General features: G+C 35.2%; 58 protein-coding genes, 1 tRNA gene, 1 pseudogene and 1 riboswitch (2 of these 61 running past the window's edge). Of the genes and pseudogenes, 48 read left to right on the plus strand and 12 right to left on the minus strand.

What is annotated here, in order from left to right:
• Positions 1-470 carry the final stretch of an HsdM family class I SAM-dependent methyltransferase gene (locus tag FG382_RS15810; protein WP_142539856.1) on the plus strand. Its footprint begins 1,153 nt before the window's first position, so only the last 470 of its 1,623 coding nucleotides appear in the window; its start codon lies off the left edge, out of view; it ends in the stop codon at positions 468-470.
• On the plus strand, positions 463-1,578 hold the full coding sequence (locus tag FG382_RS15815; RefSeq protein ID WP_142539857.1) for a restriction endonuclease subunit S: 1,116 nt from the start codon (positions 463-465) through the stop codon (positions 1,576-1,578). Before FG382_RS15810 ends, FG382_RS15815 begins: the two co-directional genes overlap by 8 nt.
• Before the next feature lie 148 nt (positions 1,579-1,726).
• Here the strand turns inward: FG382_RS15815 and FG382_RS15820 are convergent, their stop codons facing one another.
• Complete coding sequence (locus FG382_RS15820) at positions 1,727-1,927, minus strand: hypothetical protein (protein ID WP_142539858.1); 201 nt, start codon at positions 1,925-1,927, stop codon at positions 1,727-1,729.
• Positions 1,928-1,942: 15 nt separating this feature from the next.
• Entirely contained in the window at positions 1,943-2,182 is a 240-nt protein-coding gene (locus FG382_RS23585; RefSeq protein ID WP_142539859.1) for a YolD-like family protein, read from the minus strand.
• A 207-nt stretch (positions 2,183-2,389) separates the two neighbouring features.
• On the opposite strand from FG382_RS23585, the gene FG382_RS15830 reads away from it, so the two are divergent.
• The 9 genes and pseudogenes from FG382_RS15830 to FG382_RS23445 form a co-directional block, all read left to right on the plus strand.
• Complete coding sequence (locus FG382_RS15830; RefSeq protein ID WP_211356410.1) at positions 2,390-2,740, plus strand: hypothetical protein; 351 nt, start codon at positions 2,390-2,392, stop codon at positions 2,738-2,740.
• Between the two features lie 365 nt (positions 2,741-3,105).
• Positions 3,106-3,432, plus strand: a complete 327-nt coding sequence (locus FG382_RS15835) for a hypothetical protein (protein ID WP_142539861.1) — start codon at positions 3,106-3,108, stop codon at positions 3,430-3,432.
• 167 nt (positions 3,433-3,599) lie between these two features.
• Positions 3,600-5,411: an AAA family ATPase gene (locus FG382_RS15840; RefSeq protein WP_142539862.1), complete on the plus strand. Its 1,812-nt coding sequence runs from the start codon at positions 3,600-3,602 to the stop codon at positions 5,409-5,411.
• The gene (locus FG382_RS15845; RefSeq protein ID WP_142539863.1) at positions 5,401-6,669 is read left to right on the plus strand and encodes a hypothetical protein; all 1,269 of its coding nucleotides are present in this window, start codon (positions 5,401-5,403) and stop codon (positions 6,667-6,669) included. The genes FG382_RS15840 and FG382_RS15845 overlap by 11 nt, the downstream gene beginning before the upstream one ends.
• A 36-nt stretch (positions 6,670-6,705) precedes the next feature.
• Entirely contained in the window at positions 6,706-7,788 is a 1,083-nt protein-coding gene (locus FG382_RS15850) for a hypothetical protein (RefSeq protein WP_142539864.1), read from the plus strand.
• Between the two features lie 2 nt (positions 7,789-7,790).
• Positions 7,791-9,053 carry a nitrilase-related carbon-nitrogen hydrolase gene (locus FG382_RS15855; protein WP_142539865.1) on the plus strand — a complete coding sequence of 421 codons (1,263 nt, stop codon included), beginning with the start codon at positions 7,791-7,793 and terminating at the stop codon, positions 9,051-9,053.
• A 227-nt stretch (positions 9,054-9,280) separates the two neighbouring features.
• The gene (locus FG382_RS15860) at positions 9,281-9,511 is read left to right on the plus strand and encodes a hypothetical protein (protein WP_142539866.1); all 231 of its coding nucleotides are present in this window, start codon (positions 9,281-9,283) and stop codon (positions 9,509-9,511) included.
• A 131-nt stretch (positions 9,512-9,642) separates the two neighbouring features.
• Positions 9,643-11,424 carry an ankyrin repeat domain-containing protein gene (locus FG382_RS15865; protein ID WP_170206550.1) on the plus strand — a complete coding sequence of 594 codons (1,782 nt, stop codon included), beginning with the start codon at positions 9,643-9,645 and terminating at the stop codon, positions 11,422-11,424.
• A gap of 755 nt (positions 11,425-12,179) precedes the next feature.
• Positions 12,180-12,260: pseudogene (locus FG382_RS23445) on the plus strand (RadC family protein); the annotation flags it as partial.
• A 35-nt stretch (positions 12,261-12,295) separates the two neighbouring features.
• Here the strand turns inward: FG382_RS23445 and FG382_RS22705 are convergent.
• Positions 12,296-12,940 carry an XRE family transcriptional regulator gene (locus FG382_RS22705; RefSeq protein ID WP_170206551.1) on the minus strand — a complete coding sequence of 215 codons (645 nt, stop codon included), beginning with the start codon at positions 12,938-12,940 and terminating at the stop codon, positions 12,296-12,298.
• A gap of 126 nt (positions 12,941-13,066) precedes the next feature.
• Between FG382_RS22705 and FG382_RS15875 the strand changes: the two genes are divergently transcribed.
• From FG382_RS15875 to FG382_RS15895, 6 genes are all read left to right on the plus strand, one after another.
• Positions 13,067-13,510 (plus strand): hypothetical protein, encoded by a 444-nt coding sequence (locus FG382_RS15875; RefSeq protein WP_142539868.1) that lies wholly within the window; start codon positions 13,067-13,069, stop codon positions 13,508-13,510.
• Positions 13,511-13,539: 29 nt separating this feature from the next.
• Positions 13,540-13,689, plus strand: coding sequence for a hypothetical protein (locus FG382_RS22710; RefSeq protein ID WP_170206552.1), 150 nt, complete (start codon positions 13,540-13,542; stop codon positions 13,687-13,689).
• A gap of 34 nt (positions 13,690-13,723) precedes the next feature.
• The gene (locus FG382_RS15880) at positions 13,724-13,957 is read left to right on the plus strand and encodes a hypothetical protein (protein WP_142539869.1); all 234 of its coding nucleotides are present in this window, start codon (positions 13,724-13,726) and stop codon (positions 13,955-13,957) included.
• A 152-nt stretch (positions 13,958-14,109) separates the two neighbouring features.
• Positions 14,110-14,262, plus strand: coding sequence for a hypothetical protein (locus FG382_RS15885; protein WP_244950541.1), 153 nt, complete (start codon positions 14,110-14,112; stop codon positions 14,260-14,262).
• 441 nt (positions 14,263-14,703) lie between these two features.
• The gene (locus FG382_RS15890) at positions 14,704-15,201 is read left to right on the plus strand and encodes a hypothetical protein (protein ID WP_211356411.1); all 498 of its coding nucleotides are present in this window, start codon (positions 14,704-14,706) and stop codon (positions 15,199-15,201) included.
• Positions 15,192-15,401 carry a hypothetical protein gene (locus tag FG382_RS15895; protein WP_142539871.1) on the plus strand — a complete coding sequence of 70 codons (210 nt, stop codon included), beginning with the start codon at positions 15,192-15,194 and terminating at the stop codon, positions 15,399-15,401. The genes FG382_RS15890 and FG382_RS15895 overlap by 10 nt, the downstream gene beginning before the upstream one ends.
• Positions 15,402-15,844: 443 nt before the next feature.
• On the opposite strand, the gene FG382_RS15900 is transcribed toward FG382_RS15895, so the two are convergent.
• The 5 genes from FG382_RS15900 to FG382_RS15920 all read right to left on the minus strand — a co-directional run bounded on the left by FG382_RS15900 (position 15,845) and on the right by FG382_RS15920 (position 20,364).
• The gene (locus FG382_RS15900; RefSeq protein ID WP_142539872.1) at positions 15,845-16,081 is read right to left on the minus strand and encodes a hypothetical protein; all 237 of its coding nucleotides are present in this window, start codon (positions 16,079-16,081) and stop codon (positions 15,845-15,847) included.
• 149 nt (positions 16,082-16,230) lie between these two features.
• Positions 16,231-16,392, minus strand: coding sequence for a hypothetical protein (locus tag FG382_RS15905; protein ID WP_244950539.1), 162 nt, complete (start codon positions 16,390-16,392; stop codon positions 16,231-16,233).
• 914 nt (positions 16,393-17,306) lie between these two features.
• Complete coding sequence (locus FG382_RS15910; protein ID WP_142539874.1) at positions 17,307-18,251, minus strand: tyrosine-type recombinase/integrase; 945 nt, start codon at positions 18,249-18,251, stop codon at positions 17,307-17,309.
• Positions 18,252-19,340 carry a tyrosine-type recombinase/integrase gene (locus tag FG382_RS15915; protein WP_142539875.1) on the minus strand — a complete coding sequence of 363 codons (1,089 nt, stop codon included), beginning with the start codon at positions 19,338-19,340 and terminating at the stop codon, positions 18,252-18,254.
• Positions 19,324-20,364 carry a tyrosine-type recombinase/integrase gene (locus FG382_RS15920; protein ID WP_142539876.1) on the minus strand — a complete coding sequence of 347 codons (1,041 nt, stop codon included), beginning with the start codon at positions 20,362-20,364 and terminating at the stop codon, positions 19,324-19,326. The genes FG382_RS15915 and FG382_RS15920 overlap by 17 nt, the downstream gene beginning before the upstream one ends.
• 470 nt (positions 20,365-20,834) lie before the next feature.
• On the opposite strand from FG382_RS15920, the gene FG382_RS15925 reads away from it, so the two are divergent.
• The 4 genes from FG382_RS15925 to FG382_RS15935 all read left to right on the plus strand — a co-directional run bounded on the left by FG382_RS15925 (position 20,835) and on the right by FG382_RS15935 (position 23,334).
• Positions 20,835-21,704, plus strand: a complete 870-nt coding sequence (locus tag FG382_RS15925) for a hypothetical protein (RefSeq protein WP_142539877.1) — start codon at positions 20,835-20,837, stop codon at positions 21,702-21,704.
• A gap of 62 nt (positions 21,705-21,766) precedes the next feature.
• Positions 21,767-21,898 carry a hypothetical protein gene (locus tag FG382_RS23380; RefSeq protein ID WP_268238276.1) on the plus strand — a complete coding sequence of 44 codons (132 nt, stop codon included), beginning with the start codon at positions 21,767-21,769 and terminating at the stop codon, positions 21,896-21,898.
• Positions 21,891-22,076: a helix-turn-helix domain-containing protein gene (locus FG382_RS15930; RefSeq protein ID WP_142539939.1), complete on the plus strand. Its 186-nt coding sequence runs from the start codon at positions 21,891-21,893 to the stop codon at positions 22,074-22,076. The genes FG382_RS23380 and FG382_RS15930 overlap by 8 nt, the downstream gene beginning before the upstream one ends.
• 103 nt (positions 22,077-22,179) lie before the next feature.
• Positions 22,180-23,334, plus strand: coding sequence for a site-specific integrase (locus FG382_RS15935; protein ID WP_142539878.1), 1,155 nt, complete (start codon positions 22,180-22,182; stop codon positions 23,332-23,334).
• A gap of 116 nt (positions 23,335-23,450) precedes the next feature.
• Here the strand turns inward: FG382_RS15935 and FG382_RS15940 are convergent.
• Positions 23,451-23,522 (minus strand) — tRNA-Val (locus FG382_RS15940).
• Between the two features lie 176 nt (positions 23,523-23,698).
• On the opposite strand from FG382_RS15940, the gene FG382_RS15945 reads away from it, so the two are divergent.
• The 3 genes from FG382_RS15945 to FG382_RS15960 all read left to right on the plus strand — a co-directional run bounded on the left by FG382_RS15945 (position 23,699) and on the right by FG382_RS15960 (position 27,425).
• Positions 23,699-24,418, plus strand: a complete 720-nt coding sequence (locus FG382_RS15945; RefSeq protein ID WP_142539879.1) for an EcsC family protein — start codon at positions 23,699-23,701, stop codon at positions 24,416-24,418.
• 703 nt (positions 24,419-25,121) lie between these two features.
• Positions 25,122-27,026 (plus strand): endonuclease MutS2, encoded by a 1,905-nt coding sequence (locus FG382_RS15955; protein ID WP_142539880.1) that lies wholly within the window; start codon positions 25,122-25,124, stop codon positions 27,024-27,026.
• 123 nt (positions 27,027-27,149) lie between these two features.
• A complete protein-coding gene (locus tag FG382_RS15960; RefSeq protein ID WP_142539941.1) occupies positions 27,150-27,425 on the plus strand; it encodes a DUF1292 domain-containing protein in 276 nt (91 codons plus the stop codon).
• Between the two features lie 39 nt (positions 27,426-27,464).
• Here FG382_RS15960 and FG382_RS15965 read toward each other — a convergent pair whose 3' ends face one another.
• On the minus strand, positions 27,465-27,752 hold the full coding sequence (locus FG382_RS15965) for a hypothetical protein (protein WP_142539881.1): 288 nt from the start codon (positions 27,750-27,752) through the stop codon (positions 27,465-27,467).
• A 246-nt stretch (positions 27,753-27,998) separates the two neighbouring features.
• Between FG382_RS15965 and FG382_RS15970 the strand changes: the two genes are divergently transcribed.
• The 17 genes from FG382_RS15970 to FG382_RS16045 all read left to right on the plus strand — a co-directional run bounded on the left by FG382_RS15970 (position 27,999) and on the right by FG382_RS16045 (position 45,768).
• Positions 27,999-28,280 (plus strand): DUF1292 domain-containing protein, encoded by a 282-nt coding sequence (locus FG382_RS15970; protein ID WP_142539882.1) that lies wholly within the window; start codon positions 27,999-28,001, stop codon positions 28,278-28,280.
• Between the two features lie 185 nt (positions 28,281-28,465).
• Positions 28,466-30,694, plus strand: coding sequence for a YcdB/YcdC domain-containing protein (locus FG382_RS15975; protein WP_142539883.1), 2,229 nt, complete (start codon positions 28,466-28,468; stop codon positions 30,692-30,694).
• Positions 30,695-31,077: 383 nt separating this feature from the next.
• The gene (locus tag FG382_RS15980; RefSeq protein WP_244950540.1) at positions 31,078-31,752 is read left to right on the plus strand and encodes a GGDEF domain-containing protein; all 675 of its coding nucleotides are present in this window, start codon (positions 31,078-31,080) and stop codon (positions 31,750-31,752) included.
• Positions 31,753-32,063: 311 nt separating this feature from the next.
• Positions 32,064-32,780, plus strand: coding sequence for a 3-ketoacyl-ACP reductase (locus FG382_RS15985; protein ID WP_142539884.1), 717 nt, complete (start codon positions 32,064-32,066; stop codon positions 32,778-32,780).
• A gap of 95 nt (positions 32,781-32,875) precedes the next feature.
• Positions 32,876-33,019, plus strand: coding sequence for a hypothetical protein (locus FG382_RS22715; RefSeq protein ID WP_170206553.1), 144 nt, complete (start codon positions 32,876-32,878; stop codon positions 33,017-33,019).
• A 385-nt stretch (positions 33,020-33,404) separates the two neighbouring features.
• A complete protein-coding gene (locus FG382_RS15990; protein ID WP_142539885.1) occupies positions 33,405-34,427 on the plus strand; it encodes a LacI family DNA-binding transcriptional regulator in 1,023 nt (340 codons plus the stop codon).
• 93 nt (positions 34,428-34,520) lie between these two features.
• Positions 34,521-35,672, plus strand: a complete 1,152-nt coding sequence (locus FG382_RS15995; RefSeq protein WP_142539886.1) for a Gfo/Idh/MocA family protein — start codon at positions 34,521-34,523, stop codon at positions 35,670-35,672.
• A 94-nt stretch (positions 35,673-35,766) separates the two neighbouring features.
• The gene (locus tag FG382_RS16000) at positions 35,767-36,702 is read left to right on the plus strand and encodes an ABC transporter permease (RefSeq protein ID WP_188713350.1); all 936 of its coding nucleotides are present in this window, start codon (positions 35,767-35,769) and stop codon (positions 36,700-36,702) included.
• Positions 36,703-36,714: 12 nt separating this feature from the next.
• Complete coding sequence (locus FG382_RS16005; protein ID WP_142539887.1) at positions 36,715-37,593, plus strand: carbohydrate ABC transporter permease; 879 nt, start codon at positions 36,715-36,717, stop codon at positions 37,591-37,593.
• Positions 37,594-37,627: 34 nt separating this feature from the next.
• The gene (locus FG382_RS16010) at positions 37,628-39,244 is read left to right on the plus strand and encodes an extracellular solute-binding protein (RefSeq protein ID WP_308421269.1); all 1,617 of its coding nucleotides are present in this window, start codon (positions 37,628-37,630) and stop codon (positions 39,242-39,244) included.
• A 65-nt stretch (positions 39,245-39,309) separates the two neighbouring features.
• Positions 39,310-39,990: a YesL family protein gene (locus FG382_RS16015; RefSeq protein ID WP_142539888.1), complete on the plus strand. Its 681-nt coding sequence runs from the start codon at positions 39,310-39,312 to the stop codon at positions 39,988-39,990.
• On the plus strand, positions 39,987-41,180 hold the full coding sequence (nagA, locus tag FG382_RS16020; RefSeq protein ID WP_142539889.1) for an N-acetylglucosamine-6-phosphate deacetylase: 1,194 nt from the start codon (positions 39,987-39,989) through the stop codon (positions 41,178-41,180). The genes FG382_RS16015 and nagA overlap by 4 nt, the downstream gene beginning before the upstream one ends.
• A gap of 66 nt (positions 41,181-41,246) precedes the next feature.
• Complete coding sequence (locus FG382_RS16025) at positions 41,247-41,978, plus strand: GntR family transcriptional regulator (RefSeq protein WP_142539890.1); 732 nt, start codon at positions 41,247-41,249, stop codon at positions 41,976-41,978.
• Positions 41,979-42,052: 74 nt separating this feature from the next.
• Positions 42,053-42,895: a class II fructose-bisphosphate aldolase gene (locus FG382_RS16030; RefSeq protein ID WP_142539891.1), complete on the plus strand. Its 843-nt coding sequence runs from the start codon at positions 42,053-42,055 to the stop codon at positions 42,893-42,895.
• A complete protein-coding gene (gene pfkB, locus FG382_RS16035) occupies positions 42,892-43,830 on the plus strand; it encodes a 1-phosphofructokinase (protein WP_142539892.1) in 939 nt (312 codons plus the stop codon). The genes FG382_RS16030 and pfkB overlap by 4 nt, the downstream gene beginning before the upstream one ends.
• 13 nt (positions 43,831-43,843) lie before the next feature.
• The gene (locus FG382_RS16040; RefSeq protein ID WP_142539893.1) at positions 43,844-44,860 is read left to right on the plus strand and encodes an SIS domain-containing protein; all 1,017 of its coding nucleotides are present in this window, start codon (positions 43,844-43,846) and stop codon (positions 44,858-44,860) included.
• Positions 44,861-44,877: 17 nt separating this feature from the next.
• A complete protein-coding gene (locus FG382_RS16045; protein ID WP_142539894.1) occupies positions 44,878-45,768 on the plus strand; it encodes an ROK family protein in 891 nt (296 codons plus the stop codon).
• A 77-nt stretch (positions 45,769-45,845) separates the two neighbouring features.
• On the opposite strand, the gene FG382_RS16050 is transcribed toward FG382_RS16045, so the two are convergent.
• Positions 45,846-46,943: an ABC transporter ATP-binding protein gene (locus FG382_RS16050; protein ID WP_142539895.1), complete on the minus strand. Its 1,098-nt coding sequence runs from the start codon at positions 46,941-46,943 to the stop codon at positions 45,846-45,848.
• 109 nt (positions 46,944-47,052) lie between these two features.
• On the minus strand, positions 47,053-47,949 hold the full coding sequence (locus FG382_RS16055) for a PucR family transcriptional regulator (RefSeq protein WP_142539896.1): 897 nt from the start codon (positions 47,947-47,949) through the stop codon (positions 47,053-47,055).
• Positions 47,950-48,303: 354 nt separating this feature from the next.
• Between FG382_RS16055 and kynU the strand changes: the two genes are divergently transcribed.
• The 7 genes from kynU to metH all read left to right on the plus strand — a co-directional run.
• A complete protein-coding gene (kynU, locus tag FG382_RS16060; protein ID WP_142539897.1) occupies positions 48,304-49,581 on the plus strand; it encodes a kynureninase in 1,278 nt (425 codons plus the stop codon).
• Between the two features lie 13 nt (positions 49,582-49,594).
• A complete protein-coding gene (gene kynA, locus FG382_RS16065) occupies positions 49,595-50,449 on the plus strand; it encodes a tryptophan 2,3-dioxygenase (RefSeq protein ID WP_142539898.1) in 855 nt (284 codons plus the stop codon).
• Between the two features lie 18 nt (positions 50,450-50,467).
• Positions 50,468-51,820, plus strand: a complete 1,353-nt coding sequence (locus FG382_RS16070) for a sodium-dependent transporter (RefSeq protein ID WP_142539899.1) — start codon at positions 50,468-50,470, stop codon at positions 51,818-51,820.
• Positions 51,821-51,822: 2 nt separating this feature from the next.
• Positions 51,823-52,449, plus strand: a complete 627-nt coding sequence (gene kynB, locus FG382_RS16075) for an arylformamidase (protein WP_142539900.1) — start codon at positions 51,823-51,825, stop codon at positions 52,447-52,449.
• A gap of 189 nt (positions 52,450-52,638) precedes the next feature.
• A complete protein-coding gene (locus tag FG382_RS16080) occupies positions 52,639-54,024 on the plus strand; it encodes a protoporphyrinogen oxidase (protein WP_142539901.1) in 1,386 nt (461 codons plus the stop codon).
• A gap of 176 nt (positions 54,025-54,200) precedes the next feature.
• Positions 54,201-54,306, plus strand: a riboswitch (SAM riboswitch).
• A gap of 78 nt (positions 54,307-54,384) precedes the next feature.
• Positions 54,385-56,244, plus strand: coding sequence for a bifunctional homocysteine S-methyltransferase/methylenetetrahydrofolate reductase (locus tag FG382_RS16085; RefSeq protein ID WP_142539902.1), 1,860 nt, complete (start codon positions 54,385-54,387; stop codon positions 56,242-56,244).
• Positions 56,225-57,671 carry the 5' end (the start) of a methionine synthase gene (gene metH / locus FG382_RS16090; protein ID WP_142539903.1) on the plus strand. Its footprint extends 1,991 nt past the window's final position, so only the first 1,447 of its 3,438 coding nucleotides appear in the window; the start codon lies at positions 56,225-56,227; its stop codon lies off the right edge, out of view. Before FG382_RS16085 ends, metH begins: the two co-directional genes overlap by 20 nt.

Genomic DNA, 57,671 nt, shown 5'->3' on the forward strand with positions numbered 1-57,671 from the left:
TAAAATACATCGTAGATGAAAAAATCGTTTATGGATGCATCAGTATGCCTTCAAATGTATTCGCAACAACTGGTACAAACGTCTCTGTACTATTCTTTGATAAATCAAAACAAAGCGAAAAAGTTATCCTAATTGATTCATCTAAAATGGGCGAAGAATATCAAGATGGTAACAACAAAAAACGTCGTTTGCGTCCGAATGAAATTGAGCAGATTGTATCAACTTTCAGAAACAAGGAAGCTATTGATAATTTCTCCGTTGCAGTTACTTATGATGAAATTATTGGAAAAAAATATTCCTTATCAGCTGGACAGTATTTCGATGTTAAGATTGAGTATATTGAACTAACTCAAGATGAATTTAATGCTCAAATGGAGGATTACTCAACAAAACTACAATCGCTTTTTGCAGAAGGAAACCGATTACAAAATGAAATTATGGAGCAGTCGAAAAAGGTGAAATATGAGTAATTGGACAGAAAAAAATCTAGGAGATATTTCAAAAATAATCACTGGACCCTTCGGAACTCAACTTCATAAATCTGACTATAAAAGTTCCGGAATCGCTGTTATTATGCCGCAAAATATTGGTGACAGAACAATTTCTTACGAAAAAATAGCTTTTATTTCTGAGGAAGATGCCAAAAGACTTAAAAGATATGTTGTTCATCAAAACGATATTGTCTACGCTCGAAGAGGAGACGTTGAGAAACATGCTTTTATATCGGAAAAAGAAGATGGTGAGCTTTGTGGAACTGGTTGTTTTCTAGTCCGCTTTGAAAGCGAGGAAGTTATTCCAGAGTTTATTTCCTATTACTTGAATACTCCTCAAATTAAAAAATGGATTTTAAAAAACGCTGTTGGTTCTAACATGCCTAATTTAAATACTGACATTCTAAAAAATGTACCTGTTAAATTTCCAGATATAAACATTCAAAAGCGTATAGTGAAAACAATGTCTCTAATTAGCAAAAAAATACTAACTAACAGAGAAATAAATAATAATTTAGATAAGATGGCATATAAAACATATATGCACCTATACTTTGGAAAGAAGCCAAATGGTAAAGTTAGCGATATTCTCGTTGAAAATAGTAAGTCCAAAATTCAAGTAGGCGATGCTAAAGGTATAAAAGGGAATTACCCATTTTTTACAAGTGGTGATACGATTCTTGAATGGGACGATTATTTAGTTAGCGGTAGAAACTGCTATTTAAACACTGGAGGTAATGCTGACGTTAAGTTTTACGTTGGGAAATCTGCCTATTCCACTGATACTTGGTGTATTACTGCGAAAAACGGGATGGAAGATTATCTTTTCCTCATGTTAAAATCTATTACCCCAGAACTTAATATAAAGTTCTTCCAGGGAACAGGACTAAAACATTTGCAAAAGCCCCTTCTTAAATATAGAGAGATTTATATCCCATCCGAACAGGAAATAAAATTCTTTAACAAAAAAATACAACCAATGTTCAACTTAATTGCCAGTAATACAAGAGAAAACCAAAATTTAATGAATCTCAGAGATTGGCTACTACCAATATTGATGAATGAGCAAGCTATAGTTGAAAACTAGGCTGTTAAATTATCGTTTAACCACTTAAATATATAAATATACTCCAATCGAGGACTTCATTTTAAGAAGTCCTTTTTGGAGTTGACTGCAAAAAAAGGAACAACCAAAAAGTAACGGATGTCCAAATTGAACACCCCAGAGCCCAAATTTAAAGGTTGGTGGTTTCTTCATATAAATTTATGTCGATGTCGTGTTTATTCATTAAATCCATTACAAAATGTAATCCTCGTAATTCCTCGTCATTCATACTTTTTATTTTTTCTATAGCTTTGACTAATACTTCACGTGGTACTTTGTGTTCTAATGCGTCTACTATAGTGTCTAATTTTTCCTTCTGTTCGTCAGTCATTAAGCTACACCTCATTTATTCTGTCGCGGTTACATCTATTATGTCGTCTAATTGAAATGTATGCAATCCGAATGGATCATCTAATTGTAATGTGCGCCGATATAAATCTACGTTTTCTATCATCCCACCTCTCACATTAGTTCTTCCGTCCTCCCAAATTTTTAATATCACTTCACACTTTCTTTTAATCCCAATGTTTATTGTTTCTTCAATTGCATGCCCTAACAGTGGGGGTGACTTAAGAAAAATTAACATATTTTTTTGTTAACAACTTGTGCAAAAGAAAAGGATTACTTGAAACTATGGCGAATATGTTAGTTTATAGGTATATTAAACTAAAGTATTAATAAATTGCGGAAAGAGGGAAATTGCATGTATTGTTCTAGTTGTGGAGAAAAACAACCTGAAAAATCTAACTTTTGTTCCAGATGTGGAAACGGATTAATAAATAAAAGTGATTCGATGGAAGATTTAAAACAAATACATATCAATCAATTACTTTCTATTAATAAAGCTAGGAAATCGCTCCTTATTTCTTTTATAGCTGTTTACTTTCTTCTCTTTTTAATTTTGGCTTTTAGAGAATATGAACCATATTATTATGTTAGTTTTTTTCCATATGGTCTATTTCAAGTTCTAATGATATTATCTGCAATTTTGTTTGCGTTTTTTTCTTATAAGCTATCAGGACTATTAAGGAAAAAAACTTCATTAATTATTATTTACACTCTTATTGCCCCATTTATGCTTATTAATTTTATTCCCTTAATAGGGCTTTTAGCAGACTCGAAAAAACTAATCAATACTATTTAAACTCCCTCGGTTCGTAAAATGTACTCTTACGAACTAGTACAAATAATTTATAGTGCGGTTTTTCAAATTGAGATAAAATGATTTTTAAAAGTTTAGATATCCAAGTATTCAACTAATACAGCAAGTAAAAGTCACCTCACTATTTTTTTTTTTAGAGGTGATTTTTTATTGGATAATTAAGTTTGAACGCCATAAAGATTGTGTGTAAAGTAAATTCAGAAGAGTGATAACCCACTATTAACTAGGTTTCCTTATGTGTTTTGCAATCGCACTTGATTATTGATGATTATAGACGGTTGTTAGTCAGAAAATTGCTAAATGAGATTACCAAATTTTATGATATACTCACTTTGAGGTGATTAATTATGGAAGATAAAACATTAAAGAGGGCTATTGAAACGGCAGGTTGTTGGTTTGTGGCACATTATATTACAGAGGTACTTGATAATTATCCTCGTCTAGAAATGGATCGTGCTTTTAAAAAAAAATTTACTCAAACTATTTTTGAAAAAGAACAAAGAGACCGAACCATTGGAGGTACACAGGCAAGAGTAAGTGCTTTAATGAAGGTTGTTCGTATGAATAAGGTTATTGAAGCAATGGAATACATTATTCAGTCAAAAAGATTGAATCAAGCAGACCCGAAGTCCGTAGAAATGGCGAAGGAAATACTTAAAAAGCTTTGTTCATAGTCTTTTGTACCTATTCTCGAACAATTCAGATATATTCGTAGAATAGGATGCGAGAAAGCCTTGTAGTAAGCACTAACAGTCTTATTTTATTCTTTTATTTGTGAAAGGACAGTATCTGCGACTTAGAAAAGAAGTGATGCTGTAAATTGAATGATGGGGGATGTATTATGGCAAAGGTGTTTTATGACGTTATCGGAGATCGCGATAATGTATATAATGCAGCAAATGAATGGAAAGAAAACTGCTTGTTGCAAGATCGTTCATTATTTAATGAAAATCATACACTATGGACATTGGAAAATTTGAAATTATTAAAAAATAGATTTAATGACAGTCCAATGTATTCTGGACAATTGACGTTTGATAAAAAATTTGAAATGCAATTACAAGGTGCACCTCAAGTGATTTATCAACTAGCCATGGAGATCATGTATGTTTATTATTTATTTCCATATTCAAAAACCGTGAGTTACCGTACTAAGCTGCTAAAACTTAAAGATATTGCAAGCTGGGGAGAAGTTCCTTACGATAACAAGCATCCATTATTAAAGGATTTAGAATTAGGGATTGGTGCAACAGGTACATATTATAATACAGCAAAATTTGAGGAGATTTCCTATATTATTCAGTTTGCAACCACGATTAAGCTCATGTCTGTTGAAGAGCGACATAACGTGCTAGACGATCCATGGGAGTTAAAGAAAGTTATTGCGGACACAAAAAACATAATTGGGAAAAATGTACAAGTACAACATATAATATCACATCTAATTGCTCCCGATTATTTTGAATGTATGGCAAGTGCAACTCATAAATCATTAATCGTGAAAAGTTTTTATGATAGTATTCGTAATGAAAATGAACCAGATATAGATAAGAAATTGTATGAAATTCGCGAAACCTTAGAAGCTGATGGACAGTATAATCCTGTGAACTTTTATCATAATAAAATGATTTATGATATGTGGAAACCTAATCCGAAAAAAAATCCCAAAATAATACCACAACCATTACCACAACCTGTAGATGATAATTTTGACTTAAATATTTCAACCTTGGGAAATCTCGTATTTGAAAATGAGGGAATATTGTTAAATCAAATTCAAACGGCATTAAAGAGTGGTAAACATATTATTTTAACTGGTCCCCCAGGTACAGGGAAATCAAAACTAGCGACTGAAATTTGTAATCAAATTGGAATATCAAACAAGCTTGTAACAGCGACATCTAATTGGACAACCTACGATACCATAGGTGGCTATAAACCAACTAAAAATGGAGAGCTATATTTTGATTCTGGTATATTTCTAGAATGCTTCAAAAACAAAGAATTTATCAATCTAAATGAGTGGTTAATTATTGATGAAATTAATCGAGCGGATATCGATAAAGCATTTGGACCTTTATTTTCAGTGCTATCAGGGGATGAGGTAACACTTTCCTACGAAATGAAAGACGGGACTCCAATTATATTAAAACCTGAAAGTAAAGTGAATGGTGACATTCAAAAGAATGAGTTCGTTGTTCCGAATGATTGGCGAATTATCGGTACAATGAACACCATTGATAAGTCGTCATTATTTGAAATGAGCTATGCATTTATGCGCCGTTTTGCCTTTATACCAGTAGGTGTACCGAAGTACATTTCACCACGTTTAGTAGATGAATATCTGGATGCTTGGTCTATTCAAAATTATATTCATACGGAAACGTTAACTACACTCTGGGAGCTTATCAATCAATACCGTAAGATTGGGCCAGCAATTGTCCGTGATATTGCAAATTATACTGCAGAAAGCGAAGATTTCACGTCAGCAATAATATTATATGTGCTGCCTCAATTCGAAGGGTTAAATGATTATAAGATTAAAGACTTTGTCGCTCAGTTAAGTGTCAAGTTAGGCGACTTGATAGCAGAGGACCTTTTAAAGGATTTTATCGAAGACTTTTTCCAAATTGGTGTTGTAGATGAAGTATGAGTGGATGATTGATGAAGTAAGTAGCTATCTCTATGGATACTTAAAAGATGGGGTCATTCAAATAGACTCTTTTATTCATAAAGCGCATTTTTCCATCGACCGACTCCAAGATTTGTTAAAACTGAGGTTCATTAAGAACAAGCGTACACTTATATTTATGAATTCATTAGAGGGTGCATTAGGTTCAATTAAATCATCAACAGATTCGAATACGCTGGAAAGTTATCATGAGGTACGTGGAGAAATATTATGGGAAGAAACGCTCCAAAGACGTTTGCAAACAAATCCGAAAGATAGTTTTCGATTTATTACTCGTGAAACGGAGCGTACGTTTAACACCGATGAAAACTTAGTATTAAAAGAGCTACTGGTTAAGTTGTATAATTATTGTTTCGATGATCAATTCCTAAACATTTTTGCATCCCGACCTTGGTATGAAGAAGTGCTGAATAATCGGGACTTTGTTGAGAAGGCGTTATACCAAAATGTGTATGTATCCAGAATTGTACGAAAAAACGTTTCAGATAGAACAATTAATAAAGTGAAATCTCATCGAAAGAAGATTTATAGAGAGGCAGCTCATCTCTTGTTTTTTATTCGGAAAATAGAACAGGAAGATTTTACTCCTGAACAATTAACTGAAGTACTGCATGAGTTTTTTATCATACCTACAAATGAAGATGTTTTGTTCGAGCTGTACTGGATTGTTCAAATTTTAAAACAGCAAAACAATGTAACTTATTATTTAATGGATGGAACAAACTCGAAGGTTGCAAGCTGGGCAGATGGTGAATTTGATGTTCATTTGTATCATAATTCTACAGGTTCCAAGTTTGTGAAATTTCAAATTCATATTGATGAATTAGCGGATAGTGCCAACCCATATTTGATCCATAAAATGCAATCGATTCATCAATATAGAGAATTAGCAAAAACATTTTTTAACGTAGATAAGTCTGCGATTTATTGGGGTGGTAGACCAGATATTTTGATTGAAAAAGTTGATCGCAAAATGAACCGGTTAGATAGCCTTGTGATTGGGGAGATAAAAAACACACAGAAAATGGACTATGTATCAAAAGGTTTAAGCGAGCTAATTGATTATATGTATCTGGTAAAAAATGATCGAGGTCAATACTTAGTTGATACGAATGTACAAATTAAGGGTTTACTTTGTGTTGGTGCAATAGAGTTAAAAGAAGTAGAAAAAGAGAAGATAAAAGTGGCAACCTTGTTTACAAAGGACTTACTAATTTAAAGTTTTTTTAAAATTAAAAGAAGTACTTTTAGTAAAATGAAAATAATATCATTGAAAAAAGGTTGTGCTCAACGAATGGTTAAATTAACGACCAGGACAATCCAAGAACAAATTGTTTTAATTGGTAGTCAACTTGGTTTTCAAGCTTTTCGAGAATATTCCTTTACAAATATACCAGGTATGTATGCACCAAGATATGATGTTGTTTGGTTATTAAATGTCTCAGAACTTAATGTGGAAAAGGTTGCAGATATCCCATTAATTAATGAAAAATATATTCCATTTGCAGCATTTGAGATTGAAGGCTCAACAACGTCTTCCAAAAATCAATTAGGTAATATTGGAAATTTAAAACTTTCTCCTTGCTATTTTAACTTTTTGGTTGTCAATAATGCTGCAGCTGCAAAAGAAAATGATACATATAGGCGTGCTATAAAAATCGTACGTACGATTCAAAAGGTAATGGGAGAGCGTCCCTTATTTCTATTTGATGCATGTATGTTGAAGGATTTACCAACATTCAGTAAAACTTTGATTATTGGAAAATCAGATGAAAAATTACGATTAAAGGGTTCTGGTGGAGAAAAAGACTCAATTATAGTAGCTAAAAGTTTATTCAATAAACTTCAACAGTCAAATTTACAAATTGAATATGATCGTACCCCTGACTATTTTAAATGGGCGTTTCATCTAGAGAAAGAATTTATGCCATCTAAATATTTTACTTTAGATCCCATTACATTTGAACAAAAACCTTTGAAACAAGATGGCCAGTATTTCTATAAACCTAAAATTGATATAGCGGTTGGCTTTCAAATAGGTGAAGGATTTATCGATTTCTTAAGGGAAATCGCCATACGATTAAAAAGTGATGCGATTCATTTTCCTCTTTTAAAGTATCTGCTAGATAAACAAATTAGGGAAATGTATTTCCCACTGCTTGGTATTGAAATTGAAATGAAAGAGTCTAAACATGCTTTAGGTGGTCTAATGAATCTAACAAACTTTCACCAATATGGTTGGTTGGTAGCTCCAGTATCGATGGGACCATATATTGAAACGTATAAGCATCATCTAGGCATGCAAAATATAGAGCATATTAAGCTGGAGGAATTATAATAATGCAAATTTTATTAGTACAACCCTATGAAGATTATCAATATAATTATCAAAATCTTTATGATGAAGTGTTGGATATCATTAAACATCAAAAAGTTGACTTAGTGGTTTTTCCAGAAGCTTTTATTCAGTTGGAAAATGAAGAAGATCCATGGTCATTCATAGAAAATATAGCAGATTTTTTGAACAAACCAGTCTTACTAGGATTCTCTATGCCTGATGGTTCAGAAAGAGCTTATTATTTGAATTGGGAACCAAAAGAAGGGGAAACGGAGGAGAAATTCTATATTAAACATTCAACGGCTAGAAAAACACTATTTGATTTTGAGCTAACAAATGAAGAACAGCAGATGATGTACACACCGGTAATCCTAAATGGTAAACGTATTCAACCATATATTTGTCATGATATGTTTTTTCCATTAGTAACGGAACGCTTAGAAAAACAAGGTGCAGACATATTGATAAATCTAACGGGTGGCAATGTAAAAATGTCCAAATGGTGTAACATCTTAAAAGGGCGCTCTATCGAACTTAATTCGTATGTTTTTTGTACAATGGGCAATCGGATAAACATGAATCAACCTTCTGATCGTATTGGTTATTACCAAGGACAGAAATTACGAGCATGCTACACAAAGGGTAACGGGGAAGAGGAACATGCTTATAGTATTTTTTCAATAGCAGATAAGCAAGTTTACTTAGATGAGATGTCCCCTTATTATAGCGATAAGATGTATGACCAATTTACAGTAGGTACTAATAGACTCTCCGATTGTATAATTGACATTACTTCTTGTACGATCAAATCTACTTTACAAAATAGATCAGATGATGAAGAGTACTCACTTATCCTTATAAAAGGGAAAGAAAATATACAAGTGCATATAGTTAACTATGAAGATTTATATGATAGAACATATTTGTATAAGGTGAAGCAAAGTAGAGATGCTCATCAAATTTTTGTGTACATCACTAGTGATAAAGTTGATTTAGCTACAACCATTGCTTTATTGAAGCTGAGAGTCATAGAGAACAGAATTGCGGCGGTAGTGGCTACCCCTGACCTGTTAATAGGCGCAAAAACTAATCGATATAAAGATGTACAGTTATTTGAAGGTAAAGATAATCAAATTGGATTTGATTTACAACATATGTATGGCACTTCCAGTATCTATCAAAAGAATGGAAATAGTATGATGGGGATTGTGGAAAAACACAAAAAAAAATATGAAGGTTTATTATCGAACGAAATAAATATTTGACACCAAAGCACTTTTTAGATGAGAAGTGAATTCAATATGGATAATTCGGAAGTACTTTTTACCAAATTATTAGACGAAATCCTACGTCAGTTAAAATTTGTAGATCTTAATTAGATATGCGGGATGAACGAATTGCATCGGCATAGTTATGCGAATTAATAAATATGTACGATGAAATTCTTTATTAAAAGAAGTGAAATAGTAATAGAAAGTAGGAGGGAGTACTGATGGATTTTAAAGATTTTCTAATGAAAGAATATAAACTAGGAAAAAAATCGGCTGATGATTATGCAAGTCGTTTTAACGGAATATTAGAAAGAGGGATTTATAAGGGGGAATCTCAAATTACTCCTAGCATGGAAGCAACCATTGAAAAGGAATTTGAAAAATCAAGTGGTCATTATATTCTAGCTCTAAGACGCCACATTGAATTTCAACAGAAGAATTTTACTAAATAAACATCTAATTAAGTTATTCAACTCCTGTGATCTCAAGATAATGAAAAGTAAAAAGGTGTAAATCCACACAGACAAGAAATTAAATTTATTAACATATTATTAAATAATTACCTTATGTTATGGAGACTATCATGAGTACTATAAAAAACATATTGACCTTTGGTGCATATGGGCGAATCGAAGAAGCAGTGGAAAAGTATAACAAAGTTAAGAAGCGATATAACTCTAGATTGTATAAAATGAAATTAAAAAGCCGCGAAGTGGATGCTGTGCTAGAAACAGTAGTACGAGTGAAAATTGAAGCGATAAAAAATCTTAATACATTTAAGGAATTTTCAGTAGGAAATATTGAAAACACGTTATATAAGTCAAATAAATTCAAATCAGCAGACTTCAAACACATAAATCAAACTTTGGAAAAAGGTCAACTGGCTTTGACAGCATCGGTTGGTGCAGCTGTTGGCGCAACAGCTGGAGTTGGAACCGCTCTTGCTACTTGGGGACTAGCTTCGACATTAGGAACAGCATCTACAGGCACAGCTATATCAACTTTATCTGGTGCAGCGGCAACAAAAGCAACATTAGCTTTGCTTGGCGGTGGATCAGTAGCAGCTGGTGGTGGCGGAATTACGGCAGGTGCGGCAGTACTTGGTGGTATTGTTGCAATTCCAGCTCTAGTAGCACTAGGAGTTTTCAGCCATTTAAGCGCAAAAAAGAAAATTGCGGAAATAGAATCTGCAATATATAAGATGAAAATTAATATGTATAAAATGGACACAAACATAATTCGGTTAAAAGAAATCCAAAAAAAGTCAAATAAGTTAATCCGATTAATTAAGAAAAAATCCAAAAACCTAAAGTATGAGTTATACATTGCAAACCGAATTGTAAACGGAGAGATGAGTAAAATAACTAGTTTTTATCATCAAATAAGGACTACTATTTTCAACAGAAGTGTCACAAAACTAGCAAATGAGATTTCAATATTAATAGATACGCCGATTTTCAATGAGGATACTGAAAAAGATCATTTAAATAAAACGTATAACCAAAAGAATGCTACCCCTTACATTATTTTAGCTGTTTTTTTAATAGCGGTTGCTCTATATATTCTTTCTGTACCTATGAATAAAGACATTTTCCCTTTTAATACATTTTTAAAAGACGAAATGGCACGCGCAGTTAATACCATTAATGAAAGTAATTTAAATGAAGATTATGATGATGTTTTAGAACAAGCTGAACGATTAACACAAGCTGTAGAAAGTGGAGACATAGAGCTTGTTAAATCAATACTAAATGCAGGAGTAGACCCTAATATAGATGCTTATGAAAGTCCTTCTGCTTTAAAAATAGCAAAATACAATGGTTATAATGAAATCGCGGACTTGTTAACTGAAGCAGGTGCAAAAGGCGAGTATGACGATCAAATTATAGATTTAGTTAATGCTATAAATAATGGAGAGAACGACTACATAAAATTGCGATTAGAAAGCGGTCTAGATCCAAATAGCATGGATGAAGATGGTACAACATTATTAATTTTAGGTGTACTTTATCAAAACTTAGAGGCTGTAAAGTTACTCTTGTCTGCAGGTGCTGACCCGAATTTTGACTCTAATCCAGATGGGAGTACGGATTTTACTCCTCTTATGTACGCTGCACAAAATGGTAATAAAGAAATTCTAATTACTTTGATTGAAGCTGGAGCAGATGTAAACAAAATTGAGAGTGATACAGCTTTAATTTGGGCTATTAGAGAGGGGCGTGCGGAGATTGTTAAAGAACTCATAAACCAAGGAGTTGATGTCAATCCTTCAATCGATAGCTATTCACCATTAAATGAAGCAGAATATTATGGGAATGGTGATATTATTGAACTATTAAAACAAGTAGGAGCTAAGAATTATTAATAAAAGAAGGAGAGGGTAATCCTCTCCTTCTTATTTTAATTCAGATAATAATTGAATAATCATCTCTGAATATATAACGGAGTAGATAAGCCTAAAGAAGTTTCTGCAATACGTTTGTTATAGTACTCAAAGGTTCCACACTTTCAAATTCTTTATGCTATAGAAGTGATTACGGCCATTGGAATGTACCACCTCTGACATAGTTTTTACCACCGAATGACAAAGAATGACAGACTGTTTACCACTGCAATCTATCTGATGATAAAAGATATAAAACCATAGTTTTGAGAATAAAAATGTTATAAAAAATTGATTGATTTTCAATAAGACCAGTCTTCTGCAAACGGTCCAGATTAACTCTTGTATTATGTAGTAGACTTATACTGCGCAGCAACAAATTTTAAGTTTGGCACTGTTACTGCTTAGTACATTTGTAACAATGAGTTCGAAAAAAGAGGATTTGCTTCAAAGGTACCATATCCAAACATGGTACTTTCTTTTTTAGAGTAATTATTTCATATTTATGAATAATTAGAACAATAAATTGTTATTTTCTGTTATCATTTTAGTATGAAGATTGGTGAGATTGTGAAAATTTTCACTTAAAATAACGATTCAGGATAGTGAAACAAGGGGAAATAAATTGATTCACAATTGTAAACGCCTGGATTACATGATTCAAGCGTTAAATTTTTTTAATTATCAACATAGTTATTTAACAGAGCCTTCTTTTAAAAAGTAAAAATCATGAAACTATTTTGTTTGGTTCATTTAATGCCAGCATAGTTCATCCAAGAGAAATCTTTAAACTTCTCATAAGAAAAAGTTGTGCATCCGCTATTGTGGTATTTTGGTGCTGTGCGATTATTATTCATTCTTTTATGTTCAGATCTACTTGTGGCGGGTTAGGGTATAATTCATTAATTAGTAGTACCAGAGCTTCGTTCAATTCATATCGTTCAATTTTCCCTTTGTACTCTAAATTACGGATGTAGTTAATAGCACTATCTTGGTTATCGAATACGCGATTCTCTTGTTTTGGTAATGTAGATGTAAGATGAAGATCATTTAGCCTATCAAAAAAATTAGGAAAACCCTCTGCTGAAAGAAACTTGTTAAAAGACTCTCTCATATCTTTCCTCATGTAGCTGGCTTCATTTTCAGGATGTGTAATTTCTCTTATGGCTTTTATCGCTTCGCCATTCAAGCCCATATAAGAACACGCCTTCTCCAATGAAAATGAATCTTCATCAGTTTCACCAGTGAGATAGCCAACATCTAGACGAAAGAAATCTGCAATTAAAAGCATAGTATTGTATTTTGGAAAGCCGACTTCTCCATTTTTAATTTTGGCTCCTGTATTCATCCATCGGCTAACATCTTTTTGGCCATAACTAGTTCCATATTTATTGTTTAAGGCTTCAGCAAAGGATGCTTGAGTATATCTGCCTGCATCCATACACTTTTGTAATCTAATTTTCCAGTACGTCGCCTTTTCTTTTAATAAGTCATTCATGTTATAACAATCCTCCATTTAAGACAAATTATATCCCGTGTGTAAGTCTTGTGCAACTTGAAACTTCGCGCTACTATTATATTAGAGAAATCGAGAAGAACAGCAGAAAGTCGAGGAGGTTCCAACATGGAGACCCAATTCATACCCAATCAGAAATTAACTGGGGACGTAAGAAAAAATAAGAACAAAAGCTTTTTTGAAAAAGCTAAAGAACATAAGAAGGAAATAGTAACTGGAACAGCAATTGTGTTTTCGGTGATGGGAGCGATCCTTGTTGTTAAAAACAGAGCAGTTATCAAATCAGCCATCAAGTCATCGCTCGTAGAAGAAGCCTTGACAAAGAGTATAGAAACGAAAACTAATGTCAGTCCATTAGTTTTAGAGCCTATTGAAAAAAGTATCATAAATAAATTTCCAATTGATAATAAGATCAACGTTAGAGAACATATTCGAAATCTTCCTAAAGGCTGGAATCCGTCGATTAACAAAGTGGAATTAGCATCAAAATATGGATATTCGTTAGAAGGACATCAAACATGGGTAAACGCTTATACAAAGGCATCTGCCTGAGTAAAGAATAAGATGTGAGGAGTGAAATAATGGATATATGTGAAAACTGTCAACAATCGTTGTCTGGCGGCGTTTTAACTCTTCCTTGGGAAGATGGAGATAATGCTCATGCATACGTCACATGCCCGCACTGTGGACATGAGAATATTAAATACGGTTTTGGCGGAGATGATGACTAGAGGTAATTTCTCGTCTTGAAAGGAGAAAAATAATATGATATGCCCAAGATGCGGAGAGCATTTTAATGTAAGCGAAACTAGATCATGGTTTAATTATTATTATAGTGGAAGTGCTGAATGGAATTATGATAATGATCTATCAGAACGTTTATGTAAAGATTGTGCCGAGGACGATGTAAATTCTAGATGGATGGATGGAACACTTAAAGCTGCTGATGGGGACCCGCCTCCAGAAAGTCAGAAAAAATGGTGGAATTTAAAAAAATAAGCATTTTCTTCATAGGCCATTTATAACATTGATATAAGAATGTAGAGAACGCATTTACCAAAACTTGCGGTGAATGCGTTTTTTTGCAGGGGGGTTATAAGATATTTTTGTCTTTATAGAAAAAGATTTAGGTGTAGTTGAACCTAAGGCGGATGGATTTATCCGCTTTGAAAAATGCCTTTATGTATCCTTTCAGTAATGGCTTACTAGAAGGTCACGTTAATCGACTAAAGATGATTAAGCGTATGATGTATGGTCGTGCAAAGTTGGATCTCTTAGAAATACGTGTACTCTATCACCTCTAACTACTTTATTAAAATAATGATAGATTTTATCAATACATAAACTCGATACCTTTCACCAAAATTACGTAAGAACCTATTTAAATTAGCATTTATAAATAGCTAGCTCTTGATTAAATTTTACACCATTGCAAAGTAAGCGGTAACCCACAATCTTATTACAGGAGCCACTTCCGTTATAGTAAATAAATTTCCATGTATTTTTTTACAACAAAGTATGAACACAAACATTATAAATAAGTAAATATAATCTATTTAAAAGTGTACTTTTCTGAACAGGCGAAAATTATTGTATCACTCTGTTTTAAAGAGACAAGCTTTACAAGCATCTATTATTAAATTGATAATATGGTATAATTGTCTCGATTGATTTAATAGTCAGATGGAACTAAATATGAAAAATTCATTTAGAACGGGGTAGTAAAAGTGAAAAGGTTTTGTTTATTGGTACTAATTTTAATAGTAACCCTTATCTATTTAACTGGGTGTAGTGAAGGGAATAATCCGTCTTCCAAAAACGAATTCTCTGGGCATTCGAAAAACATAGATGATTTACCCCAACAAGAGGAAAATATAGTGGACGATGTGAATTTAGATTATATAAATTGGTTTCGTAACCATTCAGAAACAATTCTTCGGACCTCGACAGAGGAGGTTGCAAATAGTATTGGCAATTATAATAGCAATGATTTAACAAACACCATGAATAAAATTGAAGAGTTAATTAATCAGGCTAATTCTATGGACTTTTCTGATCCAACTGGAGAGCTGAAAATTATTCACTCAAAATATTTGGATTCTTTGAGTGTTCTTGAAGAAACTACTACAATAGCGGAAAGTCTTTTTTTAGAAAGTGGTGCGATAGATGAGGAACAACGTAAGTTACTTACAAATACTATCCTTAATTGGCAAAGGGAATTAATGCCTGTAATATGTCTATAAATCCATTTTTAGGAATATTACAATACTCGGATGAAATTGTTAAGAGTCCAAATCCTATTAATTATACTAAAAGAGCTGAAAATTACGAAGCTGCTTCACTCTATAAACAAGCATTAGCTGATTATCAAAAAGCTTCGGACCTATTGCCGGAAAGTGAATATTTAAAAAGCAAAATTAAGGAAATGGAGCTTGTTAAATAGAAATCTTGAAATATAAAATTCTATACTTGATAGTTAGTTGAATGGGCGGCATGTTATGAGAAACGAGTGCGTTTCAACTGTAAGTGCAGATACCTGGAATGAAAAGGGGGAAGTAACCACTTAATTATTAATTCCTTATTTAAATAACAGGTACCGATTATATAAATATTCTTTGTCGCAAACTTGTCGCAAAAACACGCGATACCAAGCAAAAAAGGATATAACACAACCTAACAGAAAAAAACAGAAATATTAATATACTGGGTTTTAAAGGATATAACGAAACGTAAAAATAACCACTCCATCAAATTTGAGAAGTGGTGGTTTAAAACTTTTTTATGAAAGTACGACCAAGGCTGCTTTCCTTTTAAATGATTTCATCAAACTAGTTTAACTTTCTAAGGGTTAGTTCTAGTTGCGACATATTAATAATTCAAATTTTATTATTCAAAAGAATGGAAGAGTTCAATTTCACTTTGTGTTGCTGGTTTTTTGAAATACCTACTAACCCACCTTCCATTCCAAACACCTTGTATTTTACCGTCCATTAAGAACATTGTTTTACATTTGAAAATTTTGGTTGTTGCTGTAGAAAAGTCTACATCTAAACAAATTACTTGGATAATATGTTTCTCCGTGATACCTTCAAAATTTACTTTTTCATTTACAAAGTATTGCATAGAAGTTCTCCCATCCTACAACTGATATTTTCACATTCCTTAATCAATTACATCATAGCAAATATGTTGGGATTTCCATAAGGCTGCAATGATTTTTGAAGTATTCCAAACGTAAGGGATACAAAAGAAATTAAAAAGGGAAAAGGCTGTTATTGTTTAAAAATTTGATCGAAACTTTTAAAGTTATTTACTATCCCTTCATTATATTCAACCCACTTTTCTTTTTCTCTCTCCACTGCCCGATTTTGCCATTCAAACCAAACGATGGAACATTCACTACAATGACTCTCTACACCACTATTATTGTGCATATCTCTACGTATAAATAAGGTCCTTTTGCGACAGCAGTAGCAATAAATTATTTTATCATCACTTTTTTTTATTATTAACATAAAGATCAACCTCCAATATACAATATTTATTGTCTAACACTTTGTTATTTATTCTTTAGTACATAATTTTCCCATTTTGGAAATAGGATTACTTAACAAATGTGTGCCAAAAATTGTGGTTTCCAAATTTGTGAGTAATTTATAATAATTACTTGTATAATTAAAAAACGAATAATCCATATTGGAAAAATCATTTTTAAAGGCAACTGAATCTTGCATCCCAGATGAGCCAGTAGTGCGCTAAATTAAGCCATCGATTGCGGAGAATAAACCCACCCTTTGCGTACATGAGAGCTGACTACTCAAATTCGGTTAGAATCGTACTTACAATGAGTGTACTAAGGTATACGCCATCGAAGCCAGGCTTTATATCGAGCAGCGGGCATGATAGTCTCGTTTGACAGAGCCAGCTAGATTAAGGTGGTTCTCTGGCGCAAGTTTCATGCCCGCAGAGAGGCTCGATGTCAACCCATCCGAGCTAATGATAGCCCATTAAAAGATGAACAAAACCCATATAAAAGGTAAAATGGTACTCTCCCCGCAACAGCTGGCTCAAGCTTCCTTAGCTAGTGGCTCAAAACTCCGCGCTGCTGGTTCAAACTGTCCTTAATAATCACTAATTGACTTTTATGCCAATTAGAAGGTTAGTAGATTTGAAGGGGCATACAATGATATTTTTTGCTCTTAAATAGGAGCATCACTGTTGGAAATTTAACTTGTATGTTGCTCCTTTTTTATTTTGCACTATACATCTTATTGATGTATTGGTGACAAAATAAAAAACGATAAGTCCATTTGGGGGTTATCGTTTTTAAATTGTTGTAAGTATTATTCTATTTCATTTTTTTTCTAACGTAACTATATATATCCTCATTCTCTTTTATTTTAATGTTCTTATTTCTTGTGATATTAGATTGCACATATCCTTTAGTCGTAATTACATCAGCATGCCCCAACAATTGCTGAACCTCAGTAATATTTGCTCCAGATTCGACCATGGTAGTTGCAAAGGAGTGCCTAAGTGAGTGAACTGTAACTTTTGGTAAATTGGCTTTCTCTAAATAACTATAAAATAATTGTCTTATTTGCCACTTAGATAAGTTGAATAGATTATTATCGCTATCAATATTGTGTGTTAAACAATATTTTTGTATATCTTTTGCAAAACCAGATTTAAGAGTAATAATTTTACTTTTATTATGCTTAGTTTTGGGAACTAATATTGTGTTCTCTTCCCAATTAATATCTTTTACTTTAATATTTGCGATTTCTGATAAACGAGAACCCGTCATAATAAAAAGTGAAAATAATAGTATATCTCTTTCTAAGTTTTCACTTTCCGACACTATATAGTGAATTAGTTTTAAAATATTGTGATTGCTTAAAATAGTTGTTTTTTTATTTTTAGGTTTCAATTCACTAAGATCAAAGTCAATTTCATTCATTAGATTTGGAAAGTTATAGTTTCTCTCCAAATAAGCGAAGAAGGCTGCTAAAGCATCTCTATATCCTTTTAGAACGTAATAACCTTTATCAATGTTAGAATTAAAAAAACTGTTCAATAGTATTACATTGAGGGGTCTGAAAAAAACGAAATTATCATCACTATCATATACATCGTAAATTTTTAATAAATGTATGTTTTCTAGTGTAGAGTCGATCTTATCTGCTATTGATTTTGCAAAGATGATTAGATTATTCTTATAACCAGTTTTGGTGGCTTCTGAATAATTAGAGTTACTAAGAAAACAGTCAATTTCATTAAGTAAATTATTCAATCAAATCCCATCCTTTACAGAAAAAATATGTTCAATTAATTTTTCTAATGGAAACGGGTATTTTTCATTGACAACTTTTTGTAAATCTTTAGGTACTAATTTAGTGTAAATTATTGTAGTTGATGGACTTCTATGTCCGAGAATTTGTGTTAAATAAATAAGCTGCATATTTGCTTTTAGACAATTAACAGCAAAGGTATGCCGGAAAGAATGAACGGTAAATCTACTATCTAAATTAATTGGTTCTATTATTTTTTGGAAATTTTCTTGGATACTTCTTATTGATACAGGTTTATCTCTGTTATTTCCATGAAGCCTACTAAATAGATATCCATCTTTTGCGGAGAAAAAATCCGTTACTCCAGATATTTTTAAATACTCTAATAGAGCTTTTTTTACAAATGGATAGAGTGGAATATATCTTTCTTTATTACCCTTACCAATCGTATGAATTGAATTACCTTCAAAATCAATGTCACTAATCCTTAATTTAGATAATTCATGTATTCTTAGACCTGAACCAACAAAGGTAATGAAAATTGTTTGCCAAAGAATTGGTTTTTTATGCTTCTTAGTTTCAGAAAATATGGACTCTAATTGACTTTTACTGAAGTATCGTGGAAGAGTAGAGTATGAAATGAATTTAAACTTATAACCGAAATTTTTTGAGCAATAATCATTTTCATTAGCAAAAGTACACAATTTTTTTATAACTCTAATATAAGTGTTAATCGAACTATGTTTGAGGTTAGTTGTGCTAGTATCATTGATAAAATTATAAAAGATAATCTCGTTCAAGTCTTTGAACGGTAAATCAATATATTTATCTTCTATATAATTTTTAAACCTTTTTAAAAAACTTAAATAGTACTTCATTGTATCTTTTGATTTAATTTTTAAAAATTCATTTCTATTTAACATAGAAATAAAATCATCAATTATATGCAGGACAGTAAATGTTTGTTCTTCACTTTGATTTTTATTTTCTACTGGTGTTTTAGTGAGATATGCTAGAAAATCAGTATGATCAATTCCACTTTCATTAAGCAATTTTTTTAAGTCTGCAGTTAGGCTAATTTTCTTTCCCATACTCGTACTCCTTAAATAGATTTTCTGTAGGATCAAATTGCAACGTATTGTTTAGAAGTCTTTGTTTACTTCGATGAAGATAATGTTGGGTTGAAAACCAATGCTTGTGTCCTACTGCTTCTGAAATCTCTTTGAAGTCATTTCTATCTTCTATTGCATTAGTGATATATGAGTGTCTATAAGATCTTGCGTTTGCAATAGATTCTCCAAATACTTTGGTATTAATAGCATGCAGTATACTTGTTATGTTTTGTGGGGAAATTGGTTTACCATTTCTTTTAAGAAATAAATCATCAGTTTGTGGCATTAGTGAATCTCTGGCAATAAGATATTTCTTTAAGATCAATATTACTGTCTGATTTAGATTTAGGGTTCTTTGACTCGATTTAATAGAATTTAATGTTATTTTTCTTTCTGTAGTATTCAAATCATTAATTTTTAGATTACTGATTTCTAATGGGCGACAACCAGTATTCACCAAAACTAATAATACTGCAAGATTTCTATATCTATGAAACATATTTGGATTTTTTAAAATCGAGTCACACATTTTCAGCGTTATCTCTTTCGGTATTACAACATTGATTTGGGATGGAGTTACCATAAACTTTTTAGGTATTGAATATTTATAATCAATAATTTCTTTGTATTTTAAAAACTGTAGAAAAAGCCTGAAATTTTTTATACAGTTATATGCTGTTTCATTTTTTATTTCATTTTTCCTCACTCTTTCAATTAGAAAATTTTCGTAAACATCAATGTCAATTAAATCCAAATTACCAAATCCCTCCAATGAACTGAAATCTTTTTCAAAGAGTTCTTTTATTTGTGAACTAAATTGTTTGGTTCTGGTTAGACAAGTTCCAATCGTTGAAGCCGAATAATTCCGAGTCTTAAGATAATCACTATATTCATTCAAATATGGTGGTTCCTCAATTCTTTTTATACGCCTTTTACTGTTTTTTTTAATGTTTACTGTAGTAATTTCGTTGTTTATTGTTTCATCATAATTCAGTTTTTTCATTGATAAATTCTCCTCCTAGAACCTATTTACAAAGTTTTTTGTTTCTGTTATTCTAAAATTAAGATACTTTATTTATTTTTTTTGCTACCTTGTAAATAAGGTCAGCGGTGACGATTAAATGCAGGCCTCTGGGCTGATTGTGATTCACACTACAAGTGTGTCATCAAGTCAGTCCAGGGGTCTTTTTATGATTTTATTAAGTGTTGTGCAATCTGGAGATAAATTATTCAAGAAATCCGCGTATTATTTGGATAATACGCGGATTTCTGATTACAACTAAAAGACTCAAAAGCCTAGTGCGGCAATCAGAAACTCGTCTGTATTATCAAAGGGGGAACTTTTATCTACAAATATAAGTGTTTACGAAATGAATTAACTTTATTAAGTATAATTATAAAAAAGCGTCCCTTTTTGGGGATTCTGAAGAATAAATAAATTAGTTTTATTATTCTTATTCTGGTGAATAAAATATGCCAGATAAAAAAGTAAACAAATTAAAAATAAAATCTGATTACTACACAGACTTAGCCTTCACTGAAAGAAAAATTAATATTGCGGAATTTGAGAGAAAACATAAATGGGGAAATAATGAAAAATGGGAAGAAATGAAATATATAGCATCTACTCCTTTTTTTCTTCACTCATTTTTAACGAGTCTTAATGTTGAACAAAGATTACGTGCGGTAAAGGATCTTTACGGATACTCATTTAAGGAATTGAAAGGTTTAGGGAAATTCGGTGGATCGGTTCATAAATTTTTTAAGAACCAACAAGGCTACACTGGGGATAAAATGTTAACGGAGCAGAGAGCTAGACTTGCAATTACCTTAGATATTCCAATAATCTATATTCTAAAAGATAAGCCTACGTTTATACAAAGAGAACAATATAATTACTTGGAATATCACGAGATAGCGAAAACAATAACTTTTTCGGAGCTAAATAATATTTTGGTGCGTCCAATTCAAAGAGAGATTAGTGCATATAAAATAGAAATTAACAAGGATAACCCTTTCTACTGTGGATCAGCTTTGAGTCAAATAAATTGTAGAGTTGATTTGCATAAAACTTTCTTTTCAATAGAATTTTACCTTCACTCCCGACTTGATGTTGATTTATATTCTATAAATAGGATAGTTGAAAAATTCGATTACAAGATTTTTCGAATTATAATATCAACAGCTCTACTACGTGATACATATAAGCTTTCGCTTATTTGTACATATATCGAGGAACAAAAAGAAGATGCAAAAAACTTCTCGGAGAAATTAATTAGAATTAATAATGGTACAGTACTTTTTCCTTATAATTATGATTTTGAAAAAGTTGTCCCTTTTTAGGGATTTAAGTAAATTAATTAATGACATGGAAAACCTCCTTATATCATAAAGGAGGTTTTTTGATGTACACAAAAAAAGTTGTAAAGAAGATGGACCAAGAAAAATTAGTTAAAAGAAAGTTAGCGTTAGACATGATTGAAGAATGGATGCTAAAGCTTAAAAAAACAAGTGAATTTGACAGAAAAAATGAGTAGAACTGAAAAAGAATCTTATCCAATAGTATTAACTGCGGTTGATATATGTGAGATTTTACAAATATCGAAACCATCAGCATATGAATTAATGGATAGATATGACTTTCCCCTAATTAAAATAGGAAGGTGTAAAAGGGTTTTAAGGGATGAATTTTTTTTATGGTTAAGTAACCATTAATATCTCAATGCAATTATAAAAGGTTAAATGAATGGTAAGACTGTTGACTAGACCACTTATTTACTTTTTTCGTTGCGCAAAAATTAATGGAGGTATGTAATAAATGGCGCACATCAGAAAAAGAGGTAAAACATATTCATATGCAATTGACGTTGGAAAAGACCCCTTAACGGGGAAGCGTAAACAAATAAATAAAGGCGGATTTATTCGAAAAAAAGATGCCGAGGCAGCTGCGCGGAAGATTGAATTGCTATTAGACGAAAATCGTTATATTGTGCAGAGCAAAGAGGTTTTTTCGGAGTATATCCAATATTGGTTTGAAAACTATTATCAAACTCGGATAAAACAAGCGTCTGCCATAAACCTTAAGTACATTATAGAGAAACAACTCATATGTGAGAATCCGTTTGCTAACAAAGAAATTGCAAAGATTACTACAATGGATATTGACCATTTTTATAATCTTAAATTAAAAGAAGGTTATGGTACAAGTTACATTCGAAAACTGCATCAACTGCTAAGGCAGGCATTAAGTCAAGCGGTTAAATGGAAAAAAATCGCGATTAATCCAGTTGAGGATGCAGCCCCACCCTCTGTGAAGTATGAAGAGATGTCAATTTGGTCATTTGATGCGATTCAAACATTTCTTCATAACTGTAAAGGTGAAAGACATTATTTAACTTTCTTACTGGCCATCTATACTGGCATGCGAAGAGGGGAAATTTTAGGCCTACAGTGGAGTGACATTGACTTCGACAAAAAAGTTATTCATGTAATCAGGTCGTTGTCTTATGTCCCAAAGAGTGGAAATGTTTTTACAACATTGAAAACCAAAAATGCAAAACGACAAGTTCCTATTCCGGAATTCGTACTCAATGAATTACGTATTCAAAAAAAACGTATAGAAAAGTGGAAGGAATTGGTTGGGCCAATGTTTGAGGATCAGGACCTAGTAATTTGTACAAATACAGGAACCTCACAAGATCCGCGTAACGTACTTCGGGTAATGAAGCGCATTGTAAGTAACACCAAGATACCAAAAATTCGGTTTCATGATATTCGACACACTCATGCATCCATTCTTATTTCAGAAGGGGTAGATATTGTTAAAATTTCTAAACGATTAGGTCATGCAAATCCCAAAATCACATTAGAATTTTATGCGCATTTATTACCGAATGAAGACAATGATATTGCTGACATTTTTCATGATGCTATTCAAAATAAAGACAAAGAAAATGAAAAAGGTTTAGAGTGATCTTGCGGACAAATTGCGGACAAACCAAAAAAGTAGATGTATATAGTTGTAAATGTTTATAAAAGAAAAAGCCCGTAAGTGTTGATATTTCAACACTTGAAGGCTTATCTACAGTATGATCTGAGAGGGATTCGAACCCCCGACCCCGTCCCTGTCAAGGACGTATTCTCCCGCTGAACTATCAGATCTTTAGATGTTTCTTCCGCTATTATATAAGTTTGATCTAAAGAGTACAATACTTTAAACGACTATTTTTCTATTACGTCTTTAGATGTATATGTAAATAAAGCTCTAGTCCATTTATGTTGATAGCAGTTAGTCTATACTAGAAAGTATAAGTTAGTACGGAGAAAGGAGAGGGTATATGGTGGATTATTCAAAAGAAGTAGAGCAACAATTGCATTTCTGGAAGTCTAGAATAACAAGGAAGTCTGGTATTATAGGTCGAGCTTCTAAAAACGTACAGAACAAGGTTAATGGTCTTATACCGGAGAAGTTCCATCAAGTGATGACAGAAAGTATTAAAAATATGGTGAAAGCAACGCTTGTAGGCTCCAACATGACAACGAAAAAACGGCTGCCATTAAAGCTAAGCCTTTATGAACGAGACGAGTTGCTGAAAGAAAAGCTTTCTACTTTCAGAAAAACAGCTGTTATTGAAGGAGCCGGTACAGGCGCAGGCGGAATACTGCTAGGGCTTGCTGATTTCCCGTTACTATTATCGATAAAGATGAAATTCCTTTTTGAAGCTGCTGCGATCTACGGATTTGATACGGATGATTATGAGGAACGACTTTTCATACTACATATTTTCCTATTAGCTTTTTCAAGTGAGGAAAAACGAAAAGATGCATTGTATATTATTGAAAACTGGGAACACCAAAAGCATTTGATTGCGGATATGGACTGGCGAGAGTTCCAGCAGGAGTATAGGGATCATATTGATTTGGTTAAATTGTTTCAGTTACTGCCTGGTATCGGAGCGGTTGTTGGGGCGTTTGCCAACTACAAACTGCTAGACCAACTTGGAGAAACAGCTATGAATTCATATCGGTTACGTTTATCCCGCATTAACGGGCAGTAAGACTCCCACTTCAAGTTGTAAGAAAAGCGAAAAGATAAGTGGGAGATCAACTGCCCGTAAAAGCCCGATTGGTTTAACTAACAATCAGTAGGGGATGAAGAACCCCCCACTGATTGAAGTTTCACTTTATTACACGATATCTAATTGACTCGCGTGTGAAATGATGGTATATTGAAAATATTCTAATTTAAAGGTGTGGTGAAGTATGTCGGTTGTAGGTATAAACTAATTTAGTTTAATAAGGCTTTTAATAACTGGTTTTGTACTAGTTTATTAAGCGTGCCTTGTTTCACAATGTTTAAGCAACATTGTGGATACCTACCTTAAGACTGCTTCCTTTTCCATATAATCGATTAACATAAATGGTATGTTAAGACGAAGAGCGTGGTGGGATTTGTCCTGCTATGCTCTTTTTTCTATCCTATTATTAGTTAACGATCAAAAATGCCTTGTGACGACCACAAGGCTGATGCCCGCAGGAGCTTTCTATCCATTTTTCGGTTTAAGCCGTAAATATGGAGAGGTAGGAGAGTTCTTGCGGGCATTTTCTAATTTCATTCAGTAGGGGTTTAAACCCTACTGAATGAAATTAGAGCCTCCGGCGGATGTCACAGATTTTGAAAGGAGTGAATTGAGCAAACTCAATTCAAAATCTGGACGCAAATACGCCAAGGCGAATTTGATTAAATAAGGAGGAATAAAAATGAATAAGATGACCTTTGAAAAATTACAATATAACGAACTAAAGGAAATGGTGAAATCCCATTGTGTAAGTAGTTTAGGGAAAGAATTACTGGATAAGCTACAGCCTAGCACCAATAGTAAGGTTGTAAAAAATAGACTAAATGAGACATCAGAGGCTCGAAAACTATTGGATGCTGAAAACCATCTCCCATTAAAGGGGATTTCCAATATAAATTATCTGATGGAAAAGCTTGAAAAAGGGATGATTCTTGGTCCATCTGAGCTAGTAGCTATTTCCGATTTTTTAAGAGGGTGTCGGGTGATAAAGAAGTTTATGTTAGGGAAGGAATTCTTTGCTCCTGTCTTACATGCTTATTCATATTCCATGATGGAATTTCAAAGTATTGAAGAGGATATTAATTACTCTATTAGGGGGAATAGAGTCGATTCGGAAGCTAGCAAAGAATTAAAGCGAATCCGTAATCAAATGGCAAAAACAGAAGAAAAAATAGAAGAACGTCTAAATAAATTTCTGAAAAGCAATGCGAACAAACAATATATTCAAGAATTTTTTATAAGCAAAAAAGATGATAGGTTTACGATTCCGATTAAAGCGTCGTATAAAAATCAAGTGGAAGGCACCATTATCGAAGCTTCTTCCAAAGGTTCTACAGTATTTATAGAGCCAGCTGCTATTTCTAAATTGAATGCTGAACTTGCTACTTTAAAGGCTGAAGAGTCAATGGAAGAATATCAGATTCTAGCTACCCTTTCAGGAAGCATTCTTGAACAAACGAGCCAGATTAACATCAATATCGAACTTATTGCTCAGTATGATATGATTTTTGCCAAAGCGAAGTTTAGTAAAACGATGGATGGTATAGAACCAAAGTTGAATAATCACGGGTACATTAAGCTGATAAGCTGTAAGCATCCACTTTTAACAGGAAATATTGTGCCTTTAGATTTTGAAATTGGAAAAGATTATCGAAGTTTAATCATTACTGGGCCTAATGCTGGGGGAAAAACAGTCGTGCTAAAAACGATAGGAATCCTAACATTGGCCATCATGTCAGGCTTTCATATAGCAGCAGCTGAAGGTACGGAGCTAGCAGTTTTCAATCAAATTTTTGTAGACATCGGGGACAATCAAAGCATTGAAAATTCCCTGAGTACATTTTCATCTCATATGAAAAACATATCTGAAATCATGAATGCGTCGACGAATAATACGCTTCTCCTTTTTGATGAAATTGGAAGTGGGACAGAACCGAACGAAGGGGCAGCACTAGCAATTGCCATACTCGAGGAATTTTATCAAATGGGCTGTATGACAGTTGCGACGACTCACTACGGAGAGATTAAACGTTACTCGGAAATGCATAGTGATTTTATGAATGCTGCGATGCAATTTAATAGCGAAGCATTAGAGCCTATGTATAAGCTTTTAATCGGCAAATCAGGTGATAGCAATGCACTATGGATTTCTAAGAAAATGAATTTGCGTGAAAAGGTGCTACAAAAAGCACAGCGTTATATAGAAAATAAAACATATGACCTTGAGCGAGTAAGAGACAATAAAATTAAAAAACCAGTTCTAGTTGCGAACCAGGAAGAGGTAACATATGAATTTGAAGTAGGAGACAGAGTAAAACTAACTGAACTTGAGGATTATGGTATTGTGTATGAGAAAAAAGATAATCATAATAATGTGTCCGTGTTTTATAAAAATGAAATAGTAAAAGTAAATATAAAGAGATTGCAACTGGAAGGAAAAGCAACCGATTTATATCCAGAAGGATATGACTTAAATTCTTTGTTTGTTAGTTATGCAGAACGGAAATTTCAACATGACATGGAAAGAGGTTCTAAAAAGGCATTGAAAAAAGTTTCAAAAGAAATAAAGAAAAGGCTCAATGAATAGTTACTCCAAATAGTTTTAGGTAAATTCATGCCCATTATGGGTTAATCGATGGTTTAGAGGGTAGAATAAATTAGGAAATTCTATTTTATAAAATGTTAGGAGGAAATAGGGATGGATGAAAAGATGGGCGGTATTGAAGTTGGCGAAATTCTAACTGTGATGGATGAAGATAATCGAGAGCAAGAAATAGAAGTGATTGGTCTATTAACGATTGAAGATAAGGAATATGCAGCGGTAGCATTTGCAGATGATGCTCAAGAAGATACATTAGAAGAGGTAGATGTGTTCTTTTTCCAAGTGATAGACGGAGAGGAATTAGCGGAAATAGAGACTGACGCGGAATTTGAAAAAGTATCTGCAGCTTTTTTAGAAGCTCAAGAAGCGGAAGAAGAGGAATAAAAAAGGCTAAAAAAGAGAGGAGGATACTTCCTCTCTTTTTTAGAGCAATCCCTCTCGGCAGTCTGATTTCCCTTGAAATGTATTATATTTTTTCACTTCGCTTATTGTCACCTCTATTTCTTTGATGTAATGCTCAAATAGAGGATAATTTCCTGATTCGTTAAAATTCTGTTGATCAATAGAATTTAGCAATGCAATTATCCCTTTACATTTTAAATCATCAGAAGATGGGATTTTAGATTCTCCCTCTATTTCTCCTCTTACTACTAACTCTCCATTGCTATCTTCCATTTTAAAGTAGAATTTTTTTGTGTCATTATGGTGCATTTCAGACCACTCCTAACATAATAATCGAATCCCTTAATAATATATCCGCGATGAACAGTTTTACTCACACATTGTATTTAGGCTAGTATATCTAAATGATTTTGATCAATATTATTACTATTGGATTTAAATGTGGTATCTCCATGATTAATGCCAATATTTGTATTGCTAAAAAGCCTGTATTATATGATAATCCAAAGGTACGTTATATAGAGAGTTAAACATTTTACGTGAGGAGGAGTTAAGATGGAACAAAATCAAGATGAAATTAAGGTAGGACAAATCTTTACAGTGCTAGATGAAAACGATCAAGAGCAAGAAATGGAAGTGCTCGGGCTGTTAACTGTTGAGGAAACAGAATACGCTGCAGTAGGATTTGTAGAAGATATTCAATCTGAATCGGAAGAGGATATTGATGTATTCTTTTTCAGAGTGGAAGATGAGGAGTTATCTTTTATCGATACAGATGAAGAATTTGAAAAAGTATCTTCAGCATTTTCAAAATTAGAGGATGATACGATTTTATAAAAAAGAAGGGCTTAACTAAAGCTCTTCTTTTTTTTATAGGAATGTTCTCCATTCACTTGTCATAGAATCTTAAGGATTGTGCATGAGCGCCAAGAAAGGGAGAGAATAACAATAAAATAATATCTTATTCACAATTCACTGAATATATTGTACAATTTAGAGATTACAAGTTTAGGAGGATTATTTTGGCGAAATTAAAGAAATTTGGAATTGTATTAGCTTCATCAGCTTTATCTTTTGGCATGTTTTCTTCTATTGCAAGTGCTTCACCCAATGAGGAGGGGCAACAAGAAAGAATCCAAATTCAAGTCGCTTCAACAGAAAATGTTTTTACGAAGAATGATTTAATTAAAAAGTTTCATGAGTTATTTCCAAAGAAGTTTGATTTTTTAACGAGTAGTGACTTTTATATGGGCGGTGCTCACATTTACCCTGATGATAATACTGTACGTTATGATTTGTCTTTCAACAAAACGATTGATGGAAAACGAGTGTATGGAAGTGTTGGTTTTGTTGGAGAAAAATTAGAGATTGAGCAATTTTACTATCAGCCAGCTCTTGAAAAAGACTCGTTATTTCCAGCAAAAGTCTCTAAAGAAGCTGCGAAGAAAATAGCGGTTGATTTTGTAGGACAATTTTTGAATGGAGAAGAATATGAGCTAGAGCCAAACTATTACAACTATTATCCTCAACAAATTTTAACAGAACCGATTCGCTACTCCTTTTCTTTCGCACGTACAGAAAACAAAGTCTCTATCGCTGATCAAAGAATAGAAGTAACAGTGCTTGGAAACGGGGAAATCGTTAACTTTTATAAAAATCCTATTAAGTCGGAAAAAGCTACATTTGACGATGCAAAACAAATAATAGATCAACAAAAAATATTAGAAAAAGTAAAAGAGAATCTATCTGCAAGTTTGCAGTATCAGCTAAATAACGATTATCAAACTGGTGAACGCAATGTACAGCTTATCTATCAACCGACCATGAAATGGCAAGGTGTACATGCATCTACAGGTAAATGGCTTACTTCCAATGGTTACGTAGAAGAAGTTCCTAAAACAACGAAAATCGAGAAATTAGCTGCTAATCCATTGCCTCCAAAACAAAAGGGTATTACAGTCGAGTCCGCAAAAAAAATAGCAGAACAGTTCCTAAATCTAAAATCCGATAAAGTTAAATTGACTATTTCATCACTAGATGAGATTGAAAATTATAACGGACAGCCTGTTATTAGTGTCCAGTATATGTATAACTATGCGAACGGTGGAACGGGCGGAAGTATAGAAATAAATAAAAATACAGGTGAAATTATTCAGTACTATGATGTTAAAAGTCACCTTCTTGAACAAATCGGAGAAAAACAGAAAACAGAAAAACCAATTTCTAAAGAAGCAGCGCTAGCTCAAGCAGTGAAATACTTAAAGGAGTGGGCTCCATCTTATCTACACAATTACGCTATGCCTGTGGATGAGCCGTTTTTTGAAAAGGGAATGAGTAATTATTATTTCAATTTCCCGAGAGTTGTAAACGGTATTGTTGTGCAGGGAGATCAAATAGGAGTACAGATAGCAGCAGATGGTTCTTTAGGTAGCTTAAATATTAGTTTCCAAGAGGTAGAAAACTGGCCTGCGATAGATAAAGTCATTTCTGCCGAAGATGCAAAAGCAAAATTAAAAGAGGCATTAAGCCTTAAACTGAATTATTTGAAACAAGGTATCGACGTAGACAATCATCATTATGATTTAGTGTATTCTCCAACTTTCAATGAGGATCCAATGAGTTATTTAGATGCACAAACAGGAGAATGGAAAAGTATTTATGGTGCAAACAATACAACTGTCATTTCACATCCTTGGGCTGAAGAGGAGCTCAACTATCTGATTAGCGCGAAAATATTGGATATCAAAAACAAGAAAGATTTTAATGCAGATGCTTCTATTACAAAAGGAGAAGCGCTAAAAGTAGTGATGAATTCCATTTCTTATTTTTATTCCGGGGGTTATTATGGGAATAGAGAAAATATGCCCCAAACATTTGATAATATAGATCCAAAGCATCCACTATATCAATCCATAGAACGGGCAGTTGAGATGGGCGTTATTAAACCTGCGAAAAGCTTTGATATGGATGCTAAAGTGACCCGAGAAGAACTAGCGGCTTGGTATATACGTGTGCTAGGACTTGAGCAAGCAGGCAAACATAGCGACATTTATAAACTAAACTTTGCGGATGCAAATAAAGTGAACAAGGAATATGCTGGATATGTAGCGCTAGCAAGTTCTTTGGGATTATTAGAGACTGATCAAGACAAGTTTAATCCTGAACAGGAAGTGACCTACGCGGAGCTAGCAGCCTCAACGATACGCTTAGCTCATGAAATGTCCGAAAAAAGAAATGGCTTGTATTATTAACAAATAGGTTCAATTTTGAAAGGCTTCTGCCGTGTTTTATTTATACGGTAGAAGTTTTCTTTTGCATGCCTATGGTGTAATTTTTATCGTTTTAGGCGTGCTAATTCTAAATTATCGGAAGAACAAAAAAGGAAAATATATGCAGACCAATGGGGATAGCGATAGCTGTGAGTGTATTTGGGATTGGAATGATATTATAGCCGATACTAACTTCAAGTAGCGGATTAGTGGGATTGGGAGTACGTTTTGTGATTGTCGGCTTGATTTTAGTGTTGGTTGACTATTTAGAGGAATAATACATAATTTGATAGTTATATTGAGTTATAGATATTGAAAGAAAGAGTGAGTTGATGAAGCTCAGCTCATAGTGTAAGATGGATTTTATGGATAAAAATACATCGAAGGTGAGTTATATGCAATATCATGGAAGAATATTTTCAATTGCTGTAGTTATACTTTTTAATATAATTCGTTATTATTACTATCATCAATATTTAGAGTTACCTTTTAGATGGAACTTTTTTTTATTAACTTTTATTTTTTTGACGATAGCTTGGTGGTGTGGTAAACAATTCGATTATGCAAAATATTATTCTGAAAGAGATCCATTAACTAATACATATAATCGGCGAACATTAGAACGAAATTTCAATAAAATCTCAAAAAAATTTGTTGGAGAAGGATATTCTTTAGGGGTTATTATGTTGGATCTTAATAATTTTAAAGAAGTAAATGATCAATACGGTCATCAAAAAGGTGATGAATTACTGATCCTAATTGCATCTAAATTAACTAATTTTGTAAAGAAAAATGATTTAGTTGCAAGGTGGGGAGGCGATGAATTTGTTATTTTAGTATCCAATATAACAGAAGAATTCGGTACCGATTATACACAGAACTTATTAAAAAATATAAAAGAACATAATCCCAGTGAGTTTACTTCTATAGGAGCTTCTATTGGATATGCAGTTTACCCAAGGGATGGAGATAATTTGCAAAAATTAATTCAAATAGCAGATAGTGGAATGTATAAAGAAAAACGATATAGTGTTAAATAAGTTTATCGTGGATTTCTTCTATAAATCAGAACTAAGTTTGCTTGAGTTTATAGAAAAGAGTAAAGAAAAGCAACGATGCATAAATAGGTATCGTTGCTTTATACTTTACTGAGAATTGGCTTCATATTCCCCTTCACCATCAACTGCTACTAACACGAATGAATTGTATCGCTCTGAAATAGGTAGCGGAACTTTGGCATATACTTGACCTTTTACTGGATATTGTGGAAAAGCAGATTAGTATACATTTTACATAGGTGAAGGTACTCTAGGTATAGAATGTACATATCTTTTTAAAAGGAGAGAAAAAAATGCAAGTTATTAATGGTAAAACCGCTCTAATCACAGGAGCTGGTCGGGGAATAGGAAAAGCAACAGCAATCGCATTTGCAAAAGAAGGTATTCACGTTGGGTTGCTTGCTCGTACAATTGAAAACTTAGAACAAGTAGCAACCGAATTAAAAGATTTCGGAGTAAAGGTTTCCATTGCAACCGCAGATGTTGCTGACATAGATTCTGTTAACCAAGCAGTAGAGAAGATAAAAGCTGATCTTGGTTCAATAGACATTTTAGTAAATAGCGCAGGCATTAGTAAATTTGGTAATTTCCTTGATCTAGATCCAGCTGAATGGATGAAAATAATTCAAGTAAATGTAATGGGGACTTACTACGTAACACGAGCAGTATTACCTGAAATGATTGAAAGAAAAACAGGCGACATTATTAATATCTCATCCACTGCAGGACAAAAAGGTGCACCAGTAACAAGCGCTTATAGTGCATCAAAAGCAGCTGTTATCGCATTAAGTGAATCATTAATGCTAGAAGTAAGAAAACATAACATACGTGTCGTTACACTAACACCAAGCACAGTCGCTACGGATATGGCAGTCGAGTTAAACTTAACTGATGGCAATCCTGAAAAAGTAATGCAACCAGAAGATCTTGCAGAATTTATGGTTGCTCAGCTCAAGATGAATCCGAGAATCTTGCTTAAATCTGCGGGATTGTGGTCGACAAATCCATAAATATTAAAAGAGAACAGCATAAATCATGCTTTTCTCTTTTTTGTATAATCCATTTTTTCAAGGAGAGACTAACTTAAAAGAAAGGATGGGTAATCATGAAAGATAATAAATTTGCGGATCTTGATCGTGAGCAGTTGGAAGAAATTAACGAGTTAGAAGATAGACTTGGGATTACACTTGTTGCTTATGAAATTTCCACAACCTTTGATAGTACATCCAGTGAAATTTCTTCCACATAAAAATATTATACAAATTGAGTTGTCTCATAGTTAGTCAATTGACTATGAGACAGGCTTATGGGATGCTTTTACAACTAAACTTGTGTAAGCATTACAATGTCGCTATACAAGATCATCCAAAGTTGTTTCTAACAAAGATGGAATAGTCAATACAACTAACTAATATAAATATTGATATAAAAATATATTGACACATGAGTCTTCTGAATATATATTATTTTTATACCAATTTTCTGAATAAAAGAGCATTTTCTTTTTTTTACCCAAACTTGTACCTACAACCTGTTGACTGGTCGTGTTCGATAAAATATTGTACTAGACTACTTGGAACCATGTAGTACAATTATATAAATTGAAAACGGTTGCAAGGGAAAGAGGTAGAAAAATGGTTACATTAAAAGATATTGCAGAACATGTTGGAGTCTCAATTACGACAGTTTCTCGCGTTATTAAAAATGATTCTTCAAGGAATGTAAATCCTGAAACAAAGAAAAAAGTCTGGCAGGCGGTAAGAGAGTTGGGTTATACACCAAATGAATACGCAAGACATCTTGTCGCATCTTCCGTACAAGAGAAGAAACAGACCAAGAGAATAGCATGGCTTGCTAGCCCGCGTTTAGCAGAGTCTAATCCGTACTTTTCAAAAATCTATTCAGGCATTAGTGAAACATTAAATAATGCAGGCTACACGCTACTGCTATTAAGTAATGAGGATTTGGAAGATGAAGCCTTTTTCCATCAGATGATTAGGGAAAAGGAAGTCGATGGGGTATTGCTGATTGATAAAGTCGATGAAAAAATACTTCTTGAGATCAAGGATATGATACCCGTTGTAGGAGTTGACTTTAACTATAGTGACCATGCAATCTCTACAGTAGATTATGACAGAGAAGAAGCTGCGTACAAAGCTATAGAACATTTAGTTTCAAAAGGACATCGTCAGATTGGTTTCATCGGCGGTGGTATCGACATTGAAATGACAAATGAAAAACGATTCAAAGGTTTTAAGAAAGCGATGAATGAGTTCGGAATAACTGTAGAAGAAAATTGGATCATTAATTCTAATTGGTGTTTGGAACAAAGCTACAAATCAACAAAGGATTTATTGAATCTTCCTCAAAGTAATCGTCCAACTGCTATTTTATGTGCTGGAGATTTACTAGCGATAGCGGCAATGCGTGCTGCACACGAACTAGGTCTAATAATCCCTGAGGATATTGCTTTTATTGGTATTGATAACAATGAAATGGCTCAATATGTCGTTCCATCATTAACAACTATATCGATACCTCAATATGAAATGGGAGTAATTGCAGCAAAAGCGTTGATTAATCAAATAGAAGATAATGTGAATATAGCTTTAAAAACCTTATTACCGTTTGAATTATTAGTACGTCAATCAACGTAAAACTACAGATTAGTTTTGTTAACCCATTAAGGAAAACGTTTTCCGGTATTTTGGATACTTTTTCCCAAATAAAAATATAGATGAGGTGTAGGAATGAGAAAAGTAAGAATTGGGATTATAGGAGCAGGTTTACGAGGCGGACTTGCTCATTACTGGCACAAGCCAGATGGAGAATCGGAAGTTGTTGCGCTAGCAGATATTTCCCAGGAACGATTGGATAAGTTTCAGGAAAAGTTTGATACTCCATTGTTTTTGACTAAGGACTACAAAGAATTATTGAAACGCGATGATATTGATGCAATTGCGGTATTGTCTCCCGATTATTTACATGAAGAACATGTAACTGCTGCTCTGGAGGCTGGTAAACATGTCTATTCTGAAAAACCACTTGCTATTACGGTCGAAGGATGTGACCGAATCATTGACACTTGGCAGAGATCAGGAAAACATTTGATGGTTGGTTTTAATATGCGTTATATGAGCATGTACCAAACGATGAAAGAACTCATTGACTCAGGGGCTATTGGAGAATTGAAAGCCATTTGGGTTCGCCATTTCGTCGGCTTTGGTGGTTATTTCTACTACCACGATTGGCATGGAAAATCGGCAAATACAACTTCACTTCTATTACAAAAAGGTTCCCACGATCTGGATGTAATTCACTGGATCTCTGGTAAGTATGCGACGAAGGTGTCTGCATTCGGTGGTCTTGATTATTATGGTGGGGACAAGCCAAACAATTTAACATGTCCGGAATGTGACCTTAAAAATACTTGTCCTGAGTATGTGCCACATACCTTTACGGAATGTGCATTTAGAGAAGAAATCGACGTTGAAGACAATAATATGCTCATTATGGAGCTAGAAGGAGGTATTAAGGCATCTTATCTTCAATGTCATTTTACTCCAGATTATTCGCGTAACTATACGTTCATCGGGACAGAGGGCCGTATAGAGAATGACGACGTCAACGGGAAAATTTATTTGAAAACGCGTAAAACAAATACATGGAAAGAGCTTAGTGATGTTACTTACGAGATGAAACCGGAAGAAGGTAGTCATGGCGGAGCAGATCCAAAAATTACGCAAGACTTTGTTGAGCTAATTTTGTATGATAAGCAACCTCTTACAACTCCATTTGCTGGGAGAATGAGCGTAGCGGTTGGATGTGCAGCAACAGAATCTATACGTGCTGGTGGTAAAGTTGTTCATATTTCTCAAGAATCTAATATTGTTCACAATTAAGTAGGTTTGTAAGAAAAGGGGTGTGATTGTGACAAATTTAAGTGAAGATGTAGGTTATGTTAAAAAAATAGAAGAAAATGAAAAAAGGAAGTCTTTGAAAAAACACCAGAAGGAAAAGAAGAATGTATTAGTCGACTGGAAAAAAGCTTTTCGAAAAAATTGGGAACTATACGTATTACTTACACCAGTCATTTTATACTTTCTAATTTTTCACTACTTTCCTCTCTATGGATTGCAAATTGCATTTAAAGATTTCATCGCAACAAAAGGGATTACAGGAAGCCCGTGGGTAGGTTTTAAACATTTTGAGCGTTTCTTTGATAGTTATTATTTTTGGAGACTTATTAAAAATACTTTAGGGATAGGTATTTTCACATTAGTAGTTTCTTTTCCAATTCCAATTATACTAGCGCTTATGCTCAATGAAATTAAAAGCTTGCGTTATAAAAAATTCGTGCAGACAGTTATATACGCACCGCATTTCTTATCGACAGTCGTTGTTGTTGGAATGCTACTGCTGTTCTTAAAAACAGATGGACTGGTCAATCAAATAATTCAACTTTTCGGAGGGACACCTATTAGCTTTATAACAGAACCAGCTTGGTTTAAGAGCTTGTATGTGTTTTCAGATGTTTGGCAAACGATGGGATGGAGTTCTATTATTTATATTGCTGCACTTGCAGCGGTTGACCCAGCGCAACATGAAGCTGCAATGATAGATGGAGCGTCAAAATTTCAACGAATTATTCATATCAATATCCCGGCAATCATGCCTACTATCGTAATTCTTTTCATTTTGAATGCTGGATCTGTCATGGCAGTGGGTTTTGAAAAAGTCTTTCTTATGCAAAACGATCTAAATATGTCGACGTCAGACGTTATTTCAACATTCGTTTATCGAAGTGGAATTTTAGAAGCACAGTACAGTTTCTCGGCTGCAGTGGGACTTTTCAACTCGCTTATTAACTTCATTATGCTTATTATGGTAAACCAGATTGCGAAAAAAGTGAATGAGACAAGTCTATGGTAAGGGGTGGCTAGATTGAGAGAAAGTAAGACTGATCGTGCGTTTAATATATTCAACTATGTTTTTCTTGCAATTGTGGCTTTACTCGTAATCTATCCATTGATTTTCGTTCTTAGTGCATCTCTTAGTAACCCTGAGAACGTAATATCAGGTGATATGTGGTTATGGCCAAAGGAGTTTACATTAGATGCATATGAAAAGGTGTTCCAGAACAAGGATATTATAAATGGGTTTATTAACACACTGAAGTATACAATTTTTGGCACTATCCTAAACGTCGTTATGACTATTTTGGCAGCATATCCGCTATCTCGAAAAGACCTAAAGGGTCGGGGGTTTATCATGGCATTTATCGTCTTTACTATATTTTTTAGTGGAGGACTTATTCCGACGTACTTACTTATCAGAGACCTTGGGATGCTAAATACATTTTGGGTAATGATCATCCCAAACGCAGTTGCAGTTTGGAATATCATTATTATGCGAACGTTTTTCCAATCTATTCCTCATGAATTAGAAGAGTCGGCAATGATTGATGGAGCAGGGAACTTCAGAATTTTATGGAGCATTGTTTTGCCACTATCATTCCCAGTAATAGCAGTTATGGTTCTCTTCTATTCAGTTGGTCACTGGAATTCATACTTCCAGGCACTGATATATTTACAGGATCAAGAGAAGTTTCCACTTCAACTGATTCTTCGACAAATTCTTATTCAAGGTCAAACGGATGACATGATCAAGGCAACGTCAGAAAGCTTTTTAGCCCAACAACTAAGCGTGGAAGGGTTGAAATATGCAGTACTTATAGTTGCAAATTTACCGATGCTTATGCTCTATCCGTTTTTACAGAGGTATTTTGTGAAGGGCGTCATGATTGGATCACTCAAAGGGTAACAAGGGAAAAAGGATAAATGAGGGGGAGAATGTATTGAAGAAAAGCTATTTTGTGGGTATGACCGCAACTCTATTACTGACAGCTAGTATTTTGGGTGCTTGTTCAGATGAGGAAGGGGCAGCTAAAAAAGGGGAAAATGCTGGTAATGTGAAAGCGACGGGTATGCCGATTGTAGAAGAAAAAATTCAAGTGGATGGTTTTGCAGCGAAGTTTTTCGCATCTCAGGACTGGAATAATCTGATGCTTTGGGAAGAGTATGAAAAAATGACCAATATCGATGTGGAATGGGAAACTGTACAAATCGAGGGGTTAGCGGAGAAGAAAAACTTAAAACTTGCAGCTGGTGATTACCCTGATTTATTTTTCGCTTCAGCATTTTCGAAGACAGATCTGCTTAAATATGGTCAACAAGGTGTATTCTTGCCACTAAATGACTATATCGATGAATACGCACCAAACTTTAAAAAGATTTTAGAAGATTATCCTTCTGTGAAACAAGGCGTGACGATGGCGGACGGAAATATTTATGGCTTTCCAACTTTTTATGACCCGAATTTTGAATCACTTCGTGCTGGTACTCCATGGATAAATAAAGATTGGCTTAACAAATTAGGGCTAGAGGAACCTGAAACGACAGATGAATTGTATAAAGTATTGAAGGCGTTTAAAGAACAAGATCCAAATGGCAATGGACAAGCAGATGAGCTTGGATGGGGAAGTGGATATGGTATTGATCAGTTCATTCATTATTTGCGCGGGACCTATGGCTTGAACAAACAAGGATCTATGAATATAAACTTAGACTTTAAAGAAGGTACTGAAGAATTCCGCTTTGTTCCTGCGACGGATGAATACAAGGAATTACTTACATTCTTAAACAAGCTTTATATGGAAGGTTTAATTAACCAAGATGTTTTCACAACCGAACCTCATGTGTTTGCTGCAGAAGCATCTAAAGGAAACTATGGTATGTTGAGTGAAGTTGACCCGAAAGAATTATTTAAACTAGATGGTTACATTGGTGTTCCTGTTCTCGAAGGTCCAACTGGTGAACGTTCTTACAACTTCGTTTCCAATGGTCTTGGAAATCTAGGAATGTTCGTATTGACGGATAAGGCTGAAAATCCAGAAGCAATGGTTCGTTGGATGGATTACTTTTATGGAGAAGAAGGTTCTAAGATGTTCTTCATGGGATTTGAAGGAGTCACGTATGAAGAAGATGAAAGTGGGAAATTTAAATATTTGGATACGATTACAAATAATCCTAATGGTTTGAACATGGACCAGGCAATTAGTGAGTACTTAACATGGCCTGGTGGGTATTACCCTGGAATGGTTAGACAGAAATTCTTCCAAGGTGCAGAAGCTACAGAAAACTCTATTCAAAATGCAGAGAAAACTCTACCTTATACTATAAAGGATGAAGACATTCTTCCAGGTCTAAATTATACAGTGGAGGAAAGTGAACAAGTCGGTGCAATTATGACAGATATCCAAACGTACATCAATGAAATGACTGCAAGTTTCATCACTGGTAAACAAGACTTTAGCAAATGGGATGAGTATAAGAAAACGCTTGATAAAATGGGATTACAAGATTATCTTGAACTTGCTCAAGGAGCTTACGAACGATCAACAAAAGAAAAGTAAAATAATAATACTCATACAAAGATTCTCATTTGTATGAGTTTTACCCTTTAAGGGAGGTAGCAATATTGGATTTAAATGGATGGAAAGGAAAACTATACTGGTTCGTAGAATTTGTGACGATGCTTGCAGTATTGCAACTGATGTGGATTGGGTTGACACTACTCGGTCTAGTAATTTTTGGAGTTTCTCCTGCTACAGTGGGGCTCTTTGGAGTAATGAGAAAAAGAATGCAAGGACAAGATGAGTTGCGAACACTATTAAAAAATTATTGGGTTACGTATAAAAAGGAGTTTGTTAATTCTAATAAGATTGGAGTTATTTTAATAGGTATCGGTTATTTTCTGATCATCAATTTGCAGATTGCACTAACGATGAAAGGGACGTACGCTTTGTTTATGTTAACAGTAATTGTTATGATTTCGATTTTGTATGCTGTAATGTCGATGAATATATTCCAAGTATATGCACATTATGACCTACCTTTTGCACGTTATTTTTCAACATCTCTTTTACTAAGTATTTCGTTCCCTCTTCAAGTTCTTGGGTCCTTTATCGGGCTCTACATACTATATCGAATTTTCTTATTCATACCTGGACTTCTACCGTTTTTCGGAGTGAGTCTAACAATATTGTTTCTTACTTGGATGTCATCTCAAATTTTCCGGTTGAAAGGTGAATACGATGGAACATTACAGTTGGAGGAAGAGAAAAATTCAATACAGTCATTTAAAGAGGGTGCAATATGAAAAATATCTATTTAACCAATGCTACTATTGTGCTTGAAAAATCAGTTATACAAGATGGGTTTGTTCATATTAAGGGTGAAAAAATCGAATCTGTCGGAAAAATGGCAGACTGTCCCCCCATTAATAATAAGGAAGAAGTGTTTGATTGCACGGATAAACAATATGTTATTCCTGGAATGATAGATATACATGTGCATGGGGCTGGGGGATATGACTTTATGGATTCAGAGCAAGAGACTATTGATGGTATTGCTCTTGCGCTTGCCAAAGAAGGGACTACCTCTTATCTGGCGACAACGATGACAAATCCGCTTTCGAGAATTAGTAGTACACTTAAGAATCTTGCTAGCTACAAAAGAAATAGTAGTAGAGCGGGTATCGCAGAAATGGTAGGAATCCATTTGGAGGGACCCTTTATCAACAAAGAACAAAAAGGAGCCCAACCAGAAGATGCTATCCTGCCACCTAATTGTAAATTGTTTGAAGAATGGCAGGAGCTATCTGGAGATGCTATTAAAATTGTAACATTTGCTCCTGAATTAGATGCCAATTTTGAGCTATTAAAGAAACTTCGACTAGCAGGAGTTATTCCATCGATGGGACATACAAATGCAACTTACAATGAAACAGTTCAAGCTATAGGTCAAGGAATAACACATGCGACTCATCTATTCAATGGTATGAAAGGATTGCACCACCGTGATCCAGGTGTTGTGGGCGGTGCACTTCTACATGATGAGGTTTATGTTGAAGTAATTCCAGATGGTATTCATTTTCATGCAGACTTATTGAAACTAGTAGTAAGAATGAAAGGACTTGAACGTATTTTGGTTATAACCGACGGAATGCGAGCGAAGGGGATGCCTGATGGAATTTACGATTTAGGCGGACAGAACGTGACAGTTCGTGACGGGAAATGTTTATTAACGTCAACTGGATCTCTTGCGGGTAGTATAGTGACAATGAACAAAGCAAGGCTGAATCTACGCACATGGCTTAGTTTGACGATTCTGGAACAGATACAGGTTACATCTATAAACCAAGCTAAACGTTTAGGTCTCTTTGATAGAAAAGGATCCATTCAAGCTGGGAAAGATGCTGACATCGTAATTCTTGGTATAAATGGAGAAGTCGAATTGACGATTTGCAGAGGGGTTATTGCTTTTCAATGTAAAGATGCATTTAAATGATGTAAATCTTTCTGAATTGATGATATATTGAAATTGTGAAGACGTAAGAAGAAGGATGAAAAAGATATGAAGCCGTTAGACCAAGGAAGTATTATTCCATTATATCATCAATTAAAGCAACGGTTAGATGCTCGGATTCGTGCAGGTGAATGGAAGCCGGGAGATAAAATTGATTCGGAAAATCGTTTAATGGAAATGTTTCAGGTAAGTAGAAATACAGCTAAGAAAGCGATTGAAGAATTGGTTCAAGAAAGGATACTTTATAGGGTTCAAGGGAAAGGAACCTTCGTCTCCAAACCTAAATTTGAGCAGTCCTTAGGTGGATTTTATAGTTTTAGTCGAGTTTTACATGAAAAAGGCCTTCATCCAACTGACCAAGTGCTTGAAGTAAAAGAAGTTGAACCTTCTGCAACTGTGAGGGATGGATTGCAACTTCCCAAAGGCGAAAATGTAGTTGAAATGAAGAGATTACGCTGTGCGGACGGGGAGCCAATTATACTTGAATCATCGTTTATGCCAAAGTCGGTTATACAGGATATGTCGGTTCTGTACGAAGTAGGAACCTCGTCCCTATATGATTTATTGGCTGAACGTTATAACGTGACTGTAGTTCGTGCAAAAGAAGCATTCGAGCCGGTTTTAATTCGAGAAGAGGAAAGTATACTTCTTCAGACGAAAGTAGGGAAACCTGCTTTGTTATTGGAGCGAACTGCATATGACACGAATGAACAACCTGTCGAGTTTTGTATTTCAATTGTAAGAGGAGATCGCTGCAGATTTTACACAGATCTTCATTAAACTCATAGAAATTTCTATGAGTTTTAAAATAGATTTAGTTGTACCAACAACCCACTAACGAAAGGGGTCATTTTATGACGCTAGTTACAACGAAAGAAATGTTAAAAGACGCTCATACAAACCACTATGCAATCGGTGCATTCGGAGCGCATAATCTAGAAATTATTAAGTCAGTAATTGCTGGTGCGGAATCAGTAGGTTCCCCAGTCATCCTTCAAACTACTTCCAGTACGTATAAGTATGTGGAGATGCCTTATATGATTGCTATGGCAAAAGCTGCTGCTGAACAAGCAAAAATACCAGTAGCATTGCATCTTGATCATGGTGAATCATTTGACGTCGTAATGGAATGTTTGCGAGCTGGTTATACATCTATCATGATTGATGGTTCAAAGCTTTCATTAGAAGACAATATTGCACTTGTACGTAAAGTAACGGATGCAGCTGGCCCTATCGGTGTTCCGGTAGAAGCAGAACTAGGTACAATCGGTGGAGTGGAAGATGATTTTGTGGTGGAGGAGAGTGAAGCATTTTTTACTGATCCAGAAGCGGCAGAACGATTTGTGCGAGAGACTGGTATTGATTCGTTTGCTCCTGCATTTGGAACTGCACATGGTAACTATAAGAGGGAGCCTAAACTTCAATTTGATCTGCTAGATAAAATTCAAAAACTGACCAATATTCCGCTCGTTATGCATGGAGCATCAGGGGTACCGGAAGAAAGTGTGCGTAAATCATTAGATTATGGAGTAGCGAAAGTGAATTTCTCAACCGAATTGAAAGATTTATTTGCAGAAGAAGTACGAGCTTTTTTTCAAGATAATCCAAATGAAAATGACCCGCGTAAATATTTCATACCTGCAAGAGAGGCATTAATTGAGTTAGTTAAAAGAAAGATCATGATGTTACAAAAATGATTACAACTATCACATTGAATACTGCAATTGATCAAGTGTATGAAGTGGAGTCATTGGATGTTGGAGGGACAAATCGAGTTTCTGCTATTACTCAGGAGGCCGGGGGTAAGGGCATGAATGTTGCAAAGGTACTCCAATACTTAGGTGCAGAAGTGAATGTTGGTGGATTTGCGGGGGGGACTAACGGAAAGAAAATTCGACAACTTTTAAAAAAACGTGCTATTCCAAGTGAATTAATATCAGTTAGTGGTGAAAGTCGAATTTGTTTAACAGTGCTAGATTCATTGAATAGTAAAGTGACAGAACTTCTTGAGAGTGGACCAGAAATATCCGTAGAGGAATGGCAATCCATGCTCGAATGGGTAAAACAGAAGTCTAAAATCGTCAAATGGTTTGCATTGTCAGGTAGCTTGCCGAAAGGACTACCAACCACTGCATATGCAGAGCTGATACAAATTATACATGCCAATGGTGCGAAAGCGGTACTCGATTCAAGTGGTGATGCATTACGAAATGGAATCGAAGCAAAACCATTTGCAATAAAACCAAATGAGCATGAAATTGCAGCAATCCTAGGTAAAACTGCTATAACTGAAACTGAATTGCTCGAAGCAGGGGGGCGCTTTGTTAGTGAAGGAATTGACCATGTATGCCTTACGTTGGGCGAAGAAGGGGCAATTTTCGTCAACCAATATGGGTATTTCAAAGCAAATGCACCATCGATTGACGTCATCAATACTGTAGGAAGTGGAGATGCTTTTGTAGGGGGACTGCTATACGGGTTAGCTCAAAATGAAGAAATTAGCACAGCTTATAAACGAGCAATAGCATGTGGATCAGTTAACGCGATGTATCGAGCAATCGGTTTTATTGATTTGGGGCAAGTGGAAGTATTAATGGAGCAAATTACTATCGAAAAAATAAAAGATAGATAGGGGTATGAATTTTATGCATACGTATAATGAAATAGTCGGACAGGCGGAACAATTACAAAAGACACTAGAACTTGTAGACAATCTAATAATGGAACAAGTGAATGTAGACCATGTATTATTCACGGGGTGTGGAACATCTTTTTATTTGGCAGCTTCTGCGGCTAAATATTATCAAACAGTGACGGGTCAATTTGCTTCTGCAGTTCCTGCGTCTGAGCTATTTCTACACACATCAACGACAATTGTTCCTGGAAAGAAATATTTTGTTGTTGGAATATCTAGATCAGGAACGACTTCTGAAATTCTTATCGCGCTCGATCATTTAAAGGGCAATGCTGATATTCGTACATTAGCAGTCACGTGTAACGGGGATACACCTATGGCAGCGGCAACAGATCAAGTTATTGCACTTGATCATATTACGGAAAAAAGCGTTGTGATGACCCAATCATTTTCCAATATGCTGTTTGCACTTCAAGTATTCGCGGCAAGGCAAGGACGTTCTACTCAAAATTTGACAGAACTTAAACAAGTTCCAGAGTTGGTAGAGGCTGCATTAACATTAGAAGATTTAACAAAAGGTGTGGCGGAAGATTTAACGAAGAAACGCTTTATCTTCCTTGGATCAGGTTCATATAATGGAATTGCAAAAGAAGCTACTTTGAAGCTAAAAGAAATGACACAAACAGAATGCGAAAGCTACTCAAGCTTGGAGTTTAGACACGGTCCAATTTCAATAGTAGACGATTCAACAGTAGTTATCCTATTAACTCAACTGGAGACAAAAGACTACGATCAACAACTTGTTATGGATATCCAAAAGCTTGGTGGATACGTACTTACCATCGGACCAGTAGCTGAAGGGTTTGTTGCAGATCACATTATTGAATTGACAAACACAATAAGTGATTTGAACCGACATGCTATTTATGTTCCTTATCTTCAATTACTAGCGTATCAACGAGCGATGCATTTAGGGTTCGATCCAGATCAGCCTCGAAATCTTACTCAAGTTGTTAAATTGTCATAATCGGAAGGTGATTATAGATGGGATACATTCTCGCAGCGGATATCGGAGGTACAAAACTTGCAACAGCACTATTTAAAAATGACGGAACTGTTGTGAAGACGAACGAATCATTAAGTGAAAAAAAAGACGAGGAACTGTTGTTTCAGTGCCTGGTTAATTCATTCCGCTCTCTGTGTATAAATGAAGGTGTAAATTTTGATGATATAAATGGGATTGCAGTAGGAATACCAGGAATTGTGGATGCTGAAAAAGGTATAGCTGTTTTTCAGAATAATTTACCGTGGAGGGATTTCCCGTTGGTAGAAAGACTTGAAAGCGAGTTTCCGCAATCCAAAATTATGATGGATAATGATGTTTATATGGCCACTTGGGGAGAGTATACAACTCGTGGCTTTTCTTCAGAAACGATGGTTTACATGACGCTGAGTACAGGTATTTCTTGCTGCTTGATTCATCAGGGATTGTTTTTAAGAGGAAGTGGAATGGCGGGAGAAATTGGATTTAGTTTAACGGGAACTTCAGATACCAGTCTTGAAACTCTAGTTTCTGGTCCTGCACTAGAATTAAAAGGACGAAAACAATTTAATAATCCCGAACTATCTTTAAAAGAGATGATGGTGGGTTATTATCAAGGCAATGTTCATATTGCAAGAATAATAAATGAAGCAGTAACTGCACTTGCAAAAGAAGTTTATCAAATTCTCGTCTTCACCGATCCACATTGTATTGTACTTGGTGGTGGTGTATTCAATCATCATCCAACGCTTATTGAAGCGGTCCGAAAAGAGGTTGGACAGTATCTCCACCATCCTTTATTAAAGGGTAAAGAAGAACGTATAGAAGCAAGCATCTATAAGGGAGAAGCAGGTATACGTGGTGCAGCTTCCAGAGTTATAAATATAAAATAAATATAAACCCTCGTCTAAGTTGGACGAGGGTTTATATTTTAAAGTTCAAGAAATTTTTAAGTGCGCTTACACCCTTTTTATCTAATACGACTTTCTGTTTCCTTATCGAAGAAATGGCTTCTTGATATATCAAAGGATAGTTCAATTTTTTGACCAGGTTGAATATGTGAATCTGAACTTATACGAGCAATGTACTGTTGTCCTTCGAGAGCAGAATAGATCATCAATTCTGCTCCAGTTAATTCCGATACTTCGATATTTGCTTTTACAGTTGACTCGGAAGATTGAGCTACTATCTCAGGGTCTTCTGATATATGTTCAGGTCTTATTCCTAGAAGAATTTCTTTATTGTTATATCCTTGTGAATTTAGCATCGCAAGTTTCTCTTGGGGAATCTTCAATGCAACATTTCCAATTTTGAAATAGCCATCCGTGATTTTACCTTCGAAAAAGTTCATCGCGGGTGAGCCGATAAATCCACCTACAAATATGTTTTCTGGATTCTCATACACCTCTTTAGGTGTCCCAATTTGCTGGATTAGTCCGTCTTTCATAACGACAAGGCGTGATGCCATTGTCATTGCCTCCGTTTGGTCGTGTGTTACATAAATCGTTGTTGTTTTCAGTCGTTGATGTAACTTTGCTATTTCAGCACGCATTTGAACACGTAATTTTGCATCTAGATTCGATAGTGGTTCATCCATAAGAAATACTTTTGCATCACGAACAATCGCACGACCAAGCGCGACACGCTGGCGTTGACCACCTGACAATGCTTTTGGCTTCCTATCTAAGTGAGCTTCGAGATCAAGAATGCTAGCAGCATTTTTAACACGTTTATCGATTTCCACTTTAGAGAATTTTCTGAGTTTCAAACCGAAAGCCATATTGTCATATACAGTCATATGTGGATAAAGTGCATAGTTCTGAAATACCATTGCGATATCTCGTTCTTTTGGTGGGACATTATTCATCGATTTTCCATCGATACGAAAATCACCTTCAGAAATCTCTTCAAGCCCTGCAATCATACGAAGTGTTGTTGATTTTCCACAGCCAGAAGGACCAACTAGAACAATAAACTCCTGATCTTGGACACGCAAATCAAAGTTAGAAACAGCTGTTGCACCATCATCGTATACTTTGTATATATTTTCAAGAACCATTTTCTCCATTGTAAGCAACTCCTCTATTTTCTCTTTCTATAGATAGGTTACCAATCCTAGAGAAATCATGATATGTAAGATGTGCACAATTTTCTGTTTTTTAAAATGTGCGATTTGTCTACCTCTCGGTTGCAATCAAACTTGCGCAATAAGCAACAAGTGCCCCATCAAAATTACGTACATTAATTTCCGTCATATCTTGAAATTTAGTAAGGCGATATTGAAGTGTGTTTCGATGCACATGCAATTTCTTTGCTGCCACCGAAGCATTGAAGCCATTTTCGAAAAGGAATTGAACTGATTGTAATAACTCTATATCGTATTCAATTGGTTCTAATACTTCTTTGTGGATCATCTGTTTCATTTCTTCTGATATTTGGTCTATCAGGGTAAAAGGAAAAGTCTTTTCCATCGAATATATTCGTTCAGCTCGATTCCGTGACAGGCCTTTGAAGAACCATTCTTTTTCTGTTATAAAATGGGAATAAAAGGGCATAGTTGTTGGATGAAATTTCCCTACATACATTTTAACCTTGATGAAAAAATCACTTTCAAGCGCAACGATAAAAGAAGAGAAGTCATCTAGAGTATGTATATAGGAAGACTTCTCTTCGATAAGGACTGCATCTTCTGAAGAAATAAAAACGAGTCGCATGGCATCGTCAAAAAATAGTTTGACTGCCTCTTCCAAATGGGATTCTATTTCTTCTTCCACTTTAAAATGCAATTGAATAATGCGGATCTCGGTATCCTCTTTAAGAGGGACAGGTCCTTTGTCATGAAGGAACTCAATCCATTTTTCTGATAGAGATTCATTGGTGAGACCAGTTGGTTTAACTTCTCGAAACAGAGAACAAAGCAGTGCATATTCACGATCAGATACTTCATTTTTGTCGATGGTCATCCAACAGTTCGAATTTTCATTGTGAAAGATATATGTATGTGTTTCATTTAAAATTGGGCATTCAGGTAATAGTTCGATAGATGGAAAAAGTATCGCTAAGTTAGTGGACATTATATGAAATCTCCTATCTTGAAGCTATTGGAACTTTAAATGTTCTCTTTTTAGCTTTTAATATTAATGATCATAAATAATGGATACTATATTACAAAAAGGATAAGTCCCTATATATCTATTATAAATCACCAAAACTTGTTTGACATGACCTAATTATTAAAGGGAAGGTTCTGGAAGCTATGAATGTGAAAAAAATCACCCAAAGAAATTTTGCATTTTTTGTTAACAAAGCGGTCATAAGCTTGAACGGATGGTATTTTAGTTTAATTGACACTATATCACTGAAAGTCTATCATTTATATGAAATAGAAAGAAAATTAGGAAAAATAAAAAGGGATGGTGATATTAGGAATGAAAAGAGATACAACGGTGAGTCAGGCAAGGGAATTAGATGAACAAGATACTTTGAAAAAGTTACGAGCTGAGTTTTATTTGCAACCAGATGTTATTTATATGGATGGGAATTCTTTAGGATTGCTGTCAAAAAGGGCAGAGCAGTCATTGCTATCATTATTAGATTCTTGGAAGAAACATGGGATTGATGGGTGGATGAAAGGAGAGCAACCATGGTTTTATTTCTCTGATAGATTAAGTGAAATGTGCGCACCACTTGTAGGAGCGGATAAAAAAGAAGTAATGATTACAGGATCAACGACTTCGAATTTACATCAGTTAGTCGCAAGCTTTTATCATCCAAAAGGGGCACGCACGAAAATTTTAGCAGATGAGTTGAACTTTCCTTCTGATATATACGCGATTAGTAGTCAGTTATCTTTGCATGGGTACGATCCAAAGGAGCATATGGTATTAGTCAAAAGTAATGATGGAAATACGTTAAATGAAGCAGATATTATAGAAGCAATGAAAGAGGATGTTGCGCTTATCGTATTGCCGAGTGTGTTATATAGAAGTGGACAAATTTTAAACATAAAAGAGTTGACGGAAGCTGCACATGAACGAAATATTTTGATTGGATTTGATCTATGTCATTCAATTGGTTCCGTTCCACATGAGCTAAGTGATTGGGATGTAGATTTTGCTTTTTGGTGTAATTACAAACATTTGAACGGCGGACCAGGAGCAGTTGGAGGATTATATGTAAATCAAAAACATTTCGGACAAAAACCAGGACTTGCAGGATGGTTTGGTTCTGATAAAGAAAAGCAATTTGACCTTTCGATTCAAATGACACCAGCTTCGAATGCAGGTGCTTATCAGATTGGAACACCGAATATTTTAAGTGCAGCTCCATTATATGGTTCATTGGAAATATTTGCGGAAGCAGGAATAGATGCAATCCGAGAAAAATCGTTGAAATTAACGGATTATATGACATTGTTAATAGAGGAGGAACTGAGCGATTATCAATTTGCAATCGCAAGTCCCATGGAACACGAACGTCGTGGGGGACATATTTATTTGGTCCATGAAGAAGCAGCTCGCATTTGTAAAGCATTAAAAGAACATCAAGTTATCCCAGATTTCCGTTCTCCAAATGGCATACGTTTAGCGCCTGTTGCCTTGTATAACTCATTTCTAGATGTGTGGAAAACCGTACAAATTCTAAAGAAGATAATGAAAGAAGAGTCATATAAAAAGTATGAAAACAAACGAGAAGTTATAGCGTAAAAGGAGGGGCTCCATGTCGGAGGATATTTCAAAACTGCATGATAAGTTGAAGAGTGAGACAGGAATTCATACTAATTTTCGTGAAGATATGACGTACGGTGATTATTTACAGCTAGATAGCATTTTATCTAGCCAAAAACGGTTATCAGGTCATCACGATGAAATGCTATTTATCATCATTCATCAAGTAAGTGAGCTTTGGATGAAGTTAATATTGCATGAATTAACTAGTGCTATTCGAGCGATTCAAGATGATAAAATGCAGGCGGCTTTTAAGATGCTTGCACGTGTAACGAAAATCCAAACACAGATTATTCAAGCGTGGGATGTACTTTCGACATTAACACCTGCTGAGTATTTGGAGTTTCGTGATAAACTAGGGAAAGCATCCGGATTTCAATCTTTTCAGTATAGGCAAATCGAGTTTGCCCTTGGCTATAAAACAAAGCATATTCTTAAAATCTACGAGCAGGATATTGCATTGTTCGAGCAGCTAGAAAAAGTGTACAATGCACCAAGTATTTATGATGTGTCGATTCAGGCATTAGCAAAAGCAGGATTTCAAATTAACCCAACTGTTTTAAACCGCGATTATTCCGTGACTTACGGAGGAGATGAGTCGGTTGCTAATGCCTGGAAAGAAGTATATCGAAATGTAGATAAATACTGGAATTTGTATCAGTTAGCAGAAAAGCTCGTAGATGTGGAGGACTGGCTACAGCAATGGCGCTTCCGTCATATGAAAACAGTAGAACGCATTATTGGGTTTAAAACTGGAACAGGTGGTTCATCCGGTGTGAATTATTTACGCAAAGTGCTAGATCATCGATTTTTTCCTGAACTGTGGGATTTGAGAACTAGTCTTTAAGAGGAAAGAAGGAAGTATATGAATTCGAATAGAGGTCAATGGTCTACCAAATTAGGCTTTATCCTTTCTTCTGCTGGAGCAGCGATTGGACTCGGGGCTATTTGGAAAATGCCATATGTGACTGGACAAAGTGGCGGGGGGGCATTCTTTTTAATCTTTGTCTGTTTAACGTTACTAATTGGACTTCCAATGTTAATATCTGAGTTTATTATTGGTAGAGGATCTGGCGAAGAAGCAATCACTGCTTATAAAAAGTTAGTACCACAAAGTGCATGGGTGTGGATTGGGAGGCTTGGTGTCGTTGGATGCTTCCTATTATTATCTTTTTATAGTGTGGTCGGGGGATGGATTTTAGTATACAGCGGTATGTCGGTTGTGGGAAATGTCATTACGGATAATACAAGCTCAGATGTGTTGTTTGGTACCATTATCGGTACTCCTTGGATTACGCTAGTAGGATTGCTTGTGTTTACGTTACTAAACGTATGGGTTATTTCTTCAGGTGTACAAAATGGTATTGAGAAAGCGAACAAATTGATGATGCCCTTATTATTTATTTTCTTCTTTATACTTGTCATTAGGTCTTTAACGCTGGACGGTGCCATGGAAGGTGTGAAGTTTTTCCTTTCTCCCGACTTTTCGAAGACGACAGGGGAATCTATTTTGTATGCATTAGGGCAATCCTTTTTTGCCTTAGCGGTCGGTTTTTCCTGCATGGTCACATATAGCTCTTATTTAAAGAAAGATGTGAGTTTACCTTATTCTGCCGGGTCTGTTGTCATTATGAATATTTTCGTATCGTTGCTTGCAGGGTTAGCTATCTTTCCGGTCGTTTATGCTTTTGGCTATGAGCCAACTGAAGGACCGGGATTACTTTTTATCGTTCTTCCAACTGTATTTGGCCAAATGCCCTTTGGAGAAGTATTTTTAGCGCTATTTTTAATTTTGTTTTTATTTGCGACATTGACATCTTCTTTTAGCATGTACGAAATTATTGTTGCTGCGCTTATGGAGAAATGGAAGAACGCACGTAAAGGTATTACTTGGATAATAGGAGGAATAATTTTTGTTGCATCTGTTCCATCCGCATTATCATCTAGTTTACTTAAGGACGTGACAGTCTTTCAAAAAAGCGTATTTGATGCAACGGATTTTTTAGTGAGTAATATGATGCTTCCACTTGGTAATTTGTTAATAGCTATTTTTATTATTCACAAGATGAACAAAGTATTAGTCGAGGAAGAGTTTAAGCTTAGCAGCACACTAGCTCCTGGATATTATACAGCTTGGCGCTTTTTGATGACCTGGATGGTACCGGTCGTGATTGTTATTGTATTGGTATACTCACTTTTACCGATCTTAGGAGGATGACGATGGAAAAGCAATGGATCGATATTTCACAGCCTTTTTCCAAAAAAATCGGAACATGGCCGGGCGATACGCCGTTCCAATTTGAACTAACCTACTCAAAAGAAGAGACTGGCTCCGTTAATATTGGTCGTTTCACAACAAGTGTGCATACTGGAACGCATGCCGATGCCCCCTTTCACTTTGACAGTGACGCACCGACAATAGAGCAGCTAGACATTAATATTTATATTGGACGCGCAAAAGTAGTAGATGTCATAGGACTAGATCTAATAGGAAGAGAAGAGCTGGAAGCATTTGAACTTGCTGGAGTGGAACGATTACTTTTGAAAACTGCAAAAAGGGTTAATGAGGAACAATTTCCAACAAAAATACCCGTATTAAAAGAAAATATCGGTGCTTTCTTGCAGGAAAAAGGTATTTTTTTAATAGGAGTCGACCATCCCTCTGTTGATGCTTTAGATGATAAAGAATTGCCTGCGCATCATGCACTTTATCTGCATGGGGTGCATATTTTAGAAAACTTACTTCTACAAGACGTAGTACCTGGGGATTATGAAATGATCGCTTTGCCATTAAAGATTCAAGGAGCGGATGGTAGTCCAGTGAGAGCTGTCATCCGAGCAATATGAGAAAAGTCTTCTATTAGCGATGTTTGCTGATAGAAGACTTTTTTTTGCAAATTTGACGAAATGGAAAACTACGGATGATATTTAAATGAAACAGGGGAGAATAGTGATGTAAATCATACCGTATTTTTTATTTAGTGTTTATACTAGAGGAAGTGAGTGACACCGTATTTAAGACGAGGAGTGAGCATGTTGAAAAAAGTAGTTGTGATAGGCGGAGGCATTACAGGACTTTCTGCGATGCATTATTTGCAAAAACTTAAAATAGAAAAAGCGTTAGATATGGAAATGGTATTGGTAGAGTCTAATCAATACTTAGGTGGGAAAATTCACTCGGTAAAGCAAAAAGAGTTCATTATGGAAACAGGGGCAGATTCGATTGTTGCACGTCATGAAGGGGTACTCCCTTTAGTAGAGGATCTACAGTTGGAAGATGAGCTTGTCTATAACGCTACAGGTATATCTTATATATATACGAATAACGAGCTACATGCCATTCCAGCAGATACAGTGTTTGGAATACCGATGAGTGAGGAATCGTTAGAAAGCAGCACATTAGTGTCTGATGAGGGTAAAGAAGAGGCATTAAAGGATTTTAATTTATCAAATGAAAGCTTTACAAAAGATAGCTCAATCGGATTGTTTCTTGAGTATTTCTTAGGAAAAGAGTTGGTCGAAAAGCAAATAGCACCAGTATTATCAGGTGTATATTCAGGAAATCTAGATAAGCTTACGTTGGCCTCCACATTACCATATTTAATAGACTATAAAGAAGATTACGGTAGCATTATGAAAGGATTAGGAGCCAATAAAGAGAAATTCCAAGCCGCTTCCAATAAAAAGTTTATTTCTTTTAAAAATGGTCTTTCTGCTTTGATCGACCGCTTAGAAAAAGAGCTTAGTGACGCTACTATTCTAAAAGGAGTACATACAACGAAAGTGAAGAAAATGGACGACCGATATGAAGTTTTATTTGCGAATCATGAGTCAATCGAAGCAGATTACGTTATTCTAACAACTCCGCACGATGTTGCACAAAGAATATTACAAAACGATGCTTTGGACGCTGATTTTAATAAGCTGAAAAACTCATCGCTTATAAGCATTTATCTCGGTTTTGACATTCCAGACGAACAGCTTCCTGCTGAAGGTACTGGCTTTATCGTTTCGTATAATAGCGATGTGAAATGTAATGCATGTACATGGACAAGTCGTAAATGGAAGCATACATCGAAAAATAGTCATTTGCTTGTTCGCATGTTTTATAAAAGCACGAATCCTGCATTTGAGGACATGAAACATATGAATGAAGAAGGACTAGTTCAAGTTGCCTTGCAAGATATTGAGAAAAGCTTGAAGCTAAATGGGAAACCGAGTGTTGTAGAAGTGACTAAATGGAATGATTTAATGCCAAATTATCATTTAGAACATGGGAAAGCGGTTAAATCCTTACGAGATAAGATGTCTTCTCAGCTGCCTAATGTCATACTTGCAGGATGCTCTTATTACGGCGTTGGCATAGGTGCATGTATTGAAAATGGAAAAGAAACAGCTGAATTAGTTGTAAATAATTTTTAGCTGCAAATGATGAGGATGTCCTGAAAGTCTTTTAAAAAATGACTTTTTCGGACACCTTTACACATGTATATAAACTGAATCGTTGGATTTATATAATAAAGAAAATTCAAAATTAACTTGACGCTTTAGTTTATTAAAGGTACGATATCACTAATTGTTGAAAACTGAATATTGAATTCTTATCAAGAGAAGCTGAGGGACTGGCCCTGTGAAGCTTCAGCAACCTGCCGAATAGGTTAGGTGCTAAATCCAGCAGACAACTAATAGTCTGAAAGATGAGAAGGGACGCATTTTGTATGCTTATGAAGCCTTCTTTTAAAAAAAAGAAGGCTTTTTTATTTTAAGGAAGGATGGGTGCAAGTGGGATTGTTAGATAAGTTACGAACGAATATGTTGACGGCAGATGGTGCGATGGGAACGCTCCTGTATGCATATGGAATTGAATATTGTAATGAAGAATTAAACATCCAAAGACCTGAAATTATCCAAAAAATTCACCAAGAATATATCAAAGCTGGTGCAGATATTATTCAAACGAACACATATGGTGCGAATGCGATTAAATTAGCAAGATATGGACTAGAGAATCGTGTAAAAGAAATCAATGAAGCGGCGATTAGCATTGCCAAACAGGCAGCCGCACCTGGTGAACAGTTTGTGCTAGGGACAATCGGGGGGATTCGTGGTATTCGTAAAAGTGAGGCAACCTTAGAGGAAATCATTCAAAAGGTCGACGAGCAAGTGAATCACTTGCTCACTGGTAATCCGGATGGACTATTGCTTGAAACGTATTATGATTTTGAAGAGCTAGCTGCTACGGTTACGCATTTACGAAAATTAACAACTACGCCAATTATAGCTCAAGTATCGATGCATGAGCCTGGCATATTGCAAAATGGGTTATCACTGAACGATGCATTGCAACAGCTGGATACTTTAGGAGCAGATGTCGTTGGTGTCAATTGTCGTCTAGGTCCTTTTCATACGATACAGGCATTAGAGGAGGTTACACTGCCGAAAAATGCGTATCTATCCGCTTTTCCTAATGCAAGTTTGCTAGATATTGAAGACGGCCGTATTGTATACGAATCGGAAGCAGATTATTTCGGTAGGGCAGCGCTGCTTCTTCGTGAAGAGGGGGTTCGATTAATCGGCGGATGCTGTGGGACGACACCAAGGCATATCGAAGCTGCGAAAAAAAGAATTGGTCATTTATCCCCGTTAACAACGAAAGTCGTAGCGCCTAAAAAGCCGATTATTATCCGTGAGGCAGAGCCGAATATCAATGAACCACTCCATGAAAAAGCACAAAATGAACGGACTATTATTGTGGAACTAGACACTCCGCGTCATTTAGATACGACAACTTTTATGGAAGGTGCCACAAAGCTCTATGATGTCGGTGTTGACGCAGTGACAATGGCGGATAATTCACTTGCTTCCCCACGCATCAGTAATATGGCGATGGGATCGATGTTAAAGCTACAAAATAATATTCGACCACTTGCACATATTACTTGTCGCGATCGTAATCTGATTGGGCTTCAATCTCATTTAATGGGGCTAGATGCGCTTGGTATTCATGACATATTAGCAGTAACAGGAGATCCAACAAAAATTGGAGATTTCCCTGGTGCTACAAGCGTATATGACGTTTCAAGTTTGGAATTGATTCAACTGATTAAACAACTAAATGAAGGAATTTCATTCTCCGGAAAATCCCTTAAAAAGAAAGCGAAATTCTCTATAGCGGCGGCTTTCAACCCGAACGTTCGAGTACTTGACCGCGCAGTAAAAAGGTTGGAGAAGAAAATTGAGTGTGGAGCGGATTATTTCATCACGCAGCCGGTTTATACAAAAGAAAAAATTCAAGAAATTTATGAAGCGACAAAACATTTAGCAACTCCTATTTTTATCGGTATTATGCCGCTAACAAATATTCGAAACTCGGAGTTTTTACACAATGAAGTGCCGGGTATCAAATTATCCGATGAAGTGCTGGAAAGAATGCGTGCATGTGGGGAAGATAGAGAGCGTTCAACTGTGGAAGGTATTCAAATAGCTAAAGAACTAATAGATACTGCCGCTGAATTGTTCAATGGTATTTACATTATTACCCCGTTCTTCCGTTATGATATGTCATTGGAACTCATTAAGCATATTCAAGAAATTGATAGTAAGAAAGTGAGAGAGAGCAGCTATGTCCAAACATCTAATTGAGCAACAACTTGAAAAGAGAATTCTCCTCATCGATGGAGCTATGGGGACGATGATTCAAAATGCGAATCTTACGGCGGAAGATTTCGGAGGCGAGCAGTATGACGGATGCAATGAGTATTTAAATATAGTCAATCCAGTCGTTATTGAGCAAATTCATCGTGAATATTTAGAAGCTGGTGCGGATATTATTTGTACGAACACGTTTGGAGGAACGCCGGTTGTATTGAACGAATATGATTTAGGTAGCCAAGCATACGACATTAACTTTCGTGCTGCTCAATTTGCCAAGAAATGCACGGAAGAATTCTCGACATTGGAATGGCCACGATTTGTAGCAGGGGCTATTGGACCGACAACGAAGACGTTATCTGTTACTGGTGGAATTACGTTTGATGAGCTAACACATGATTTTTATGTGCAGGCAAAAGCATTAGTGGAAGGTGGCTCTGACTTGATTTTACTTGAAACAAGTCAAGATATGCTAAATGTTAAAGCCGCAACGATAGGGATTAAACAAGCATTCACAGAAACAGGGAAAAATATTCCTATTATGATATCTGGAACAATTGAACCAATGGGAACTACCCTTGCCGGGCAAAGTATTGAAGCATTCTATATTTCCATTGAACATATAAAACCGCTTTCCGTTGGGCTGAATTGTGCGACAGGACCTGAATTTATGACGGACCACATTAGATCACTTTCAGAGCTGTCAGACGGGTATGTAAGCTGTTATCCAAATGCTGGACTGCCAGACGAGGAAGGTCATTATCATGAGTCACCAGACTCCTTGTCTAAAAAATTGAAAGGCTTTGCAGAAAAAGGATGGTTAAATTTAGTCGGTGGATGCTGTGGAACTACACCTGCACATATCCGAGCAGTACGAGAAGCGGTGGAGGGAATTGCCCCAAGAAAACCATCTGAGGCTAGTCATGGCCATGTCGTATCTGGAATCGAGCCCCTCCTTTATGATGATTCAATGCGCCCGTTGTTAATAGGGGAGCGAACAAATGTGATTGGATCCCGAAAGTTTAAGCGACTTATAATAGAAGAAAAATTCGAAGAAGCATCTGAAATTGCACGTGCCCAAGTAAAAGGGGGTGCCCATGTAATAGATATTTGCCTAGCAAATCCAGACCGTGACGAGCTAACGGATATGACAAACTTTATGAAGGAAGTCGTGAAAAAAGTAAAGGTTCCGCTTGTAATAGATTCTACGGATGAAAAAGTTATTGAAGAAGCTATGAAGTATTCTCAAGGGAAAACAATTATTAACTCGATCAATTTAGAAGATGGAGAAGAACGTTTCGATGCAGTTCTACCGCTTGTAAAAAAATACGGTGCATCTGTCGTTGTTGGAACGATCGACGAAATAGGGATGGCCGTTACACGTGAACGTAAATTAGAAATTGCAGAGAGATCGTATG

This window comes from Psychrobacillus lasiicapitis, assembly GCF_006861795.1.
Classification (GTDB): Bacteria; Bacillota; Bacilli; order Bacillales_A; family Planococcaceae; genus Psychrobacillus; species Psychrobacillus lasiicapitis.

Excerpts from the sequence above, each read along its gene's own strand:
- FG382_RS15815 (WP_142539857.1), top strand. The coding sequence starts at position 463 with ATGAGTAATTGGACAGAAAAAAATCTAGGAGATATTTCAAAAATAATC.
- FG382_RS15820 (WP_142539858.1), bottom strand. The coding sequence starts at position 1,927 with ATGACTGACGAACAGAAGGAAAAATTAGACACTATAGTAGACGCATTA.
- FG382_RS23585 (WP_142539859.1), bottom strand. The coding sequence starts at position 2,182 with ATGTTAATTTTTCTTAAGTCACCCCCACTGTTAGGGCATGCAATTGAA.
- FG382_RS15830 (WP_211356410.1), top strand. The coding sequence starts at position 2,390 with ATGGAAGATTTAAAACAAATACATATCAATCAATTACTTTCTATTAAT.
- FG382_RS15835 (WP_142539861.1), top strand. The coding sequence starts at position 3,106 with ATGGAAGATAAAACATTAAAGAGGGCTATTGAAACGGCAGGTTGTTGG.
- FG382_RS15840 (WP_142539862.1), top strand. The coding sequence starts at position 3,600 with ATGGCAAAGGTGTTTTATGACGTTATCGGAGATCGCGATAATGTATAT.
- FG382_RS15845 (WP_142539863.1), top strand. The coding sequence starts at position 5,401 with ATGAAGTATGAGTGGATGATTGATGAAGTAAGTAGCTATCTCTATGGA.
- FG382_RS15850 (WP_142539864.1), top strand. The coding sequence starts at position 6,706 with ATGAAAATAATATCATTGAAAAAAGGTTGTGCTCAACGAATGGTTAAA.
- FG382_RS15855 (WP_142539865.1), top strand. The coding sequence starts at position 7,791 with ATGCAAATTTTATTAGTACAACCCTATGAAGATTATCAATATAATTAT.
- FG382_RS15860 (WP_142539866.1), top strand. The coding sequence starts at position 9,281 with ATGGATTTTAAAGATTTTCTAATGAAAGAATATAAACTAGGAAAAAAA.
- FG382_RS15865 (WP_170206550.1), top strand. The coding sequence starts at position 9,643 with ATGAGTACTATAAAAAACATATTGACCTTTGGTGCATATGGGCGAATC.
- FG382_RS22705 (WP_170206551.1), bottom strand. The coding sequence starts at position 12,940 with ATGAATGACTTATTAAAAGAAAAGGCGACGTACTGGAAAATTAGATTA.
- FG382_RS15875 (WP_142539868.1), top strand. The coding sequence starts at position 13,067 with ATGGAGACCCAATTCATACCCAATCAGAAATTAACTGGGGACGTAAGA.
- FG382_RS22710 (WP_170206552.1), top strand. The coding sequence starts at position 13,540 with ATGGATATATGTGAAAACTGTCAACAATCGTTGTCTGGCGGCGTTTTA.
- FG382_RS15880 (WP_142539869.1), top strand. The coding sequence starts at position 13,724 with ATGATATGCCCAAGATGCGGAGAGCATTTTAATGTAAGCGAAACTAGA.
- FG382_RS15885 (WP_244950541.1), top strand. The coding sequence starts at position 14,110 with ATGGATTTATCCGCTTTGAAAAATGCCTTTATGTATCCTTTCAGTAAT.
- FG382_RS15895 (WP_142539871.1), top strand. The coding sequence starts at position 15,192 with ATGTCTATAAATCCATTTTTAGGAATATTACAATACTCGGATGAAATT.
- FG382_RS15900 (WP_142539872.1), bottom strand. The coding sequence starts at position 16,081 with ATGCAATACTTTGTAAATGAAAAAGTAAATTTTGAAGGTATCACGGAG.
- FG382_RS15905 (WP_244950539.1), bottom strand. The coding sequence starts at position 16,392 with ATGCACAATAATAGTGGTGTAGAGAGTCATTGTAGTGAATGTTCCATC.
- FG382_RS15915 (WP_142539875.1), bottom strand. The coding sequence starts at position 19,340 with ATGGGAAAGAAAATTAGCCTAACTGCAGACTTAAAAAAATTGCTTAAT.
- FG382_RS15920 (WP_142539876.1), bottom strand. The coding sequence starts at position 20,364 with ATGAAAAAACTGAATTATGATGAAACAATAAACAACGAAATTACTACA.
- FG382_RS15925 (WP_142539877.1), top strand. The coding sequence starts at position 20,835 with ATGCCAGATAAAAAAGTAAACAAATTAAAAATAAAATCTGATTACTAC.
- FG382_RS23380 (WP_268238276.1), top strand. The coding sequence starts at position 21,767 with ATGTACACAAAAAAAGTTGTAAAGAAGATGGACCAAGAAAAATTAGTT.
- FG382_RS15930 (WP_142539939.1), top strand. The coding sequence starts at position 21,891 with ATGAGTAGAACTGAAAAAGAATCTTATCCAATAGTATTAACTGCGGTT.
- FG382_RS15935 (WP_142539878.1), top strand. The coding sequence starts at position 22,180 with ATGGCGCACATCAGAAAAAGAGGTAAAACATATTCATATGCAATTGAC.
- FG382_RS15945 (WP_142539879.1), top strand. The coding sequence starts at position 23,699 with ATGGTGGATTATTCAAAAGAAGTAGAGCAACAATTGCATTTCTGGAAG.
- FG382_RS15955 (WP_142539880.1), top strand. The coding sequence starts at position 25,122 with ATGAATAAGATGACCTTTGAAAAATTACAATATAACGAACTAAAGGAA.
- FG382_RS15960 (WP_142539941.1), top strand. The coding sequence starts at position 27,150 with ATGGGCGGTATTGAAGTTGGCGAAATTCTAACTGTGATGGATGAAGAT.
- FG382_RS15965 (WP_142539881.1), bottom strand. The coding sequence starts at position 27,752 with ATGCACCATAATGACACAAAAAAATTCTACTTTAAAATGGAAGATAGC.
- FG382_RS15970 (WP_142539882.1), top strand. The coding sequence starts at position 27,999 with ATGGAACAAAATCAAGATGAAATTAAGGTAGGACAAATCTTTACAGTG.
- FG382_RS15980 (WP_244950540.1), top strand. The coding sequence starts at position 31,078 with ATGGATAAAAATACATCGAAGGTGAGTTATATGCAATATCATGGAAGA.
- FG382_RS15985 (WP_142539884.1), top strand. The coding sequence starts at position 32,064 with ATGCAAGTTATTAATGGTAAAACCGCTCTAATCACAGGAGCTGGTCGG.
- FG382_RS22715 (WP_170206553.1), top strand. The coding sequence starts at position 32,876 with ATGAAAGATAATAAATTTGCGGATCTTGATCGTGAGCAGTTGGAAGAA.
- FG382_RS15990 (WP_142539885.1), top strand. The coding sequence starts at position 33,405 with ATGGTTACATTAAAAGATATTGCAGAACATGTTGGAGTCTCAATTACG.
- FG382_RS15995 (WP_142539886.1), top strand. The coding sequence starts at position 34,521 with ATGAGAAAAGTAAGAATTGGGATTATAGGAGCAGGTTTACGAGGCGGA.
- nagA (WP_142539889.1), top strand. The coding sequence starts at position 39,987 with ATGAAAAATATCTATTTAACCAATGCTACTATTGTGCTTGAAAAATCA.
- FG382_RS16025 (WP_142539890.1), top strand. The coding sequence starts at position 41,247 with ATGAAGCCGTTAGACCAAGGAAGTATTATTCCATTATATCATCAATTA.
- FG382_RS16030 (WP_142539891.1), top strand. The coding sequence starts at position 42,053 with ATGACGCTAGTTACAACGAAAGAAATGTTAAAAGACGCTCATACAAAC.
- pfkB (WP_142539892.1), top strand. The coding sequence starts at position 42,892 with ATGATTACAACTATCACATTGAATACTGCAATTGATCAAGTGTATGAA.
- FG382_RS16040 (WP_142539893.1), top strand. The coding sequence starts at position 43,844 with ATGCATACGTATAATGAAATAGTCGGACAGGCGGAACAATTACAAAAG.
- FG382_RS16045 (WP_142539894.1), top strand. The coding sequence starts at position 44,878 with ATGGGATACATTCTCGCAGCGGATATCGGAGGTACAAAACTTGCAACA.
- FG382_RS16050 (WP_142539895.1), bottom strand. The coding sequence starts at position 46,943 with ATGGAGAAAATGGTTCTTGAAAATATATACAAAGTATACGATGATGGT.
- FG382_RS16055 (WP_142539896.1), bottom strand. The coding sequence starts at position 47,949 with ATGTCCACTAACTTAGCGATACTTTTTCCATCTATCGAACTATTACCT.
- kynU (WP_142539897.1), top strand. The coding sequence starts at position 48,304 with ATGAAAAGAGATACAACGGTGAGTCAGGCAAGGGAATTAGATGAACAA.
- kynA (WP_142539898.1), top strand. The coding sequence starts at position 49,595 with ATGTCGGAGGATATTTCAAAACTGCATGATAAGTTGAAGAGTGAGACA.
- FG382_RS16070 (WP_142539899.1), top strand. The coding sequence starts at position 50,468 with ATGAATTCGAATAGAGGTCAATGGTCTACCAAATTAGGCTTTATCCTT.
- kynB (WP_142539900.1), top strand. The coding sequence starts at position 51,823 with ATGGAAAAGCAATGGATCGATATTTCACAGCCTTTTTCCAAAAAAATC.